The 47,363-nt window shown below is 51.8% G+C and carries 44 protein-coding genes (1 of these 44 cut by a window edge); 3 read left to right on the plus strand and 41 right to left on the minus strand.

Annotated features, from left to right (window positions below; all coding sequences use genetic code 11):
- The 12 genes from H8S44_RS11730 to H8S44_RS11785 form a co-directional block, all read right to left on the minus strand.
- A protein-coding gene (locus H8S44_RS11730) for a metal-sensing transcriptional repressor (protein ID WP_186872332.1) crosses the window boundary here: on the minus strand, positions 1-4 show its beginning. The gene continues 392 nt to the left of window position 1, outside the view; 4 of the gene's 396 nt are visible here — the first part of the coding sequence; it begins with the start codon at positions 2-4; its stop codon lies off the left edge, out of view.
- Positions 5-147: 143 nt separating this feature from the next.
- Positions 148-1,620, minus strand: coding sequence for an ATP-binding protein (locus H8S44_RS11735; RefSeq protein ID WP_186872331.1), 1,473 nt, complete (start codon positions 1,618-1,620; stop codon positions 148-150).
- Complete coding sequence (locus tag H8S44_RS11740) at positions 1,617-2,840, minus strand: VWA-like domain-containing protein (RefSeq protein WP_186872330.1); 1,224 nt, start codon at positions 2,838-2,840, stop codon at positions 1,617-1,619. Before H8S44_RS11740 ends, H8S44_RS11735 begins: the two co-directional genes overlap by 4 nt.
- 180 nt (positions 2,841-3,020) lie before the next feature.
- Entirely contained in the window at positions 3,021-4,412 is a 1,392-nt protein-coding gene (gene asnS, locus H8S44_RS11745) for an asparagine--tRNA ligase (RefSeq protein WP_186872329.1), read from the minus strand.
- A 487-nt stretch (positions 4,413-4,899) separates the two neighbouring features.
- Positions 4,900-5,247 (minus strand): hypothetical protein, encoded by a 348-nt coding sequence (locus tag H8S44_RS11750; protein WP_186872328.1) that lies wholly within the window; start codon positions 5,245-5,247, stop codon positions 4,900-4,902.
- Positions 5,248-5,408: 161 nt separating this feature from the next.
- Entirely contained in the window at positions 5,409-5,804 is a 396-nt protein-coding gene (locus tag H8S44_RS11755; protein ID WP_186872327.1) for a hypothetical protein, read from the minus strand.
- A 112-nt stretch (positions 5,805-5,916) separates the two neighbouring features.
- Positions 5,917-7,836: an ABC transporter ATP-binding protein gene (locus H8S44_RS11760; RefSeq protein ID WP_186872326.1), complete on the minus strand. Its 1,920-nt coding sequence runs from the start codon at positions 7,834-7,836 to the stop codon at positions 5,917-5,919.
- Positions 7,833-9,578: an ABC transporter ATP-binding protein gene (locus H8S44_RS11765; RefSeq protein ID WP_186872325.1), complete on the minus strand. Its 1,746-nt coding sequence runs from the start codon at positions 9,576-9,578 to the stop codon at positions 7,833-7,835. The genes H8S44_RS11760 and H8S44_RS11765 overlap by 4 nt, the downstream gene beginning before the upstream one ends.
- Positions 9,579-9,601: 23 nt before the next feature.
- Positions 9,602-10,132 carry a MarR family winged helix-turn-helix transcriptional regulator gene (locus H8S44_RS11770; protein WP_186872324.1) on the minus strand — a complete coding sequence of 177 codons (531 nt, stop codon included), beginning with the start codon at positions 10,130-10,132 and terminating at the stop codon, positions 9,602-9,604.
- A gap of 197 nt (positions 10,133-10,329) precedes the next feature.
- Positions 10,330-11,469, minus strand: a complete 1,140-nt coding sequence (locus tag H8S44_RS11775) for an RpnC/YadD family protein (RefSeq protein ID WP_186872323.1) — start codon at positions 11,467-11,469, stop codon at positions 10,330-10,332.
- Positions 11,470-11,751: 282 nt separating this feature from the next.
- Positions 11,752-12,534 carry a WecB/TagA/CpsF family glycosyltransferase gene (locus H8S44_RS11780; RefSeq protein ID WP_186872322.1) on the minus strand — a complete coding sequence of 261 codons (783 nt, stop codon included), beginning with the start codon at positions 12,532-12,534 and terminating at the stop codon, positions 11,752-11,754.
- Between the two features lie 4 nt (positions 12,535-12,538).
- A complete protein-coding gene (locus tag H8S44_RS11785; protein ID WP_186872321.1) occupies positions 12,539-14,101 on the minus strand; it encodes an NAD(P)/FAD-dependent oxidoreductase in 1,563 nt (520 codons plus the stop codon).
- A 320-nt stretch (positions 14,102-14,421) separates the two neighbouring features.
- Between H8S44_RS11785 and H8S44_RS11790 the strand changes: the two genes are divergently transcribed.
- Complete coding sequence (locus tag H8S44_RS11790; protein ID WP_186872320.1) at positions 14,422-15,363, plus strand: diacylglycerol/lipid kinase family protein; 942 nt, start codon at positions 14,422-14,424, stop codon at positions 15,361-15,363.
- A 152-nt stretch (positions 15,364-15,515) separates the two neighbouring features.
- Positions 15,516-16,184 carry a phosphatase PAP2 family protein gene (locus tag H8S44_RS11795; RefSeq protein ID WP_186872319.1) on the plus strand — a complete coding sequence of 223 codons (669 nt, stop codon included), beginning with the start codon at positions 15,516-15,518 and terminating at the stop codon, positions 16,182-16,184.
- A 110-nt stretch (positions 16,185-16,294) separates the two neighbouring features.
- Here H8S44_RS11795 and H8S44_RS11800 read toward each other — a convergent pair whose 3' ends face one another.
- The 11 genes from H8S44_RS11800 to H8S44_RS11850 all read right to left on the minus strand — a co-directional run bounded on the left by H8S44_RS11800 (position 16,295) and on the right by H8S44_RS11850 (position 27,536).
- Positions 16,295-17,356 (minus strand): galactitol-1-phosphate 5-dehydrogenase, encoded by a 1,062-nt coding sequence (locus H8S44_RS11800; protein ID WP_186872318.1) that lies wholly within the window; start codon positions 17,354-17,356, stop codon positions 16,295-16,297.
- A 41-nt stretch (positions 17,357-17,397) separates the two neighbouring features.
- Entirely contained in the window at positions 17,398-18,027 is a 630-nt protein-coding gene (locus H8S44_RS11805; RefSeq protein WP_186872317.1) for an SGNH/GDSL hydrolase family protein, read from the minus strand.
- Between the two features lie 30 nt (positions 18,028-18,057).
- Positions 18,058-19,746 carry a ribulokinase gene (locus tag H8S44_RS11810; protein ID WP_186872316.1) on the minus strand — a complete coding sequence of 563 codons (1,689 nt, stop codon included), beginning with the start codon at positions 19,744-19,746 and terminating at the stop codon, positions 18,058-18,060.
- Positions 19,743-20,405: a YesL family protein gene (locus H8S44_RS11815; protein ID WP_186872315.1), complete on the minus strand. Its 663-nt coding sequence runs from the start codon at positions 20,403-20,405 to the stop codon at positions 19,743-19,745. The genes H8S44_RS11810 and H8S44_RS11815 overlap by 4 nt, the downstream gene beginning before the upstream one ends.
- Before the next feature lie 67 nt (positions 20,406-20,472).
- Entirely contained in the window at positions 20,473-21,822 is a 1,350-nt protein-coding gene (locus H8S44_RS11820; RefSeq protein ID WP_186872314.1) for an ABC transporter substrate-binding protein, read from the minus strand.
- 65 nt (positions 21,823-21,887) lie between these two features.
- Complete coding sequence (locus H8S44_RS11825) at positions 21,888-22,718, minus strand: carbohydrate ABC transporter permease (protein ID WP_186872313.1); 831 nt, start codon at positions 22,716-22,718, stop codon at positions 21,888-21,890.
- Between the two features lie 10 nt (positions 22,719-22,728).
- The gene (locus H8S44_RS11830) at positions 22,729-23,637 is read right to left on the minus strand and encodes a carbohydrate ABC transporter permease (protein ID WP_243167589.1); all 909 of its coding nucleotides are present in this window, start codon (positions 23,635-23,637) and stop codon (positions 22,729-22,731) included.
- Positions 23,637-24,680, minus strand: a complete 1,044-nt coding sequence (locus H8S44_RS11835) for an ABC transporter ATP-binding protein (RefSeq protein WP_186872312.1) — start codon at positions 24,678-24,680, stop codon at positions 23,637-23,639. The genes H8S44_RS11830 and H8S44_RS11835 overlap by 1 nt, the downstream gene beginning before the upstream one ends.
- A 41-nt stretch (positions 24,681-24,721) precedes the next feature.
- Positions 24,722-25,420 (minus strand): MgtC/SapB family protein, encoded by a 699-nt coding sequence (locus H8S44_RS11840; protein ID WP_186872311.1) that lies wholly within the window; start codon positions 25,418-25,420, stop codon positions 24,722-24,724.
- Positions 25,383-26,777 carry a sn-glycerol-1-phosphate dehydrogenase gene (locus tag H8S44_RS11845; protein ID WP_186872310.1) on the minus strand — a complete coding sequence of 465 codons (1,395 nt, stop codon included), beginning with the start codon at positions 26,775-26,777 and terminating at the stop codon, positions 25,383-25,385. Before H8S44_RS11845 ends, H8S44_RS11840 begins: the two co-directional genes overlap by 38 nt.
- Before the next feature lie 12 nt (positions 26,778-26,789).
- Positions 26,790-27,536, minus strand: a complete 747-nt coding sequence (locus H8S44_RS11850) for a glycerophosphodiester phosphodiesterase (protein ID WP_186872309.1) — start codon at positions 27,534-27,536, stop codon at positions 26,790-26,792.
- 379 nt (positions 27,537-27,915) lie between these two features.
- On the opposite strand from H8S44_RS11850, the gene H8S44_RS11855 reads away from it, so the two are divergent.
- Positions 27,916-29,019 (plus strand): ROK family protein, encoded by a 1,104-nt coding sequence (locus H8S44_RS11855; protein WP_186872308.1) that lies wholly within the window; start codon positions 27,916-27,918, stop codon positions 29,017-29,019.
- 267 nt (positions 29,020-29,286) lie between these two features.
- On the opposite strand, the gene H8S44_RS11860 is transcribed toward H8S44_RS11855, so the two are convergent.
- From H8S44_RS11860 to argH, 18 genes are all read right to left on the minus strand, one after another.
- Positions 29,287-30,312 carry a glycosyltransferase family 2 protein gene (locus tag H8S44_RS11860; protein ID WP_186872307.1) on the minus strand — a complete coding sequence of 342 codons (1,026 nt, stop codon included), beginning with the start codon at positions 30,310-30,312 and terminating at the stop codon, positions 29,287-29,289.
- 12 nt (positions 30,313-30,324) lie between these two features.
- Positions 30,325-31,473 carry a UDP-galactopyranose mutase gene (glf, locus tag H8S44_RS11865; RefSeq protein ID WP_186872306.1) on the minus strand — a complete coding sequence of 383 codons (1,149 nt, stop codon included), beginning with the start codon at positions 31,471-31,473 and terminating at the stop codon, positions 30,325-30,327.
- 15 nt (positions 31,474-31,488) lie between these two features.
- Positions 31,489-32,589: an A/G-specific adenine glycosylase gene (gene mutY, locus H8S44_RS16455; RefSeq protein ID WP_334297572.1), complete on the minus strand. Its 1,101-nt coding sequence runs from the start codon at positions 32,587-32,589 to the stop codon at positions 31,489-31,491.
- The gene (gene sfsA / locus H8S44_RS16460; RefSeq protein WP_243167592.1) at positions 32,580-33,260 is read right to left on the minus strand and encodes a DNA/RNA nuclease SfsA; all 681 of its coding nucleotides are present in this window, start codon (positions 33,258-33,260) and stop codon (positions 32,580-32,582) included. The genes mutY and sfsA overlap by 10 nt, the downstream gene beginning before the upstream one ends.
- Before the next feature lie 164 nt (positions 33,261-33,424).
- Positions 33,425-34,849 (minus strand): hypothetical protein, encoded by a 1,425-nt coding sequence (locus H8S44_RS11875; RefSeq protein ID WP_186872305.1) that lies wholly within the window; start codon positions 34,847-34,849, stop codon positions 33,425-33,427.
- Between the two features lie 9 nt (positions 34,850-34,858).
- Entirely contained in the window at positions 34,859-36,340 is a 1,482-nt protein-coding gene (locus H8S44_RS11880; protein ID WP_186872304.1) for an MBOAT family O-acyltransferase, read from the minus strand.
- Entirely contained in the window at positions 36,330-37,523 is a 1,194-nt protein-coding gene (locus tag H8S44_RS11885) for a pyridoxal phosphate-dependent aminotransferase (protein ID WP_186872303.1), read from the minus strand. The genes H8S44_RS11880 and H8S44_RS11885 overlap by 11 nt, the downstream gene beginning before the upstream one ends.
- 245 nt (positions 37,524-37,768) lie before the next feature.
- Complete coding sequence (locus H8S44_RS11890) at positions 37,769-38,305, minus strand: bL17 family ribosomal protein (protein ID WP_186872302.1); 537 nt, start codon at positions 38,303-38,305, stop codon at positions 37,769-37,771.
- Between the two features lie 161 nt (positions 38,306-38,466).
- Entirely contained in the window at positions 38,467-39,426 is a 960-nt protein-coding gene (locus H8S44_RS11895) for a DNA-directed RNA polymerase subunit alpha (RefSeq protein ID WP_186872301.1), read from the minus strand.
- A 58-nt stretch (positions 39,427-39,484) separates the two neighbouring features.
- The gene (gene rpsD, locus H8S44_RS11900) at positions 39,485-40,078 is read right to left on the minus strand and encodes a 30S ribosomal protein S4 (RefSeq protein ID WP_186872300.1); all 594 of its coding nucleotides are present in this window, start codon (positions 40,076-40,078) and stop codon (positions 39,485-39,487) included.
- An 18-nt stretch (positions 40,079-40,096) separates the two neighbouring features.
- A complete protein-coding gene (gene rpsK, locus H8S44_RS11905; RefSeq protein WP_087308020.1) occupies positions 40,097-40,489 on the minus strand; it encodes a 30S ribosomal protein S11 in 393 nt (130 codons plus the stop codon).
- A gap of 51 nt (positions 40,490-40,540) precedes the next feature.
- Complete coding sequence (rpsM, locus tag H8S44_RS11910; RefSeq protein ID WP_186872299.1) at positions 40,541-40,909, minus strand: 30S ribosomal protein S13; 369 nt, start codon at positions 40,907-40,909, stop codon at positions 40,541-40,543.
- 222 nt (positions 40,910-41,131) lie between these two features.
- On the minus strand, positions 41,132-41,245 hold the full coding sequence (gene rpmJ / locus H8S44_RS11915) for a 50S ribosomal protein L36 (RefSeq protein ID WP_003497809.1): 114 nt from the start codon (positions 41,243-41,245) through the stop codon (positions 41,132-41,134).
- A 242-nt stretch (positions 41,246-41,487) separates the two neighbouring features.
- Positions 41,488-42,360, minus strand: a complete 873-nt coding sequence (locus H8S44_RS11920; protein WP_186872298.1) for a polysaccharide deacetylase family protein — start codon at positions 42,358-42,360, stop codon at positions 41,488-41,490.
- Between the two features lie 3 nt (positions 42,361-42,363).
- Positions 42,364-43,218 (minus strand): polysaccharide deacetylase family protein, encoded by an 855-nt coding sequence (locus H8S44_RS11925; RefSeq protein WP_186872297.1) that lies wholly within the window; start codon positions 43,216-43,218, stop codon positions 42,364-42,366.
- Positions 43,219-43,262: 44 nt separating this feature from the next.
- Entirely contained in the window at positions 43,263-44,804 is a 1,542-nt protein-coding gene (locus tag H8S44_RS11930) for a Na+/H+ antiporter NhaC family protein (RefSeq protein WP_186872296.1), read from the minus strand.
- A 127-nt stretch (positions 44,805-44,931) separates the two neighbouring features.
- Positions 44,932-45,651, minus strand: a complete 720-nt coding sequence (locus tag H8S44_RS11935) for an aspartate/glutamate racemase family protein (RefSeq protein WP_186872295.1) — start codon at positions 45,649-45,651, stop codon at positions 44,932-44,934.
- Positions 45,652-45,669: 18 nt separating this feature from the next.
- Positions 45,670-47,055 carry an argininosuccinate lyase gene (argH, locus tag H8S44_RS11940; protein ID WP_186872294.1) on the minus strand — a complete coding sequence of 462 codons (1,386 nt, stop codon included), beginning with the start codon at positions 47,053-47,055 and terminating at the stop codon, positions 45,670-45,672.
- Between the last annotated feature and the right edge of the window lie 308 nt (positions 47,056-47,363).

Genomic DNA, 47,363 nt, shown 5'->3' on the forward strand with positions numbered 1-47,363 from the left:
TCATATTTTCGCTCTCTTTCGCAACGCTGCCATTACTTTTCATGACAGCATCTACTTTCTTTTATTTTCATTCGGATTATATCATATCCTATACTGCAAATGCAATCCGGCCCACGGGGATGTTTTTTCCGGATTTTCCGAATCCTGTTATCCCAGCCGCTTCCGCAGCTCTTCCTCCCGCTTTCCTGCGTTCAGGAGCCCTTCTGCTTCCGCGAATAGCTCCGGCAGCTCCTCCTGAAGCACCTTTTTGCACACCGGCTGCTCCCGGAGGCCGGTCAGGAAAATCACCAGCTCCTGTTTCTCCCCGAAGGTTTTCCGGATAAATCCGGCGCCGTTTTTCATGGCCGCTGCCAGCAGCTCTTCCTGCTGCAGAGCCAGTTCCCTTTCCTGACAGCTTCTTTCTGAAAACGCGTCCGCCGCTCCGGTGAGCCGCGCCTTTTTCCGGCAGGAGCCTATCACCTCAAAGAGCTGCTGCTCCTGTTCTTCCTCCCCGGCCCCCAGAAGTCCGTTCTCTTTTCGCACCGCCAGACTCTTCCGGCGGCTTTCCAGCCGTTCTTCGATGAGCGCCGTCATCTGCTCCGCGGAATAACCCAGCGTTCCCTGGCCCAGGCCGTCTGTGAAGAATCTGAGGCTGTCCGCCAGCTTCTTCTGCCCCGCGTAAGTCATGCCCATGGTGTAAATGCGCTGCAGCAGAAGCCATACGATACACAGACGTTCATCAAAGGGCAGTGCCGGAAGCTCTGCCCGCTCCGGTATGGTTCCCTCCAGAATCTGCTCCGGAGCCAGCTCCTTTTTCCATTTTTCATAGAGGCGGTAGTAAAAGGTGAACTCCGCCGCCGTATCCTCATCCTGTAGATACTGACTGAACAGAACTTCCTCCACGCCCAGCTCCAGTTCCTCCATGGTCAGCAATATCTCCGACAAATCTTCCCAGGCCCGTCCGGTCACGAAGCCCTTTTCTCCAGGCTCCATCACATAGAAGCGCTCCGGCCGCAGCTCCAGGAAGGAAAGCACCGCCGGATGCAGCCCCCGCTCGATGGCATAGGTCTTCCAGATGCCGAAATCCGGCTCCACATTCATGTACCGCACCCGGTCCAGAGTCACTGTGTCGAACTCCCGCACGGAACGGTTGTAGGCCGGCGGGTTGCCTGCTGCCACGATAATCCATCCCTCGGGAAGCACATGGCTTCCGAAGGTCTTATACTGAAGGAACTGCAGCATGGCAGGCATCAGTGTCTCCGATACGCAGTTGATTTCGTCCAGAAATAAGATGCCGTCGGTACAGCCGGTTTTCTCTATCTGCTCGTAAACCGATGCGATGATTTCACTCATGGTATAGGAGGTCACCGTATAGGTTTTCCCCGCAAACTCTTTCTCATTCAACACTGGCAGGCCAATGGCGCTCTGGCGGGTGTGATGGGTCATGGTATAGGCCACCAGGCCGATGGAACACTCCCGGGCTATCTGCTCCATAATAGCAGTTTTGCCGATACCCGGCGGACCGATAAGCAGCACCGGGCGCTGACGGGGCACCGGGATCCGGAAGGTCCCGGCTGCGGTTCTAGCCGTATAAGCCCGGACCGTTTTCTTGATTTCATCTTTTGCTTCCTGTATATTCATGTCTTTCTCTCCTCCAGTACCAGACGGTGTACCCAGTCCGGCATATCAATGGCGTCAAAATGACCGTTCAGCATCACGAACCAGACCTGATAATCCGGTTCCCGCTTCGGATACCAGCCGCAGCCGTCCGTAAAGTACAGAATTCCCTGCAAATCCCGCAGCTCACCCTGCTGCCGCAGCTCCTCGATCCGCGCAAAAGCCGGACGAAAATCGGTGCCGCCCCCGCCCCGGATCTCCAGGTGCTCCAGATATTTTTCGAATTCTTCTCGGCTGTGAATACAGTCGTCCCGCTGGATCTGATTGTCGCACTGGATCAGGTGCAGGCAGAAGCTTCGGAAGAACAGGCGCTCCTGCTCCAAAATTCCCCGTGTTTCCTCCAGGAAGACACGTACCAACTCCTTTTCGCAGGATCCGGAGGTATCGATGACAATGACCAGGTCGGCGATTTTCCGTTCCTCGCTGTATTCCAGCGGTTCTATCAGCGGCATATTTCCATACATTTCCAGTCCGTAAGTGTACCAGGAATACTGAAACTCGTCCAGATTCAGGCGGCTGTCCTCCCGATAGGAGGACAGGCCTCTTAAAATACTCCGATAATCGCCCCGCTGACCGGCTGCAGGGACGAGACGCTGGATTCGGTTCCGTTTGGCCGTTCCGGCCTTTCGCTTCCGGCGGGGATTGCCGCTTCGAAGCAGCTTCTCACCCTGCCCCTGCCAGAAAGCCTTTTCCCGCTCATCAGGCTTCTGTCCCCAGAGGCTGTGGTCGTCTACCGGGGGCTTTTCCGGGATAGCTTTTCCCCAAAGCTCCTCCGTCAGCGCCCAGGCCTTTTCGTCGCAGTCAGACTCCCAGGCTTTTCTCTCCTTTGGTTCCACACGCCAGGCCTCGAAGGGGTGACCCAGAAGGCAGTGGCTGAGCATGTGCAGCAGCTCCCGGCAGAGGAAATCGCTGTCTTTTAGAAAATCTGACCGAATCCGGGACGGGGAGAGATAAAAGACGCGGCCGTCGGTCCGGAAGCCCTCTTTGTCTCCACCCTCCCCTTGCTCCCTATTCTCCATTATTTTCACTTCTGTCACAACCTGTTCCGGCTGCTTCTGTTCCTCTATCCGGAACCTCACTGCGCCCAGCACCGGTGCGAGACCGTGGAACTGCTGATAAAGCTTCAGCTTTGCCAGATCGAGGATTTCGTATTCTGTTGTATACTGACTGGCCTGATTTTCCATGCCCCGCTCCGCTTCCTTTCGCCTTTCTTCTTGTCTATTATTTTAACACGATGACGCAGATTTATAAAGAACCCTTCATTTATAAAAAAGAATGTAACATGGTATTTCCTATAGAGCAAAAAAATATCTGTATCATTTTCCTCGGAAAATGATACAGATATTTTTAATTTCTTATGAAAACTACAGCTCGCAGTTCTTCACAGTTCTCGGGAACGGAATCACGTCGCGGATGTTGCCCATGCCGGTCAGGTACATGACGCAGCGCTCGAAGCCCAGACCGAAACCAGAATGACGGACGGAACCGTATTTCCGCAGATCCAGGTAGAAGCCGTAGTCCTCTTCCTTCAGGCCCAGTTCCTGCATACGGCCGGTGAGCTTGCCTAAGTCGTCCTCTCTCTGGCTTCCGCCGATGATCTCGCCGATGCCCGGTACCAGGCAGTCCATAGCCGCTACGGTCTTGCCGTCCTCGTTCAGCTTCATGTAGAAGGCCTTGATGTCCTTCGGATAGTCGGTGACGAAGATCGGGCGCTTGAATACCTGCTCGGTCAGGTAACGCTCATGCTCGGTCTGCAGGTCGCAGCCCCAGCTTACCTTGTAATCAAAGTTGTCGTTGTTCTTCTCCAGAATCTCGATGGCTTCTGTGTAGGTCACATGTCCGAACTCAGAGTTCAGGACACCGTGGAGTCTCTCCAGAAGTCCTTTGTCCACAAACTGATTGAAGAAGTTCATCTCCTCCGGAGCATTCTCCAGCACGTAGCTGATGACATATTTCAGCATGGCCTCGGCCACTTCCATATTATCCTCCAGATCCGCAAATGCCATCTCCGGCTCGATCATCCAGAACTCTGCCGCATGACGGGTGGTATTGGAATTCTCTGCGCGGAAGGTGGGTCCGAAGGTGTAGATGTCACGGAAGGCCATGGCGTATGTCTCGCCATTCAGCTGTCCGCTTACAGTCAAGTTCGTCTCTTTTCCGAAGAAGTCCTGGCTGTAATCTATCTTGCCGTCCTCGGTCTTCGGTATGTTATTCAGATCCATGGTGGTTACCTGAAACATCTCGCCTGCGCCCTCGCAGTCGCTGCCGGTGATCAGCGGCGTGTGTACATATACAAAGCCTTTCTCCTGGAAGAACTGATGGATTGCGTAGGCGATCAGGGAGCGTACCCGGAATACAGCCTGGAAGGTATTGGTTCTGGCACGCAGATGGGGAATGGTTCTCAGGTACTCGAAGGAGTGTCGCTTCTTCTGCAGCGGATAATCCGGCGCGGAATCACCCTCTACAGTAACCTCTGCGGCCTGAATCTCAAAGGGCTGCTTTGCCTCCGGTGTAGCAATCAGAGTTCCCTTTACTATGACGGCTGCTCCCACATTCAGCTTGGAAACCTCTTTAAAATTCCCCATGTTATCATGGTATACGATCTGCAGTGTCTGGAAACAGCTTCCGTCTCCCATGACCAGGAAGCCGAAGGCCTTGGATCCACGGTTACTGCGGACCCAGCCTGCTACAGTGATTTCTTTGTCCAGATAGCTTTCGGTATTGCGATATAACTCTTTTACGGTAATACACTTCATATTGTCTGTCCCTGTCCTTTTTTACTTCTTTTTCTTATGCTTTCGGCATTTGCTCTCCCGTATGCCGATTCAGATTACAGTATAGCGCATTTTCTCCGGGTCTGCAAGACGGGAATCTCAAAGAATCCGTCCCTTTTCCATAAAAAAGAATGTGCCGTTGGCACATTCTCGCGCCGAGGCGCGGTTGCCTTGACAACCATCTACCACTGCGCCGAGTGCGCATCCCCCCGGAGGTTTTTTTGCTCTATAGGAAGCAAGACTTTCGTGCTTTAACGTGATACTGTATTTCCTATAGAGTAAGAAAGAATCCTGCCTTGCAGGATTCTCCGCCTGCGGCAGGTCGCCTAAGCGACATACTACTTCTCCGCCGCAGTGCGATAATATTTTTTATGCAATAGGGAATTCCATAGGAATTTCCTATTGCATAAAAACACCCTGCAAATCTGTTCCGATCTGCAGGGTATGGCTTTTTTCTTTTTTGGTCTGACTAACGGGTAGTCTGGTTTGTGGTGCCGTTCGTCATATCGTCTACCACATTTTCGGTGCCGTCCACCACGTCGTCCACGCCGTTCATAATGCCGTCTCCCACATCTTCCACCGCGTCGCCTGCGCCGTCTACGGCGTCATCCACAATGTTGCCGCCATTGACTTTGTCATTGTTTATGGTGCCGTTGGTGGTTCCATTGGTGGTATCGTTGCCGTTATTGTCGGTGGTATTTTCGGTGTTCGGCGTGTTACCGGTGCCGCCGTTGTTATCGGAATTGCCACAGGCGGTCACGGACAGTACCATGACAAGGAGCAGCAAACCTGCTGTGTATTTTCTGAGCTTTTTCATAATATGAATTCTCCTTTCTGCCGTCTCTGACGGGTTCTGTTGGTCTATCCACATTATGAGCTGTTCCGAACTTTTTTATGCACAGGGAACTGTTGTTTTTTCCACTTTGTTCTACTGAAAAAGCAACGCAGTCTTTTTTCGGACTGCATTGCTTTCAGGGTTTAACTTCTCTTCTGGAATTCGGTGCGGCATTTGGGGCAGGTTACGATGATTTTACCTTTGCCCTTGGGGACGCGGATTTTCTGGCCACAGGATGGGCACTTGTAGATGTGATGGGTTTTGCGGTCGGCCATGTCCCGCTTCCAGGTGTTCCACTTGTATTTCAGCTTGTTCTGCCAGGTCAGGAATTTCTGGTTCTCAGCGTAGCGGCGGTTGTAGTCTCGGGAAAACATGCGGTAATAACAGTAAGCGAGGATCGCCAGCACCAGGCAGACCAGGATGTTGCTGTGTATGAAGATATTCAGGATTACCAGGATCAGACATACTGCAGTTAAAAAACGGGATAGTTGGTCGGCGCCGTAGCGGCCTTGCATGAAACGCCTAAATTTTTCTCGCATAGTAAACTCCTTTTAAGACGGACGCTCTGCAAGGTTCAAAAATCATGTGTGCGGATGTTTCACGGGCACCCTGATTTTCTGAACCCCTCAGAGCTGATTTTTAAGATTAAGATTATGACAGCTCGAAGGCTCCGGTGTAGAGCTGATAATACTTGCCCTTCTGGGCGATCAGCTCCTCGTGGTTGCCACGCTCGATGATGCGTCCCTGCTCCAGAACCATGATCACGTCGGAGTTCTGAACTGTGGAAAGCCTATGGGCGATGACGAATACGGTTCTGCCCTGCATCAGGCTGTCCATGCCTCGCTGGACGATTGATTCGGTTCGGGTGTCGATGCTCGATGTAGCCTCATCCAGGATCAGGACGGGCGGGTCGGCGATAGCTGCCCGGGCGATGGTCAAAAGCTGACGCTGGCCCTGGGACAGGTTGCCGCCGTCGCCGGTGAGCATGGTATCGTAGCCCTGGGGCAGATGCCTGATGAAGCTGTCAGCTCCGGCAAGCATGGCTGCGCCTTTAACTTCACTGTCAGTGGCGTCCAGTTTGCCGTAGCGGATGTTATCGGCTACGGTGCCGGTGAACAGGTGGCTGTCCTGGAGTACCATGCCTAAGGACCGGCGCAGATCCTGCTTTTTGATCTTGTTGATGTTAATGCCATCGTAGCGGATCTTGCCGTCCTGGATGTCGTAAAAGCGGTTGATTAGGTTCGTGATGGTGGTTTTTCCGGCTCCGGTGGCTCCTACGAAGGCTACCTTCTGGCCGGGCTTCGCGTAAAGCCTGATGTCGTGGAGGACGGTTTTGTCCGGAGTGTAGCCGAAGTCTACGCCGTCCATGACTACGTCGCCCTTCAGCTCGGTGTAGGTGACGGTGCCGTCGTGATGGGGATGCTTCCAGGCCCAGGTGCCGGTACGCTCCGGAACCTCTACCAATTCACCGTCCTCGTAGCGGGCGTTGACCAGGGTGACATAGCCGTGATCCTCTTCGGAGGGCTCATCCATCAGATCGAAGATTCGCTCCGCGCCTGCCAGCGCCATGATGATGGAATTGAACTGCTGGGCGATCTGGGTGATGGGCTGGTTAAAGCTCCGGGTAAGCTGCAGGAAGGACGCAAGGCCGCCCAGGGTCAGGCCGCCGATCCCGCCGATGGCAAGCAGGGATCCCAGAATGGTTGTCAGAACGTAGTTGATGTTTCCGATATTTCCCATGATGGGCATCAGCACGTTAGCGTATATATTGGCATTGCTGGCGCTGTCGAAGAGCTTGTCATTCAGCTCCTTGAATTTTTCTTTGGCTTCTTCTTCGTGGCAGAAGACTTTGACTACCTTCTGGCCGTCCATCATTTCTTCGATGTAGCCGTTGACTTTACCGAGATCCTGCTGCTGGGCCATAAAGTAACGGCCGGACTGTCCGCCGATTTTCTTAATGACCTGTGTCATGACGAATACCATGACTACGATCATCAGGGTCAGGATCGGGCTTAAGTACAGCATGGACGCGAAGACACTAACGATGGTAATGGCAGAGGACAGCAGCTGCGGGATGCTCTGGCTGATCATCTGGCGCAGGGTGTCGGTATCGTTGGTATAGATACTCATCAGATCGCCGTGGGTATGGGTGTCAAAGAACGGAATGGACAGGGTCTCCATGTGGTCGAACAGGCCGTCTCTCACTTTTTTCAGGCTGCCCTCGGAAATCTGAATCATCAGGCGGTTGTACAGATAGTTGGAAAGTACGCCCACCAGGTAAATAACTGCCATGGTGGCAAGAGCTTTGAACAACGGGGCGAAGTCCGGCGCTGAGCTTCCAAGTAACGGTGTAATATAGTCGTCGATCAGGGACTGCAGGAATAAGCTGCCGTATACGTTGGCCAGGACGCCGACTACGATGCCGATGATGACCAGTACGCACTGGATCGGATAACCTTTTACAATGATGTCGAAGATCCGCTTCAGAGTCTTCATGGGATTTTTGGCTTTTGGTCCGTTTTTCATACCTCTGGGGCCTCCGGGACCGCCGGGTCTTTTATTGTTGCTCATTCTGCGTCACCTCCTTCGTTGTCTGTGGGTTTTTGCTGGGATTCGTATACTTCCCGATAGATGGCGTTTGTTTTCAGTAGTTCTTCGTGGGTGCCGATGCCGTTGATCTCTCCGTCGTCCAGCACGATAATCTTATCGGAATCCTGCACGGAAGAGATTCTCTGGGCAATGATGAGCTTGGTGGTATCCGGGATTTCTTCCCGGAAGGCCTTCCGGATCATGGCGTCGGTATGGGTATCCACGGCACTGGTGGAATCGTCCAGAATCAGAATTTTCGGCTTCTTTAACAGGGCTCTGGCGATGCAGAGACGCTGCTTCTGGCCGCCTGAGACGTTGCTGCCGCCCTGCTCGATCCAGGTATCGTATTTGTCCGGGAACCGCTGGATGAATTCATCGGCGCAGGCCAGCTTGCTGACGCGCACCAGTTCTTCGTCGGAGGCATTTTTGTCGCCCCAGCGCAGGTTTTCCTTGATAGTTCCGGAGAACAGAACATTCTTCTGAAGTACCATGGACACCTGATTCCGCAGAGTATCCAGGTCGTAGTCCCGGACGTCGATGCCGCCTACCCGGACGCTTCCGCCGGTCACGTCGTACAGTCTCGGAATCAGCTGTACCAGGGTGGATTTTGCGCTTCCTGTACCGCCCAGAATGCCAACGGTCTCGCCGGATTTGATATCCAGGTTGATATGGTTCAGATTCAGGTTGCCCTCGTCGTTCCGGTAGCTGAAGGTCACGTCATCAAAGGTGATGGCGCCGTTCGGCACTTCCGTCACAGCCCGCTCCTTGTTGGTCAGATCACTGGACTCGTTCAGCACCTCGCAAATACGCTCTGCAGAAGACCTTGCCATGGTCAGCATAACTGCTACCATGGCGATGAACATCAGGCTCATCAGGATGTTCATGGTATAAGTAAAGAGACTCATGAGCTGGCCCGTGGTCATATCGCCTGCCACGATGGTCCTGGCGCCCAGCCAGGACACGGCGATGATACAGGCGTATACGGTAAACTGCATGGTGGGCATCATGGCCACCATCAGCTTTTGGGCACGGACAGCGCAGCGGTATACAGCCTCCGAAGCCTTGCCGAATTTCTTCTTTTCATGCTCCTCCCGGACGTAAGCCTTCACCACCCGGATACCGGTCAGGTTTTCCTGGATGTCGGCATTCAGATCATCGTACCGATCGAACATGTCGCGGAAATATTTTCCCACGCGGCCCATCAGGAATACGATTACGATCCCTAAGAATACCAGAGCTACCAGGTATACGCAGGACAGCTTCGCGTTGATGATAAAGGTCATGGTCATGGCCGTAATCAGCATGACCGGCGCGCGCATGAGCATACGCATCATCATCTGAAACGCATTCTGTACGTTGGTCACGTCAGTGGTCAGACGGGTAACCAGTCCCGCTGTAGAGAAATGGTCGATGTTGGAGAAGGAAAATTCCTGAATGTGATTGTACATTCCCTCTCTGACGTTTTTCGCGAAACCTGTGGACGCGATGGCTGCCTGCCTGGCAGCAAAAGCTCCGCAGAACAGGGACGCAAAGGATACCAGAAGCATCACCAGTCCCATTTTTACCACATAATTTATGTTGCCGGTCTCCAGGCCGTTATCGATGATCACCGCCATCAGCATGGGGATGATCATTTCGAATATGACCTCGAAGACGATGAAAATCGGCGCTGAAATGGCCGTCTTTTTGTACTCGCCTATGTAGGCTTTCAATGTCTTCAGCATGTGTGTCCTCCTTTTATGATTCTTTACATGTGCTGCTGTAACTTTTCCTCTTCCGGTTCATCCGGGAAATGATGCTCTTTCTTCGCCTGATTTTCAGCGTCTGTTCCATCCTTTATTCCATCATTTTCCGTCATGGTCGCCAGAATGCGGTCCAGAAGCTCCAGAAGCTTCGTCTGCTCCTCATCTGTCATACAGTCGTAGATCCGATCGTCCAGATCTCTGGCCCCCTCTCCCATATCCTCCATCACCTGATTACCTTTTTCGGTCACTTCGATAATGCGGAATCTGCCGTCATCCGGATTGCGCCTCCGGGTGATATAGCCTTTTTCCTCCAGCCGGTTCAGAATACCGGTGACGGTGGGATTCTTCAGTTGAAGCCAGTACTCGATCTCCCGCTGGTGAATCTCCTTGTCCGGATTGCATTTCAGATAGCAGAGTACCTCCATCTGCACGCCGGTCAGATTGTATTTCTGAAGATTTCTGTCCCACAACTCGCGGAATTTGTTGCTGATAATGCGGATCCGCTTGCTGATCGGGCTAGGTCCCCTCCTCATGGGTCGCTCCTCCTTCTGTCATTATAAAACTATGAGTAACCCGCCAGGGTCTCATGCAGGCACGGACTCTGACTCTTTGCCTGTGAAAATAAATAGGATGCTATATAGTTTCCTATATAGCATCCTATATGTTATTACTTCCTTCTCAAAATGTCAATGAAATAAATCTAAAAAAAGTGTGAACAGCCGCATCCGCGTCATGTTTCCTGTTCCAGTATACACAGATATTTTTCTCTCTGCTCCTCCGGAAGTTCCAGGATCTTGAGTGCCTCCTCAGCCGTTATATGCAGGTTTTTCATTATATTTTTTACATTTTGTAAAACTGCTGCATCACGGCCTTCTTCCCGACCCATCTCACGGCCTTCTTCCCGACCTATCTCACGGCCTTCTTCCCGGCCTATCTCACGGCCTTCTTCCCGGCCTATCTCACGGCCTTCTTCCCGGCCTATCTCACGGCCTTCTTCCCGGCCTATCTCACGGCCTTCTTCCCGGCCTATCTCACGGCCCTCTTCCAGACCTATTTCTCGTCCTTCTGCCCGGCCGGCTTCCATGCTTTCTTTCTTCAGGTACTCTCTCGCAGCTATCTCATCATATTCTGTCAGTATCATCCTACGCACCTCCATCGCGCTTTTTTCCAGGATATCCGACAATACTTCCTTCCGCAGGCACTTTCGGATGCTGAACTCGGTCGCTTCCTCCAGGGACCAGCCATCACCCATATACCGGCGTATCTCTCCGATGAAATACGCGTACTCTGCCAGCCTGTGGCATTTACGCATCAGTTCGCGGTTCCGGCCCGCATTGATATTCAGCACCAGCGCCTTACACTCCAGGCAGGGCTCCCCTTCTTCCCGCTCCGGCTTTTCAAAGCAGTCGGAAAGCTTCAGTTCCACCCGGTCCGGCATGTCTCTTGTTCCATTGTAAAACACCACGTACCTGGGAAACGGAAGCTTCACCTGCCGGATGGTCTCGGAAATCTTAACGTTCCGCTCCTTGAGGTACTGATCGTACAACTCGCAGAAATAGAAAAATCCCCGCAGCGGCATATTTTCATTCCAGGTACTCTGATGCTCGTACAGATTCAGGGTAATCCGAAGCATAAAGGACAGGTCGTTTTTCATGCTCAGATAAATCACATCGTCCAGTGTCGTGATCTCCAGCTCGTCCGGATCCTCGTAATCCGTGTCATTCACTGCGTTATACAGATCCAGCAGATCCTCTTTATCCTGGAAAATGAACCGGAACAGTCTGTCCTTATGCTGATGATGTACCTTCTTTTGTGTATTCCTTGCTTTTCTCTTTGGTCTGGTCGTGGAAGTATTTCGGTTTCTGCTCATGCTATGTTTCTCCTCTCATTATACATGTTAAACCAGACGTCTTCAACTATAGTCTTCGACACTCATAGGCAAAGTCCTCCCCTTTTTTACATACTTTTCCCTTATGCAGTTGTACTTTTTCGGAATCTCTTTTCGATTGAAAATATGATATTCTGAACTTTATCCTTTGTAGATACAGCAATCTGCTGTGTAAACGTAAAATGTCGATAGCGTACTGTTTTGTCATCCGCTATCGACATTATATTACCAATTTCTGCTTATTTTGTCAATCTTTGCTGTTTTTTATTTCCCTCTGGCCGTCAGCCACAGGAACTTGGTATTCGTCACCAGATACCGCTTGAAGAGCCGTTTCGGGTCCTGAAGCAGGCGGTAGAGCCACTCCAGGCTCAGCTTCTGCATCCACATGGGAGCCCGCTTAATATTCCCGGCAAAGTAGTCAAAGCCTGCTCCCACGCCGATCATCAGGCCCTGTACCCGACCCTGGTGGGCCGCCATCCATCGCTCCTGCTTGGGCGCTCCCAGACCTATCCAGACGAAGTCCGCTCCCGACGCATTGATCCGTTCCACTGCCTGGGCGTCCTCCTCCGGCGTCAGGGCACGGAAAGGCGGGGACTCCAGTCCCACGATGTTCAGACGCCACTGTTCCTTCAGCTTCTGTTCCAGCACCTTCAGGGTCTCCGGCGTGCTGCCGTAAAAATAATGACGGTAGCCACATTTCTCTGACCGGTCAAAGATCTCACGCATCAGATCCGGGCCGGTCACCCGATCCGCTCCGGCGAAGCCGCGCTTCCGGCACAGCACCGACAAGGGCTTCCCGTCCGGCAGGGCCAGGGCTCCGCCGTTCTGGATCTTCCGGTACTCCGCGTCCTCGTAGCTGGTCACCGTAGTGTGTACATTGGAAATGCAGATATAATTCCCGCTGAGCTCCCGCAGATGCTCCTGAATATACGCAAGGGCCGCCTTCATGTCGATGGCCGCGATCCGGACTCCCAGAATCGGGCAGGTGGGCACCTCGCTGACAGGCAATTCCCGGACAGTCCCTTCTTTTCTAGCTGCTTCTTTCATGGCCTTACGCTTCTTTTTTCTCTTCGTGATATTCCTTCTCGGTATTGACGCTCCAGATATTCTTCTTATCCGTTCTGCCGCTCAGGATATTGTCCACTGCCTCGAAGGAGGTGGCCATGGAGTGATCCATGTTATTGTAACGGTGCTGTCCGTTCCGTCCCACGCAGTACAGATTCTCAAAGGTATCCAGATACCGGATCAGTTCGTCGATCTGATCGTAGGTATCGAAGTAAGCCGGGTACGCTTTCTTTACCCGCTCTCTGTGGGAATCCAGCACGTCCTTCTCGCTGGTGATGACGCCCATCTTTACCAGCTCGGAGATACCGAACTTCACCCACTCCTCTTCGCTCATGTTCCAGTACTTGTCGCCCTCGCTGCAGAAGTACTCCAGACCGATCCATACCTTGTGATCCGGGTCAGATACCAGATAGGGAGACCAGTTATTGAACACCTGGATACGTCCCAGCTTCACACCCACATCCTGCACATAGATCCAGCAGTCGGGAACGATATTATTCAGAGTCTTCAGCTTTGTCTCATTCTTCAGATTCAGCTTATCCACCAGAAGTCCTACGGTCACGAAATCACGGTAGGGAAGTCCCGCCGCGATCCGGCCCATAGCCTCCGGCACGTCGTTCATGCCTGCCACCAGATCCTTCACCGGCATGGAGGAAATGAATACGTCGCCCTCGATGGTATGCTCCTCGCCGTCCTGGACATAGGACAGGCTCTGTACACGGCCGTCCGCAGTATGGAGCTTTGTGACTCTGCAGCCCTTTCGGATCTCTCCGCCCATCTTTTCCACCTCGGCTGCCGCAGTCTCCCACAGCTGGCCCGGGCCGTACTTCGGATAGTTGAACTCTTCGATCAGGGAAGTCTGTACCTGATGCTTGTCCTGCTTCTGGGGCAGCAGCTTCTGGAAGTTATCCTTCAGGATGCCCATGATGGACAGTCCCTTGGTACGCTGGGCGCCCCAGGAAGCGTCGATCTCGCTGGGATGACGTCCCCACAGCTTCTCGGTATAGCCCTCGAAAAACATGGAGTACAGCTTCTTACCGAAGCAGTTGATATAGAAGTTCTCCAGGGAGTCCTCCGGCTTCTTGGCCACGGCCGCCTTCAGGTAGCTGAAGCCTGCCACCATGGTGGTAGCGAAGCCCATGTTCCTGATGGTTCTGGCATTCATCTTTACCGGATAATCAAAAAACTTCTTCTGATAGTAGATCCGGGATACACGGTTACGTGTCAGCATGACCCGATCCTCTTTCTCCGGATCCGGTCCGCCCTCTGCCAGGGGAATGGTGCGTCCAAGCACCTTATCGTCATAGGAGGGAGACCCCTGCAGGGGCATGATCTCATCCCACCATGCGGTGACCCGATCGTCCTTGGAGAAGAACCGGTGTCCGCCGATATCCATACGGTTTCCATTATAACGGACCGTGCGGGAAATACCGCCGATCTCCTGGCTTTCCTCCAGAATCAGTACCTCGTACCCGTCTGATTTCTTCAATAATTCATACGCCGCCGTCACACCCGCCGGACCGGCGCCTATAATCACTGCTTTCTTCATGTAAAGCTCCTTTTTTCCGTTTATTCTCTTACTGTTCTCTATGCTCCGGACGCCCTTCCGGGCTGACTCCGCGCATATTTCTTATATTGTACACGATTTCAGCAAGAATGTCAAAAAATAGTGCCGGACAGCGCCGACACTATTTTTATTTGATGCTCTGATTTGATTCGCTTGTTTAATCAGCCATCTTCTTCCGCTTCCGGTACATGACGATCAGCAGGATTATTCTCCAATATTCCACAAAATTTTCTCTTCTTGAACCGCGGGCCTTCCGATGCTATACTTTGCTTAATACTAAAAAGAAACAGGGGAGGACAGCCATGTACTATTTCATCGTGAATCCCGGTTCCCGTTCCGGCGCCGGAAAGAATGTATGGCAGAAAGCGGAACAGATTCTGGAACAGGAAAATGTGGAATACCGGGTATACTTTACGGGCTACCGGTATCACGCCACCCGGATCGCCCGGGAGATCACATCCCGTACCGACGGGGAGCGCGTCATCCTGGTGGCTGTGGGCGGCGACGGCACCGTAAATGAGGTGCTGAACGGCATCACGGACTTTTCCCGGGTTCTCTTCGGCTATCTTCCCACGGGCTCCAGCAATGATTTCGCCCGCTGCCTGGGACTTCCCACCGACACGGAGACGGCTGTCCGGAATCTCCTGCATCCTTCCCGGTTCGACCGAATCGATCTGGGCCTGGCGGATTTCGGCGACCGGAAGCAGTACTTTGCCGTCAGCTGCGGCTGCGGCTTCGACGCGGCTGTCTGTCATGAAGCCCTGTCTTCCCGGATGAAGAAGCTGCTGAACCGCCTGCATCTGGGCAAGCTCACCTACGCGGGCATCGCCCTGAAGCAGCTGGTTTTGTCCAGGCCCGGCCCCGTGACCGTGATCACCGAGGGAGGACGTGCCAGGACTTTTTCCCGGGCTTATTTTGTCTCTGCCATGAACTGTCCCTGCGAGGGCGGCGGCCTGCGCCTGGCTCCCCGGGCGGACGCTCATGACGGACTGCTGGACATCTTTGTGGTGAACCGGCTGAACCGGTTCTTCATCTCCCTGATGCTGCCCACGGCCTACGCAGGGCTCCACACCATCTTTCCCGGCGTCCACCTGTACCGGGCCCGGGCTGCGGAGTTCAAAAGCGCATCCCGCCTGCCGGCCCACACGGACGGAGAAGCCTATTTTCTGGAAAATGCTGTGAAAATAAGCTGTGTTCCCCGGGCTCTGGCTCTGATTTCCGCGCCGGACACGCATAAATTCTGATAAATTTCTTAAAATATTGTGAACCTGATTGAACCTGAAAATACTTTATGCTATACTGCGATCCAGATCAGAAACCGACTGAAATCATGATGAAACATGAAATGAAACTTTTGTTATCGCATCGTTATTGCATAAAGAAAGAGGATGAAATCATGAAAGCATTTTTTCACAAATATAAACATTCTTTCGTGCTGCTCTACGCTTTCATTTACCTGCCCTGGTTTTTCTGGCTGGAGAGCAGAGCAAACCTGCCCTACCACGTGATTCACGTAGGACTGGATGATAAGATTCCCTTTGTGGAGTACTTCATCGTACCCTACCTGCTGTGGTTCGCCTATGTGGCCGCCGTATTCCTATGGCTCTTCTTCCGGGGAACGAAAAAGGCCTTTTATCAGTACTGTATCTTCCTGTTCACGGGAATGACGCTGTTCCTGATTATCTCCACCCTGTTCCCCAACGGACACCTGCTGCGGCCCACCAGCTTTGAGCGCCACAATATCTTCACCGTGGCGGTACAGCTGCTGTACCAGGCGGATACTCCCACAAATATCTTCCCGAGTATCCACGTTTTTAACTCCATCGCAGCCCACCGGGCTCTGTCCAACGACCCGAAGCTTGGACAAAACCGCCTGATCCGCGGCGGCTCCTTTGTCCTGATGATTTCCATCATCCTGGCCACCATGTTCCTGAAGCAGCATTCGGTCCTGGACGTGGCAGCCGGTATCCTGCTGGCTACCCTGATGGACCAGCTGGTCTACCGCACCGACTTCGCCTTCTCCAGAGAGCGGGTATCGAAGCGGAAGCGGGAGACGGTCATCTGAAGCGATATGAGCTGAAGCTATATGAGCATATAAACCATGAGCACATAAAACCGGCTGGCAGACCAGGGAGTCCTGGTTTGCCAGCCGGTTTTTCTAAGGGTTCTAATTCTTTATTCTTTTTCGTTCTCCTCCGCGCTGTAAATGGCCTTACAGATGGTGATTTTTCTCTCATGGATATTGTCGAACAGTTCCTTCAGGCCGTCCAGTCCGACACGGTGGCTGATGAGTGCCGCCGCTTCCAGCCTGCCGCTCTCCAGCATCTCCACGCTGTAGCTCCACTCGTTCAAAGGCAGTTCTTCATAATAGGAATTCCATACGCCGGAAAGGAGGATTTCCTTTCGCAGAATGGAACTGTGATTCTTCAACTCCAGGGTAGTGTCACAGTGTGGATTCCCCAGAAGCACGATTCTTCCGCCGGTCCGCACGCATTCCACCGCACTATTCAAACAGGAACCGGTGCCGGTGCCCTCGATGGCCACATCCACGCCCCGTCCTCCGGTCAGTTCAAGGATAGCTTTCACACCGTCGGTCTCCCGGCTGTTTATCACAGTAAAGCCCCGTCCCCGGGCGAACTCCACCTTGATTTCATCGATATCCACCAGGATCACCTTTTTGGCTCCGAAGATCTCCGCCCACCGGGCCGATAGGATTCCGATAGGTCCGGCTCCGAAGACCACCACCTGCTCACCGCCCGTCACCTGACCGCGCCGCACTGCATGTTGGGCCACACAGATGGGCTCCACCATACACAGCTCTTCCATGGATACCCGCTCATCTTTTGCCGGAACCAGGTTCCACCGGGAGGGAATCAAACAGTACTCCGCAAAACCTCCGTCGCACCGGGAGCCCAGATAATTGTAATGGCTGCACTGGCAGTACTTACCGGTTCTGCAGGCCTCGCATTTTCCGCAGGGAATCAGTGGAAAAACTGCTGCCTTTTTTCCAAGCAGGTCCTCATCCGCCGGGTTTCCCACCTCAACGATGGTTCCTGCAAATTCATGTCCGATGGTCAGCGGATATACATGAGCTCCCAGATCGTACACCCTGGGCAAATCGGAACCGCAGATTCCGCAGGCTCCTATTTTCATCAGTATCTCATCTCCTGTGGGAACCGGCTTCTTCACCTCTTCCAGTCTCAAATCGCCGATTCCATGGAGTCTCAGTGCTTTCATATTCTTTCCTTCTTTCTACCGGCCGGAACTGACTTCCTGGCCTATAAACTCTCCAGCGCGCCCCGTAACCGCCGATAGATCCGCTGATGGCCCGCTTCGTTTGGATGAAGCCCATCGGGACAGTACCGTTTCTGCATGCACTCCAGCTGGGGCTGTATTCCGCTCCGGGCATAAAGATCCACCACAGAAATCCCATAATACTCCGCTGTCTCCCGGATGGCCTGCACAAAGTCCTTCAGCCTCCGTCCGCCCCGCTCCTCCACATAACGGTGAAGTGGCGTCATGAATACCAGTTCTGCCTCCGGGTACCGCTCCAAAAGCTTCCGTATCAGCACATGACAGGCCCCATAAAAGGTGTAGGGTGTCCGATCGCTCATGGTTCCCAGAGGCGCATCCCCATGGCCGAAATCATTGGTTCCTCCGAATACCACGATCACATCCGCCTCCGGCTCCATCCCGTCCACCCGGGAAATGAAGTCCTGATCCCATAGAGGATTCTCCGGTAAATGCTGCCTCGCGATCCGGGTTCCGCCGATGCCGTAACCCCGGGCCTCCAGAAGACCACAGTTTTGTTTCAGAAGATTCCAGTAGGCGTCCTCCACGGAAGCGATTCCCACTCCCTCGGTAATACTGTCGCCCAGAAAATTGATTCGTTTCCCTTTCAGTTCCATCCTATATCCTCTATTCCTGTCCTCTGTTTTTCAGCCCTTCTGTACCGCTTCGCTCCGGTAAGCCAGCAGCCGCTGCATCACATCGTCCCTGCCCCGGCCGAAATGGTCATGAAGCTCGGAATACTCTTCGTAGAGCTTATTATATACTTCCACATTCTCCGGATTCGGGAAGAAGCGCCTCTCGGACTTGAGCCCGATATGTCTGGCCGCTTCCAGGATATCATCGTAGCCTCCGGTCTCTTTTCCAGCGGCCACCGCCGCGTAAGCCGCGCTGCCTCTGGCGCATCCGTACATTCCGCCGCAAATCCGCAAGGGAAGATTCAGCACATCTGCGTAGATCTGCATCAGAAGCATATTCTTCTGGCTGATACCGCCTGTGGCGTAGATAGCGTCAATATTTACCCCATGTTCCCGGTAATTTTCTACGATTTTTCTGGTGCTGAAGGCTGTGGCCTCCAATAATGCCCGGTAAATATGTTCCGCCTTTGTCTGAAGGGTCATACCCACCATCAAACCGGTTAAAGACGAATTCAACAGAATGCTCCGATTTCCGTTCCACCAGTCCAGGGCTACGATTCCCGTCTCCCCGGGCTTCAACTCCGCCGCCTTTTCTGACAGATATTGCTGGCTGTCCTTGCTTTCCTTCTCCGCCTCCTGGGCATAATCCTCCGGCATGCAGTTCTTCACCTGCCACTCGAACAGATCCCCCAGGGCGCTCTGTCCCGCTTCGTAGCTGAAGAATCCCGGATAAATGCCCCCATAGGACATTCCGAAGATTCCCGGAACCAGATGTTCCTCTTTACTCAATATCAGGTGGCAGCCGCTGGTTCCCAGAACCGACAGCATTATATTGGTCCGGTCGATTCCCGCTCCTGCCACTCCCGCAAATGAATCTATAACAAACGGCGCTACCGCACATCCTTCCGGCAGTCCGAACCGCCGGGCTGCGTCGCCGCATACCTTTCCTGCTTCTTCTCCCAGTCCTATCATGGGATAATTCAATTTTTCCGATACATAGTTGGCCAATTCCGGATGAAGCTCCTCGTAAAACTCCCTGTCCGGATACCCGGTCTTCCAGTTACAAAAGCCTTTGTAACCGGCCGCACAGATACTTTTCTGCAGCTTTCCGCAGAGAATGGCTGTAATCCAGTCTCCCGCTTCTATATAATAGTCTGCGGCCCGATATACCTCCGGCGCACAGTGCAATGTTTCCAGTACTTTACTGATGGGATACTCGCTGGTAATCCGATTCCCGTAATATCTGACCCATTTCTCGTCCCGACGCTTGATCACTTCGTTAATCTGATCCGCCTCTTTTCCCGGCGAATGATGCTTCCACAACTTCACATAAGCATGGGGGTTCGACGCGAACTCCGGCAGCGTGCACAAAGGTGTCAGATCTTTTTTTATCGGTAAATAGGTGGAGGAGGTGAAGGACGCCGCCACTCCGATGATGTCCTCCTGTCTGAGTCCCGACAGCTCCATTGCCTCCGGTACCGCATGCTCCAGGGCCTCCAGATAGTCCATGGGATGCTGCAGGGCGTAGTCCTTGCCCAGCTTCGTTCCGTCGGGAAGCTGCTCTGTCATGGTGTCATGGGGATAAACATACATGGCTGAAGCCTTCAGTTCCCCTGTCTTTACATTGATGATAACCGCTCTTGCGGATCCGGTTCCAAAATCGATGCCTATGGTATATTTCTCTCTTGTATTCTCGCTCATATGCGTTCCTCTTTTTCTGCAAACCTCTGCTGCCCTTCTTCTGCGGTCCGTTCCATACATTTCAGGAAAATCGGATACATGTGCCGTGTAATCAGAAAAGCGGTAAACGAAACTGCTATCAGAGTCAGTGGCGGAACCAGGTAGCAGGCTGTCACAGCCACTGCTATCGTCAGAATAAATGCTGCCGTTGACAAGAGATATTTAAAGGAAATACCCAGGGCATTTACAAAGCACTGGGCCGTGCTCTGCTCAAAAAATGCCAACAGGGGATAGATATAGATACCTGTAAAGCTGTACAGTACGCCGAACAGTACCAGAAAAAGTAACAGGGATCGGCTGGCGGTCAGATATTCCAGACCCCGGGTCTGACAGAGATGGTATACAACCATTCCCACATCCACAGCCAGAAATAAATATATCATTCCGATGAATACACCCTGCTTCAGATTCCCCGCGAAGGCTTTTTTATACAGCTTCCATGTGGACGGCCCGTCTCCGCCATCCTGTCTTCTCTTCAGTAGTACATAATAGACTGCTGTGGTAGACGCGCCTATGGTGACAACCGGCAGCGAAGTAATCAGCCACATGGTATTCAGGATAAATAAATCCGCCAGCAGTGAAAAGAAATCTCCCACTTTTTTTATTCCCAGTTTCTTCATAACTCCGCCGCCTTTCCGTCACACTTGGTTTATAGGATGTAATTTGATAGCTTTTCCGTTATTTTCGTTACGGTCTTCCTTCGTGGTCAGCCAGAATCTCTTCCACGTTTGCTCTCTGCTCTTCCAGTGCTGTCTTCGGATCCTCTGCATCGTAAAATACTGCGTCCATAAATGCGGTCAGATCCTCTACCACGTCGCCGGATGCCTCGATAAGGTAATCGGTTACGATGGTATCCAGATACTCATGCGCTCTTGCCCAGTCTGCGTCATTTGCAGCCTTTGCTTTCAGGAGCTCGGTATTCTTTACAGTGCCGGAGCATGCCAGGTAACCAGTGTTGTCGTCAAAGTAAGCGATACCGTCCTCTGAGGTATACAGCCACTGCATGAACTTCCATGCTGCGTCCTTGTGCTGAGAGCTCTCCAGCATTACCATGGTGTTTCCACCGTAGGGAACTGCGTAATGTACCTTTCCGTCGATCTCATGTCCCGGAATCTGTGCGATTTCCATGTTCACACCGGACTCCTCACATGCGGAGCGGATCTCATTCAGAGCGCCTACAGACTGTACCAGGAACGCGCACTCTCCGCCGGAGAACCAGCCCTTGATGGTGTTTGCGCCTTCAGTGGTGGGAGCCGGACGGAAGGTATCGTCCTTTACCATGCCCTGAAGCAGGTTAAACGCCTCTACTGCGCTGCCATTGTCCAGACAGTCAAGCTTCAGGCCGTCCTCAGAGAAGACCGGTCCGCCGTAGGTCTCAACCATCATCCAGAAGTACCAGATATCTCTGGGCTGTGAGAATCCGAAATCACTGTAGCCGCCGTCTTTTAACTTCTTACAGGTATCCGCCATCTCTTCCCATGTCTTCGGAACTTCCAGACCGGCCTTATCCAGAATATCGGTGTTCACGTACAGAACCGGTGTGGAGCATCCCATGGGAAGGGCGTTCAGCTTCTGTCCGTCCTCGCTCAGATAATCCGTATAGAAGCCCTCTACGAAGTCATCCAGAGTAACACCGCTCTCATCTGTCATATAGTCCAGCAGATTCGCGGTCACGTCGTCCTGGCTCAGAATAACGACCTGGCCGGAGCCCATCTGAAGCAGATCCGGTCCTGCGCCTGCCGCGATATCCGCAATGGTCTTCGCTACAGAATCGGTGTAGCCTCCCTGATAGGTTCCGATAACTTCTACTTCATCCTGGCTCTCGTTATACTTTGCGATCATCTGATCCAGAACTTCTCCGTTTTTGCCGGACATGGAATGCCAGAAGTTGACGGTTTCCTTTCCATCTGCTGTGGCCGTGGTGTCGGCTGTGGTGGTGTCTCCTGTGTCGGCTGTGGTGCCGCCTCCGCCGCACGCTGTCAGTCCCAGTGCCATGCTCAGTGACAGTGCGATTGCAAGACTCTTTTTCATTTTCATTTGAATCCTCCTTTTATTTTTTATATCTAGATCCGTCCCGCGGTTCTATTCTCTTAGTTATACAGTTACTTAATTCCTGAATAGGTAAAGGAATTGATGATAAACTTAGATGCAAAAATGTAAATCAGCACCAGCGGCATTACCAGGAACATATTTCCTGCCATGATGACATTCCAGTTGTTGTTGCCCTCCGCGTCCTTCAGGGCCGCGATTCCCACGGTCAGGGGTCGGACTGCGTCGGCTCTGGTCATCATCAGCGGCCAGAAGTAATCATTCCAGTGTCCCACGAAGCTCAGCAGCGCAATGGCTGAAATAGCCGGTTTAGACATGGGAAGCATGATTTTTCCCAGTATCTTCAGTTCGGAAGCATTATCCAGACGGGCTGCCTCCAGCAGCTCATCCGGCACCTGCATGAAATACTGCCTCAGCAGGAAGATTCCGAAGGCGTTGGTCATGTGAGGAAGAATCTGGGGAATCAGTGTATTCACGAGTCTCCAGTCTCCCATCATATAGTAAACAGGGAGGAATGTTACCTGTACAGGCATCATAAAGGCCACAAGTACCAGTCCGAAGAGGAAGCCTCTTCCCTTGAATTTAAACTTTGCGAAGGCGTAAGCTGCCGGAACCATCACCAGTGACTGCAAAATCACGATGGAGAAGATGATGATAATGGAGTTCTTCAGGTAGAGCCCGAAGGGAGCCATATTCCAGGCTGTCACAAAGTTCTGCCACTGCGGGCTGGCCGGTATAAAAGTAATCGGAGCCCGGCTGGATTCTGTCGCCGTCTGCAGGGAAATCGATATCATCCACAGAAAGGGAAATAAAAAGATAAGACAAATCAATATCTTTGCAATCACCCCAATAAAACCGGCAATCTTCTGTTTTTTCTTATACATACCTGCCTCCTTATTGGTAATGAACTTTCTTGGACAACAGTGCGAAATACAGAATGGTCAGGATTCCTACGATGATGAACAGAACCGTTCCTCCTGCAGCCGCACGGCCGATGTCGTATTTGGTGAATACCTGCTGGTACACGTAATATACCAGGGAGTTTGTGGAGTTATTGGGTCCGCCTGCGGTCATGACGCGGATGGTTTCAAATACCTTGAAGCTTCCGATAGTCATGATAATCAAGGTGAAGAACAGCTGCGGGGAAATCAGCGGAATGGTGATTTTCCGCAGGGTCGTCAGCTTGCTGGCGTCATCCAAGGCCGCCGCCTCGTAAATGCTGTCCGGTATGCTCTGCAGGGAGCCCATGATAATCACGGTGTAGTATCCGATGGCCTTCCACACTGCCACCAGGATGACCGACATCAGCGCCGTGGACGAGCTCTGAGTCCATTGGCACCGCTCCAGTCCCACCGCCACCAGGATTTCGTTCAGAAGACCGTTGTTCACGCCCATCATCTGAGCAAAGATCAGACCTACGGAAATCATGGAAATGATATGGGGCAGGAACATGGCCGCCTGGGTAAACTTGCTGAATTTATCCTTCTTTCTTCCCAGCCAGATGGCCAGAACCACTGCGCAGAGCATAATGAATACTACGGTCCATAAGGTGTAAATTCCTGTGTTCTTCAAAGATTTTACAAAATCCGTGGAGTGGAAAATCTTCACATAATTCTTCATGCCCACAAATTTTGTCTTGGCCGGATTCAGCTGGTTCACATCATAAAAGCTCCAGAAAACCATCTTAATGGCCGGATAAACCGTGAAGAGCATAATTCCGAGTATGGCCGGCGCTATCAGCAGATATGGCTTCAGAATCCGCATGATATGACGGCTCTTTTTATTCTTTCTGCCTTTTTCCATCACATCGCCCCTACTTTCCCCATATAGGTCTCATAGCCATCGTCCTGCTGCCTGATCCGCATCTCGTCCTTTCCGAAAATGTAGATCTTCTCCCTGGGAACATGGATCCAGACTGTCTCGTCCACTCCATGGGAATCGTCTCCTGACTTGACCACAAAGGTATCCTGCTGCTCGTTCCGGATAGTATACAGGGTCTCACTTCCCAGCATCTCCCGGGCTGCGATGGTGCCCTGCATCTTGAACCAGCCGTCTTCCTTCTCCTTGCTCATGATGGCCGCCTCCGGCCGGAATCCGAAACAGGAACCGTCCTCAAAGGCTTTTACGTTCATGGCCGGAGAACCGATGAATCTGGCAGTAAACAGATTATCCGGATCCTTGTACATGACGGAAGGAGAAGCCATCTGCTGGATCTTGCCCTGATTCATCAGTACAATAGTGTCCGCCATGCTCATGGCCTCCACCTGATCGTGAGTTACATATACGAAGGTGGTCTTCAGCTTCTTATGAAGCTCGATAAGCTCCACACGCATCTGCACTCTCAGTTTGGCATCCAGGTTCGACAGGGGCTCGTCCATCAGGAATACGGACGGGTTCTTTACGATGGCCCGGGCCAGTGCGATTCTCTGTCTCTGGCCTCCGGAAAGCGTTCCCGGCTTCCGATCCAGATATTCAGTCATGCCTACCTTCTCGCAGGCCTCTTTCACTCTGCGCTCCCGTTCTTCCTTGGGAATTTTCTGATTCTTCAGTCCGAATTCAATATTGTCCCGAACTGTCATAGTGGGATAGATGGCATAGTTCTGAAATACCATGGCTACTCCGCGCTTTCCCGGCTCAATATCTGTTACATCCTGATCTCCTACCAGTACCTCTCCGGAGGTCTGTGGTCCGATTCCCGCAATCATACGCAGCAGTGTGGTCTTTCCGCAGCCGGAAGGGCCTACCAGGACCGTAAAGGAACCATCCTCAATCTTCAGGTCCAGGTCCTTGATCACTACTGTTTTGTCAAATTGCTTTGTTACATTTTTAAATTCAATCGAAGCCATTATCACCTCTCCTTTCTCAAACATCCCTCTCTTATTTGTTCCTATAATTCTTCCACATACACGACTCCCTTCATCGCTTTCACGATGCCAAGAATTTCTCTGTGGGTATGACTCTTCTGCCCTTTCAGCGTCACAATGAAAGAAACGGTATGACTTGCGATAATTTCATCGTGTTCCATTTGTATATTGCTGGGTTCCATATCCTGGCCCCGTATGTACCGCAGGAAGTCTCCCAGCGGCGTCTTCTTGTTCAGCTCCACATACAGCTCCACTACACGGGTGCGGCTGTGCATCCGGTTGTCCAGGGTATGCAGGCTGTTCAGAATCAGGAAAATCATCAGGGTACTGGCGATGGCCACCTCGTAAAGTCCCAGACCCACAGCCAGTCCCATACAGGCTGAGGCCCAGAGACCCGCTGCCGTGGTCAGTCCCTTAATCTGATTTCTTGAAGTCACAACGATCGTTCCCGCTCCCAGAAAACCGATTCCACTGATGACCTGCGCTCCCATTCTGACCGGATCGCCTGTGCGGTACGCCTGATATACATACTGGTTGGTCATCGTTACGATACAGGCTCCCAGGCACACCAGCATATAGGTTCTCAGACCGGCGGGCCTGTTTTTCATTCCCCGCTCCAGTCCCAGCATTCCACCCAGTATAAAAGCTAAAAATCCTCTTATCACCAGTGACAGAGGTGTCAGCTCACGGATTTCCGTAAGCCCCGCTGTCCAGTATTCCATCTATCTCTTCCACCACCTGATCTGTCAGCTCCTCCAGCAGATCCAGATCCCACAGCATCTGCAGAATCGTATATCTGGCACGAATCTCCTTACAGTAAAGCAGTGTATTCCGAAGCATCTCCCTGTTTACCCCAATCTGGAATGGGAAACAGGGTGCTCCCAGCTCTGACATTCTGTGGATGATTTCTCTGGAGGTAGGAAGCTCATTTAAAAGCTCCAGAATGGTCTGCCAGGATTCTTCCATCTTATCAATGCGCTTCAGACGTCCTGTGGTCTCATTCTTCTGACTCTTTTTCTCCATCTCTATGACGCCCGGCGCAGCCGGACCGTAGGCCTCTTCTATCTTCTTACACCATTTATCAAAGTCGTAGGCCTTTGCCGCTTCGCGGGCCCGTTCAAAATCGACCTGAGGCAGCTTCCGCAGCCGCTCGGTCAGTCTCAGAATCAGGATGGTTCCCACTCCTACCTGATGGCCATGGGGTGCTGGTTTCTCTCCCTTCTGCTCAAAAATGGTCTCGAAGTAATGAGAAATATGATGCTCACAGCCGGAAGCCGGTCTGGAATTGCCTATCATGCTCATGGCCACACCGGTAAATACCAGGCCTTCCATGATATCTCCGATAACCTGCGGATTCCGATCCTTCACCTTGTCCGCATTCTCCAGAACGCCTCTGACGCAGTGGTCCACCATCTCCACGATGGTTTCGCAGTAATATTCATCATTAATTAGCTTTGACAGCTTCCAGTCACAGAGGCAGGTGAACTTGCCCATCAGGTCGCCCAGACCTGCGGAAATCAGGGAATAGGGCGCGTTCTTAAGAATCTCTGTGTCGCCGATAATGAATTCCGGTGTCCGTACCTCAAAGGTGGTCTTCAGATTGTCCACGGTCAGAGCAGAGATACTGGACGCAAAGCCGTCCATGGGCGCCGCCGTGGCGATGATTCCGTAGGGAAGTCCCATCTTGAAGCTGAAATAGCGACACATGTCGTTGATGGAACCGGTTCCCACACCGATGACCACATCCCGGTCTTCCTTAATATGAATCAGAATCTCTCCCAGCGTTCCCTCATCATAGGCTAGGTGATTGACCACATGGAAACATACATCCATTCCGGCGACTTCCAGCAGTTCTCTCGCTTTGTCGCCCGCTATCTTCTTCGTTACGCTGTCGCACACCAGGTAGACATTTTTCCATCCTCTGCTTTTTAAAAGCTCCGGCAGTTTTCCGATGGCATCTTTCTCTACAACAGCAGCCTTCAGGGCCGCTGTATGGGTGCGTCCGCAGGAACAGGAAAAGGTATGATTCAGACATTCCGGTAACGTCATAGCTGCATTTAATTCATGTAAGTCTGACATTTCTCATTCCTCCTACTCTATAATGTCGATACCTCTGAGAATCTTCATGGCAGGTCTGGGGTCATTGACGGTAATCAATGTGCTTCCCTTTGCGATGCTTTCCCGTACCTGCTCTTCTGTGTCTTCACACCAGCTCCATGGGTCGATTCCCTTCTTCACATATTCCGCGCAGAGCTCCTGGCTCAGATCCTTCAGCGGAATTCCCACAGCGTAATAATGCTGTTCTGTTTCTTCATCTGCATCCTCTACCATATAAAGTGGGAAACCCTGGGTCTTTACGCCGTATTTTTTATGGGCCAGGGTGGTGACTGCTCCGCTGAAGCTTGCGATGACGCAGCGCTCCAGGACTCCGTAATGATCCAGGGTCTGGATAGTCTTGTCCAGGGCCTCAGGCCGGTAGTCCTTCATCTCCACATTAAGTACCATCTTGGTATCCTGTACCAGCTCCAGCAGTTCCTCCAGTCTGGGGATGTACTGTCCTGCGTACTTTTCATTGAACTTGATTCCCGCATCCAGCTTCCGCAGATCTGCGTAGGAATAGGTCTCGATATTTCCGGTTCCATTGGTGGTACGCTCCAGCATCTCGTCATGATGCAGCACCAGCTGTCCGTCTGTGGTCAGATGTACGTCTGTCTCGATTCCGTCCAATCCGTACTCCACAGCCTTCCGGAATGATAACATGGTGTTCTCCGGATAGAGGGCACGCACGCCTCTGTGTCCCATAATGGAAATGTTTTCTCTGCTCTGATCCCAATACATTCTTTTTCCTCCCGTTTTTTAACTTCTTTATTTTATCTGTTTATATAATTTGTTTTTTTAAGCAACTTTATTAAACGTTTTTATTATAGTAGTTTATTATTTGTAATTTGTCAATATGTTTTTTCATATTTTTCACTTATTTTTCGTTATTTTTTTCACCTGTTTTGAAGTTATTTAGCTTTGTTTTCGTCATTTTATCTATTCTTACCCACTTTCTGGTGTTTTTGGGTATTATTCACAAGACTTATCTCCCATTTTTAGAGATTATTCTTGGAAATGCCTATTGCATAAAATTGGGAAATCTTATATGATTAATTAAATCACTTTTATAAAATGTGGAGGGGGAATTTAATATATGGAAAGGAAAAAGTCAACAGAAATGGAACTCAGAAAAATTAACCGCTCCAATATTTACCATGAGTTTATGTCTCATAACTCTCTGACAAAACAGGATCTGGTATTCAAACTGAATCTCAGTCTTCCTACTATTACAAAAAATATAGATGAACTACTGGCGGACAAGCTCATCGAGAAATCTGGTTCTCAGGGTAATACCGGAGGACGCCGGGCCACCACCTATTCCCTGATCCGGGATGCGCGGATCGCTCTTGGGATTGACGTTACCCGGAATCATATTACTATCGCCGCTCTGGATCTGACCGGAACCATTATTACTTTCCGACGCTACCGGCTGTCCTTTCAATCCACGGATCTGTATTTCCAGAGTGTAGGAAAGACCCTGGAAGCCTTTATCCGGGACAACCATCTGGATGAAAGCCGGATTCTGGGGGTCGGAATCGGGCTTCCCGCTCTGGTAGACGCAGATCGGAGACATGTATTTTTCAGCAAGATTCTTCCCATTCAGGAAAATATTTTGGAGGATTTCAAAAAATATATCCCCTATCGGGTAGATCTTTTTAACGACGCCAAGGCTGCCGCCTTTGCCGAGACCTGGGGAAATCCCAATTTTAAAAATATGTTTTATCTGATGCTAGCCAATAACATCGGTGGTTCCATCATCATCAATCATACTATCTACAGCGGAGACAATCAGGAGAGCAGCGAGGCCGGCCATATCCAGCTGGTTCCCGGCGGACGGCTCTGCTACTGCGGCCAGCGTGGCTGCGTGGACACCTACATCTCTGCCACGGTTCTCTCGGATTTAACCGACGGGAATCTGGAAGCCTTCTTCCAGGAGCTGCGGAACGGCGATCCGAAGCTTGTTGAAGAATGGAATACCTATCTGGATCACCTGGCAGCCACCGTAAACACAATCCACGTTCTTCTGGACTGCAATATCGTCCTGGGCGGCTATGTGGGCGAGTACATGGGGCCCTATATCGATGATCTGCAGGCGCGAGTGGTAAAACTCAGCACCTTCTGTGACAATGCGGACTTCCTAAAGCTCTGCTCCTACAAAAAAGAGGCCATTGCGGCAGGCGCGGCCATGCGGTTTATCGCGGATTTTACAGATTCGGTGTAATGCTCGGACAGGATACAAAACAAAAAAGGGACTGTCGCTTTATAGATGGTGATTCATCTATATTGCGATAGTCCCTTTCCTTAATACGCAGCTTTTCTTTATCTAACTCGTCTCGCCTCTCCATGGCGATGAAATTCCGCCGTGGATTTCTCGTAGAGAACGAGCACATACACTTTCTTGATATCATAGTATGTAAAATCAGCGCCTCGTTCGCCGCGGATCCGCGTGTACTGCCGCATCATTGCATACCGGTCTGTCTGTCACACTTTAGTTAAATCCCACAAACTTATTCGCAATCTTATAAGCTACCTCCGAAATCTTCCGGCCTGTTCTGCCCGGCAGGTTCATGGTGCGGCCCAGGACGCCCCATTTGAGCTCGTAGTAGGTCTTGGGGTCTTTCTTTTTCAGGTATTTCCAGAGCTCATACTTCTTTTCCAGGTTCTCCTCGGTGCCGGAACGGATGGCGATGATGGAGGATACCACCATGATGATCTCCAGATAATTCTTCATATAATGGCGCAGCTTCCGGTTGGGCACCTGGCGCACATCGGAGAGCTTATAGTCGTCGATCATGATACGGTTGACCTTCAACTGCTGGTCGATCCGGCCAATCATAACCTTTTCATTGACGGACTGATCGCTGCGGCCGATAAAATAACGGTAGAAATTCACATCCAGGTAATACAGATATTTTACGTGAGGCAGCGGGTGATATACAAAGATGTTATCCACATAGAAGGTGTGTTTCGGCAACTCCAGTCCACACTCCCGCAGCAGCTTGGTCCGGTAAATGACGGAGTGCATCAGGATATACTGGCCCTTGTGCAGGAATTTCACATCGTCCCAGGTAAAGACCTGATCCTGTGGAAAAGCGGAACGGTAGCTCATGACCTTCTTACGCTTGACTCCCTCTTTTTCATAGACGAAATTGCTGATCAGCATATCCACCATGGGCTTGGCCCCGGCCAGCTTTTCCAGGGTCTTTAAGATCTCCTTATAAGCGGAAATGGATACCCAGTCGTCGCTGTCCACCACCTTGAAATAAAGGCCGGTGGCATTGCGGAGACCTGCGTTCACTGCTTCGCCGTGGCCGCCGTTTTCCTGATGGACCGCCTTAACGATAGTCGGATATTTTTCCGCGTATTCGTCCGCAATGGCTGCGGTACCGTCCTTGGATCCGTCGTCCACAATGATAATCTCCACTTCCTCGCCGCCTGCCAGCAGAGAATGGATGCAGTTGCGCATATAGGCTTCGGAATTATAACAGGGAATTGCTATGGATAAAAGTTTCATACGTCCTCCTTTTTACACCAGAGAGCGGGCCAGTGCGATGGCCCTGGCTGCCATGGCGTCAATGTTGTAGTATTTGTACTCCGCAAGTCTGCCCAGAAGGTGGAAATCAGGCAGCTTCGCCGCCAGATCCGCATACTTTTGGTACAATGCGTTATTTTCCTCGTTCATGATGGCATAATAGGGAATCTCGCCCTCCGCGCCTGTGTAGGCAAAGGGATATTCCTTCACGATGGTAGTACTGTCGGCCTTCTGTCCGGTCAGATATTTGAACTCGGTAATGCGGGTGTAATCCTCGCTGACCGTGTAGTTCACCACGCTGTGGCCCTGATAATCGGGTCGGTCATAATGCTCGAAATCAAAGCGCAGGGTCCGATAGGGCAGCCGTCCGAAGCGGCAGTCAAAAAGCTCGTCCACCGGGCCGGTGTAAATGACTGTACCGGCAAACTCCTGACCGTCCAGCAGCACCTTTCCCTCATCCTCCGAAATGACCAGTACGTCCTTCGCGTTGGTATTGGTGCGGACCTCTATGTTCGGGTGATCCAGCATCTTTTCAAACATGGGTGTAAAGCCATGGAGCGGCATACCCTGATACTTGTCCCCGAAGTACCGATTATCATAAGAAATGACCACGGGGACGCGGCCTGTCACTGCCGGGTCGATCTCCTCCGGGGTCTGGCCCCACTGCTTCATGGTATAGCGCAGGAATACATTTTCATAGACAAAATCCGCGATGGCGCGCAGGTCCTGGTCCTGCTGCTCCCGGAGCTTCAGAATCGGCACCCGGGCGCCGAAGCCGAAGGTATCCACCAGCTTCTTTTCCAGAACGGCGGCCTTTTCCTCGCCGTAGACCATTTTCAGGGTATTTAGATTGAAGGGGACCGGCAGAAGCTTGTCGCCCACCCGGGCTACTACTTCATGTCCGAAGGCGTACCATTCGGTGAAACGGGACAGCCATTCGTAGACCTCCTCATTGCCGGTGTGGAAGATGTGCGGCCCGTACCAGTGTACCAGGATGCCATACTCGTCCTTCCCGTCGTAGCAGTTGCCGCCGATATGGTGTTTCTTTTCCAGTAACAGAACCTTTTTGCCCTGCTCCTCTGCCAGAACTCTGGCAGCGGCAGCGCCGGCGATTCCGGAACCGATGATGATGCAGTCGTACATAGTAATTTTTCTCCTCTAGTATCTATGCTTAAAATATTCCGTGTAAGCCGCGAAGGCCGCCGGAATCGAATACTTCTCTTCCATCTGCTGCTTTTCCACGAAGAACAGCTTTTCCGGGGAAGCTGCCTGTGCAGCTTCATCCGTCTGCCTGTCGGGAATCTCCGGCTCCTCCACCTTCACCACATAGCCTTCCATATGCCACTCGATATGGCTGAAGATATGCTTTGCAGCCGGAAGCTCCTGGATGCGGATGGGAGACAGTCCCTCGGACTTCACATAGTCCAGCACCTGATCCGGCTTCAAATGGCCTTCCAGATTCGGCAGCTCATATAAGCCCGCCAGAAGCCCTTTTGCGGGCCGTTTCCGAAGAGCGGCCTGATTGTCCGATACCAGCACCAGAACCGTCTTATCCTGGATTCTGCGGCTTTTGGGCGGTGTTTTCTTCGGAAGCTCTGTCTCCACGCCCTCCTGATGGGCCTGACACAACGCCGCCAGCGGACATTCGCCGCATCTGGGCGCGCCGTTTGGCACGCAGACGATGGCTCCCAGCTCGATCAGGGACTGGCTGAAGTCTCCGGCCCGGTCCGCCGGAATCACTGCTTTTATCTCCTGCTCGAAGCGCCGTTTTACAGACTGCTTCAGGATATCGTCGCAGCTTTTCTCAATGCGGGACAGAACCCTCAGCACATTGCCGTCCACGGCCGGATAGGGCAGGCCAAAGGCAATGGACGCGATAGCCCCCGCCGTGTAGCTTCCGATGCCGGGCAGCTCCAGAATCGCGTCGAAATCTGCCGGCATCTGGCCGTCGTACTCTGCCACCAGCTTCCGGGCGGCTTTTTGCATATTCCGAACCCGGTTATAATATCCAAGCCCCTCCCAGAGCTTCAGGATCACATCCTCGGGAGCCTCCGCCAGATCCCGGATACCGGGAAGCGCCGTCATAAAGCGCTCAAAATAAGGTTTTACGGCTTCCACTCTCGTCTGCTGCAGCATAATCTCCGATACCCAGACCCGGTAAGGGGTGGGCTGTTCCCGCCAGGGGAGAACCCGGGCATGGGCATCATACCAGGCCAGGAGCGGCTGCACAATTTCTTTCAAATCTTTATTCAAAGACACACCTCAATTTTTCTGTCTATCCTTAACTCATCCGGCTTCACCAGACAATCATAAGCCAGCACCTGTACCCCCGCCTTCGCCGCTCTCCGAAGCGCTTCTCCAAAGGCCGGATGCGTCCGGTCATTGGGCTCCAGCCGCGTGACGCCTTTCATCTGTATGACAAAACAGATATAAGCGTCATACCCGTTTTCCATGCAGCGCATCAACTCTTCGATATGCTTCACGCCCCGCTCCGTAGGCGCGTCCGGAAAACGGGCCACGCCGTCCTCCTCCAGAGTCACGCCCTTGACCTCCATAAAAGCTTTCCTGCCCTCATATTCCAGATAGAAGTCAAAACGGGAATTCCCGTACCTGCACTCAGGCTTTACATAAATGTCTTTGTAACCAAGTCCGCCCGCTTTCAACCATTCCTCTGCCACTTTATTCGGGGCCTGGGAATCTATATTCACCCACTGCTCTCCCTTTTTCACGGAAATCAGATCCAGGGCCGTCTTCCGGGCCGGGTTATCGGAGCGCTGCACATACAGCTCCGCGCCGGGAACCAGCAGTTCCTTGCAGCGCCCTGTATTTTTCACATGGCAGACTTCCTGCCGGCCCTTCTGCTCCACCTGGGCCACGAAGCGATTGGGCCGGGAGACGAAGCGGGCAGGTTCCATATGTTCATATTTCATGCTTGTCTTTTCCTTCTGACACTGTTGTTCCTGCCTGCCGCATCTGACCCTCCCGCTCCACAGCACAGCGCGGCTTAAACCAACAGCTGGTTCTATTCTAGCGGCATATTTTTAATATCCCATAGAATCTTTCTTAATATTTTGTAAATTAAAACCACGGCATTCTAGTGTACGCAGGCATACCCATTCTCCGCGTCAAAGCCCACAGCTGTCACCAGACTCCCGGTGAAATGGTCATACACCAGCACATTGATACCGTTCAGGGTTTTTAACGCACTTTCGCCGCTATACACGATGGACTGATTCCCGCCGCTGACCTTCACTTCCAGATCCGATGCCGCGAATTCCAGTACGCAGGATCCATCTGTTCCGCCAGCCAGCGCCCGGCCTCCGTCCACGCCGCCGATGAAGACGCCGCCCCGGGTCAGTACCTCCTGGGGCACGCCAAGCTCTGCCAGCACTTCCCCCACAGGCTGCTCTCCATTGTCATAAGCGCCGGTCAGACCGATCACATAAGTATAGGTTCCGTCATTTTCCGCCAGGCGCTGCAGGAAGTCATACCAGCCTTCCTCCTCGGTCAGCATCTGGTTTAAGTCCTTCTGCTTCCAGTCGGCCGCATTTTCCTCCCAGCTGGCATAAGCCTCATCGCCCCGGTGATCTGCCAGATCATAGTTCGATGCCAGCCATCCCGCCAGATACCGGCTCAGCTTCTCCGTTCCCCGGTAATTCAGATGGGATGCCTCTGCCATATCTGTCTTGGGATCCAGCCCCAGCTCCTCATACATCTGATTAAAGTCCAGAAACGGAATGCCCTCCTCCGCCGCGATTTCCCCGCAGCGGTTGAAGATTCTCTGCTCCTCCCCGATGATCCCCTGATAGGGTGAAATCATGAACACCAGCGGAATCTCCTCTTCTTTTGCCAGCGCAATGATCTTCCGCAGATACTCCTCGGACTTGGGCGCCAGGTCGCTGCTTTCTGTGACCCCGCTCATATCCGCCATGGAATCATAGGATTTGGTCACATACAGGGGATAATAGCCCTTGGAGGCCCTGCCATGGGGATCGCCCAGGTACGCTGCGAAATCCTCCCTGGAAAGCTCCGTATACCGGGAATGGTATACCGGATAACCCAGCAGATAGGGAATCAGGTTGTTCGGAGTGCTGACCCGGATATTTTCGATCTTTTCTTTCGAGAACTTCATACCGAAGGTATTGGTGACCGTCCTGGCCTCTTCGATGTAGTCCCGGCTCTCGATGGCCCGCACCAGCTCCACCACCATGACCTTGGGCCGCTGATACTTCAGGCTCTCTTTCATATAATAGTAGGTGTTCCAGAGGGGCTGCAGGCTGCCCGCCAAATCGTAGGAGGAGATGCCCTCCTGCTCCCAGAGCACCGCCGGGTTAATATCGGAATAGGTATGGCTGCTTCCGTAGAACATCACATCGATGGTCCCGGGCTCCTGCTCGTAAAAGAGCTCCATGGGAACGATACCGTCCTTCTGCTTCAGGCTGAATACATCGTTCAGCTTCCACAGAAGCCCCGCCGCCAGGGCCAGAAATACAACCGTACCAATGAGTTTCTTTTTCATGTAATTCTCCTAAAACTGGAAATAGATAAACTGCTGGGCGTCATATCCCGGACCGTAGATACCGAAAATGGCCACCGCTGCAATGAGCGCCAGCAGCACACTCCACCGGAACCAGAGATTCTGCTCCGCCAGAAACGCGTCCAGCTGCTGCTTTCTGAAATACCGTACCAGATCCGCCAAAAGCAGAACCAGAAGGCTCACGAACAGTACATTCATTTCCACGCGATCCAGGCCCAGACTGTAAAGTCCGCCATTGAACAGGTTCCAGAGATCCGGCTTTGTCAACATCCGGCGGATATAGCCAAAGGCATCGCTGAGACTATTGGCCCGGAAAAAGATCCATGCAAAAGCCGTCAGGCAGAAGGTCACCAGTACCTGGCCCAGCTTGTAGCTGAAACAGTCGGTCTTTGTATGCAGCTTTTCATTGATTCGATCTTTCACACCCCGCAGCTCATAACCAATGATCTGATAGAGACCGTGCAGACCGCCCCAGACCACGAAGCTCCAGCTGGCTCCGTGCCACAGGCCGCTGGCCAGAAAGGTTACCATCAGATTGAAATATCTGCGTCCTTTTCCGCAGCGGCTGCCGCCCAGGGGAATATAGAGGTAGTCCCGGAACCAGCTGCTTAAGGAAATGTGCCATCTGCGCCAGAACTCCCGCATGGAGCGGGAAAAATAGGGCGTCCGAAAGTTCTCGGTGATCCCGAAATCCAGCACCTTCGCCACGCCGAAGGCCATCATGGAATAGCTGGCGAAATCGCAGTAAATCTGAATCGTATAGGCGATGGCTCCCACGGTCAGTCCGAAGGTGCCATACATGTGATAGTTATCAAAGACCTGATTGGCCAGAATGGCGATCCGGTCCGCAATGACCATTTTCTGGAACAGTCCGAACAAAAGCAGGGTCAGTCCCCCCGCCACCCGCCCGAAATTCCAGAGGGCCTTTTCCGGAAGCTCCCGAATCTGCCGGAGCAGATTGCCGGAGCGCTCGATGGGGCCTGACAGAATCACCGGAAAGAAGGACACGAACAGGGCGTAGTTCAGAATGTTACGCTCTGCCTTTGTGTCGCCCCGGTAAATGTCCACCATGTAGCCCAGGGACTGGAAGGTATAGAAGGAGATTCCCACCGGCAGGCCAATGCTGAAAGGCTTATTCACGGGTCCCATTCCCGCCATTCCCAGCACCGTATTTACATTGCCCAGCAGAAAATCCAAATACTTCAGAAGTCCCAGTACCCCCAGGCTGCACAAAAAGGTCAGCCACATATAGAGTTTCTTCTTTTTGGGCTCCGCCCGCTCCACCAGAAGACCGCCGCCATAGGTGACCAGAGTGGAAAACAACAGAAAGACCACGTATTTCGGGCTTGCGCTCATGTAAAACGCATAGCTTGCCAAAAGAAGCCAGAGGCAGCGCAGTTTCTTCGGAATCATGAAATACACCAAAGCCGCCACCGGGAAAAAGATTGCAAATTGCAGCGAATTAAACAGCATTCGTTCTATAATCCTCCATCAGCTTTTCAAAGGCCGGCATGGAATCCAGAATCGTCTTCTCAGACACGCAGTAGGAGATCCGCACGTAGCCCGGGCAGCCGAAATCGTCGCTGGGAACCAGAAGCAGATCATACTTTTTTGCCCTCTCACAGAAGGCGTAAGCGTCCTCCTCCAGGGCTTTCATGAACAGATAAAAGGCTCCCTGGGGCTTTACACAGGTATAGCCCATGCGCTGCAGGCCCTCCACCAGGATATCCCGGTTCTTCTTATAAGCGGAAATATCTCCGGTATCGTCCACGCACTTTGCCACCACCTGCTGGAACAGGGAGGGCGCGCACACGAAGCCCAGTACCCGGGCTGCGCCTGCGATGGCCGGAGCCACATGCTCATGATCGGCGATGCGATCCGGAATCACGATATAGCCGATACGCTCTCCCGGCAGGGACAGGGACTTGCTGTAGGAATAGCAGACCAGCGTATCGTCATAATATTTTGTCAGATAGGGCACCTGGATGTCATCATACACGATCTCCCGGTAAGGCTCGTCGGTAATCAGATAAATGGGCGCTCCGTACTCTTCGGACTTTTTTTTCAGAATCGCGCAAAGATTCTTGATTGTTTCTTCAGAATATACAACTCCGGAGGGGTTGTTCGGAGTATTCACGATAACCACCTTGGTTTTCGGTGTAATGGCCCGCTCAAAGGCTTCCGCGTCGATCTGGAAATCCGGAAGTTTCGCCGGAATCACATTCAGGACGGCGCCTGCGCCCTCGACCCAGACACGATACTCCGGGAAGAACGGCGCGAAAGTGATAACTTCTTCACCTGGGTTCAACAGGGCTTTCAGACAGATATTTAAGGATGCGGCCGCTCCGCAGGTCATGAAGATATTCTCCATACGGAAGTTCTCGCCGAAGCGGCGGTTCAGGGACCCGGCAATGGCAGTACGCACCTTCGGGTCGCCCGGTGCCGGAGAATAAGCGTGGATCTTCTCAGGCGGCAGCTCCATCAGCTCCAAAATCGCCTGCTTCACGGATTCCGGCGCCGGGATGCTGGGATTGCCCAGGCTGAAATCATAGACCTTGTCCTCGCCGATCTCGGCCTTTCTCTTCAGGCCGTAGGAAAATATCTCTCTTATAACAGAGCTTTTACTGCCAAGCTCATAGCATTCCTGTGATATCATAATTTTATCCTCCTCTGCAGATCATTCTTTATTCTGTTATGATTCTGTCTGCATGATGAAAAGCGCGCCTGACGCACAGGCGCACGGCATACTTGATATTATTTTACTATCCGCAGAAAAAAAGTGCAAGGAAAATGCGCCGGTTCCCTTTGGAACTACGCAAAAAACGCCCCCGAAACCTGAATTTCTCCAGGCCCGGGGGCGTTCTAAGTTCAATCAAAGAATCTCGAACAATCAGATAAGGCTTATACCAGCTCCAGAAGTACTTCCATCGCTGCGTCGCCCTTACGCTGGCCGATCTTTACGATTCTGGTGTAACCACCGTTGCGGCTTGCGTACTTCGGTGCGATCTCGTCGAACAGCTTTGCTGTCAGGTCAACCTTCTTGGTGCTCTTCTTCTTTCCTGCAGCTTCGGTCGGAACCTCAGTTACAGTGTAGAGAACCTTCAGCATCTGACGTCTGGCATGCAGTCTGGACGGCTGATCCTTCTTGATAGTCTTCTCTACTTCGTCGTATACGGTAACCTTCTTGCCGTCTACCACTTCTTTTACGCGCTTTCCATCAGCGTCTTTACGCGGAACCTTAGCGGTAACAGTAACGGTATCGAAGTTGTCCTTCTCCTTTACTGCCAGTGCGATCAGTCCCTCAGCAATCTTGCGAACTTCCTTCGCCTTAGCCTCGGTAGTTACAATCTTGCCGTTCTCCAGAAGAGCGGTTACCTGATTTCTCAGGAGAGCCTTTCTCTGGCTGGATGTTCTGCTCAGTTTTCTATACTTTGCCATTTTTCTTTTCCTCCATCTGTGGAGCCACATCCCCATGCTTCTTCGGTCTTACTGGGGAGGACTTTCTTCCATAGTGTTTATGTGGGCGAGGAATTTTATTCCTCGCTCGGAATATCGGTACCTTCTCGAAGCCAGTTCGAGAAGTATCACCCAAGCGAAGATTACTCTTCGCTTGGGTTCAGCTGTAATCCCAGCTCTTTCAGTTTTGCAAGAACCTCTTCCAGGGACTTACGGCCCAGGTTACGAACCTTCATCATATCCTCCGGAGTTCTGTTGCAAAGCTCTTCTACTGTATTGATGCCTGCTCTCTTCAGGCAGTTGAAGGAACGAACGGAAAGCTCCAGCTCGTCGATGCTCATTTCAAGCACTTTTTCCTTCTCATTGTCCTCTTTCTCTACCATAACCTCTGCGGTCTTGGCATTCTCGGACAGGTCGATGAACAGGCTCAGATGCTCGCTCAGTACCTTTGCAGCAAGGCTGACAGCCTCATCCGGAACCAGGGTTCCGTTTGTATACACATCAAGTGTCAGCTTGTCATAGTCAGTTACCTGACCAACACGGGTATCCTGCACTGTCATGTTTACACGCTCAACGGGTGTATAGATAGAATCGATCGCAATCACTCCGATGGGAAGATCCGGATTCTTATTCTTATCTGCGCTCACGTAGCCTCTGCCCTTCGTAATCGTCAGCTCCATGTACAGCTTGCTGTCTGCGCCGCCGTTCAGATGAGCGATTACAAGCTCCGGGTTCAGAATCTCGATGTCGGGATCTGCCTGAATATCAGCTGCTGTGACTACGCCCTCGCCATCGAACTCGATGTAGGCGATTTTCGCTTCGTTGCTGTCGCTTGTATTCCGAATGGCCAGATTCTTGATGTTCATGATGATCTCAGTTACGTCTTCCTTTACTCCAGGAATGGAACTGAACTCATGCAGAACGCCTTCGATCTTCACCTGGCTGACTGCTGCACCCGGTAACGAAGAAAGCATGATTCTTCTCAGTGAATTGCCCAGTGTCGTACCATAGCCTCTCTCGAGCGGCTCAACCACAAATTTTCCATACTTCTTATCATTTGAAATCTCTGCAATCTCAATTTTCGGTTTATTAAACTCGAACACTAAAAGGCTCCTCCTTCACATTTTGTTTGGGTGTTATGCTGTCGATGTTATACTCAGATTACTTAGAATACAGCTCGACGATAAGCATCTCATCAACCGGTACATCAATGACTTCTCTGGACGGAAGCTCCTTAACGGTTCCCTTCAGAGCCTCAAGGTCAGCCTCAAGCCACTCCGGAACAAGTCTTCCTGCAGTTGCCTCTACGATATCCTTATATCTCTGAGAACCCTTGCACTTCTCTTTGATTTCGATCACGTCGCCAGCCTTTACCAGGTAGGACGGGATGTTTACCTGCTTGCCGTTTACCAGAACGTGCTTGTGATCTACGATCTGACGAGCCTCTCTTCTGGTTCTGGCCAGGCCCAGACGGAACACTACGTTGTCCAGTCTGCTCTCCAGTAAGATCATCAGATTCTCACCGGTCATGCCCTTCATCTTATCTGCTCTCTTGTAGTAGTTCAGGAACGGCTTCTCAAGTACGCCGTAGATGAATTTTGCTTTCTGCTTCTCACGAAGCTGAAGTCCGTACTCGGACATCTTTCTGTTTGCTCTCTTTAACTCTCTTGTGGACTTTTTATCAATTCCCAATACTGTCGGCTCCAGACCAAGGGAACGACATCTTTTTAAAACCGGAACACGATTGACTGCCATAACTTACGACCTCCTAAATTAGACTCTTCTACGCTTGGGCGGACGGCATCCGTTGTGAGGAACGGGTGTTACGTCACGAATACTGGTTACCTCCAGACCACATGCCTGAAGTGCACGGATTGCTGCCTCACGGCCTGAACCCGGTCCCTTAACCATAACGTCTACAGTCTTGAGTCCATGTACCAGAGCTGCCTTGGTTGCAGTCTCAGCTGCCATCTGTGCAGCATACGGAGTAGATTTTCTTGAACCTCTAAATCCCAGACCACCGGCACTTGCCCATGACAGAGCGTTTCCTTCGGTATCTGTCAGGGTAACGATTGTATTGTTAAAAGATGACTGAATATGTGCCTGTCCGCGTTCAACGTTTTTCTTTACGCGCTTTTTTGTCACTTTCTTTGTAACTTTCGCCATTTTAAACTAACCTACTTTCTTCATATCTTGCATTCGCTAAGTGCTCAATGCTTATTTCTTTTTGTTTGCTACTGTTCTCTTCGGACCCTTGCGAGTTCTTGCGTTGGTCTTTGTCTTCTGACCACGAACCGGCAGTCCCTTACGATGACGGATACCTCTGTAGCATCCGATCTCCTGCAGACGCTTGATGTTCATCGCGATCTCACGTCTTAAATCTCCCTCTACCATGTAGTCAGCGTCGATTACTTCGCTGATTCTCTTGACTTCCTCGTCAGTCAGGTCTCTTACACGGGTATCCGGATTTACCTTTGCTGCTTCCAGGATCTTGGTTGCGCTTACGCGGCCGATGCCGTATACATAAGTCAGACCAATCTCTACACGCTTTTCTCTTGGTAAGTCTACACCAGAAATACGAGCCATTTGATTATTCCTCCATTTAATAAAAAATTGGGTTCCGGGCGTTTTTTAATAGGTGCCCGATGACACTTTCCTAAATGGGATGCGGTGTTCGCATCCAGCCGGGTAAATACCCGACCTTTCAGATACTCTGCGGTACGCATTTCTCCGTTTTAAGCAATATCATTGTGAATAATCTCCTGCTCACAAATATATATGAAACGAGATTTATCACAATCTGCGGAATTAACCCTGGCGCTGCTTGTGCTTCGGATTCTCGCAAATTACTCTGATACTACCTTTTCTCTTGATGATTTTGCACTTCTCGCAAATGGGTTTTACAGATGATCTTACTTTCATCGTAAAAATCCTCCTTTCACATCTTTCGTTCTTCTTCACCGTTCCACGACTGGGTTTTGAAGTGGAAAAATGCCGAAAAACAAGGCGTTTCTTGTTCCCGATCTCACGAATCTTCCAAAACCCGTTTCCTAAAAACAGGCGCAGAATCCCCGTGGAGATCATACGTCTAGTATGATAACACACGGGGATTCAGATTGCAAGTATTTTTTTATTTATCTTACCGGTTTTTTCAGCATTTCCTGCTAAACCACTCTGGTTTCCCGAAGGCTCGGATAAGCTGCCTCGTCCTGCTTACAGAAGTCTGCCAGCTCGCTGCCTGTGGCGAACCATACGCCCTCGTGGGCGCACATGTATTCCAGGAACTCCCGGAGCATGGCGAAACGTCCCGGGCTTCCGGTGGACTGGGGATCCAGCTGCAGGTTATAGCAGAGGCGATGATTGTAGTGTCCTGTGAACTCGTCCTTCCAATTGGAAAGTACGTTGCTGTAGTTTGCCACACGTCCCTGTCCGAAGGGGAATGCGGGACGGTAGTTGAAAGCAAAATACGGCAGGTCAAAGTTCGCCCACTGCTGGGGAATCTGCAGGATTTTGTCGCCCTTTTCATTGGTCTTCATGAAATAAGGCCGGTCGTCGTCGTACAGGTCGCTGGAATAGGTCATACCGTACTCTCTGGCGATATCCAGCGTCTCCAGCATCAGATCGCCGATGGGGGCCCGAAAACCGGCCGGCTTCTTTCCGCAGGCGTCCTCGATGGCTTTCACAGCCTTACCGATGCGCTCCCGCTGCTCCTCTGCGTCTAAGAGACCGAAATTTTCATATTCATAGCCGTGGCAGGCGATCTCATGGCCTCTGTCTGCGATTTCTCTGATTTTTTCCGGATAGGTCTCCGCAGTCTTGCCCGGTACAAAGAACGTGGCCTTAATATGAAGCTCGTCCAGCAGACTTAAAAGTCTCGGAAGACCGTGGGTCATACCATACTGTCCCAGGGACAGGGTCTTGGGCATCTCTGCCGCTCTTTTATCGAGAGACAGCCAGAAGAACTCCGCAGCCAGATTGACCGAGATAAAAGCCGCGCATTGTTTGCCTTCCGGCAGTTTCATTTCCTGTGCGTACATCTTCTAGTCCTCCTTTCTCGGATGTGCCTTGCGCCAGTATTCAGCCACTTCACTTCCGGTAGCCACCCACACATCGTCGTGGGAGGTTACCTCCTTCAGCACTTCCTCAAGAACCAGATTCCGTCCCGGCGCTCCGGAGATCTGCGGATGCATCAAAAACGCGATGCAAAGTCCCATATCATAGTAACCGCGGAACTCCCGGATATCATTGTCCTGCACATTGCGATAGCAGCTGATACGGTCCAGTCCGGCGGGTTCAGCCGGGTAGACGCTGTAGGCCTGTGCCACATAGTCGTCCAACTCCCATTTGGAGGGAATCTCCACCAGATTAGTTTCCTTGCCATCCAGTACGGTATAATAGGGAATATCGTCGCCGCGCATGGAGCTGGAATACAGGAATCCCAGATCATTTAGCAGATAGGGCGTACGCACATGCCAATCTCCGGAGGGGGTTCGGAAGCCCTTCGGCTCCTTTCCCGTGATATCCTTGATGACTTTCTGGGTCTTCTTCAGAATCTCCAGCTGCTCCTCCACAGTCTTCTCCACGAAACGCTCATGGGTGTAACCGTGATTTCCTATCTCATGTCCCGCTGCGTCGATACGGCGGATTACATCCGGGTTATGCTCTGCCACATAACCCGGTACGAAAAAGGTTGCTTTTACATGATACTTATCCAATAAATCCAGAATCATGTCCACACAGCGGTTCGGACCGTACTGTCCGATGGAACGGGCGCGGATCAGCTTCTCCGTGTTCGGTTCATCGGAAGACATGTTCTGCCAGATGATATCGCCGTCCAGGTCGAACGTGAACATTGCCGCGCTCTTTTTGCCCTCCGGCCATAATGATTGACTCATTTTTTAACCTCTTTTCTTCTACTGTCTGCCCATCTCTGCAGAATCTATTCTGTCACATTTCCGGGCGTTTTTTCCTGTCCATATTTCTTTACAGAGAGTTTATGTAATACAAATACGACTGCGGTCAGAATCACTGCAGCTACGGCCAGCATAATCGGGCTGGTATCCATACCTGCCAGAATGAACATGACGCCGCAGATAACCGCTACGGTCACTGCATAAGGCATCTGGGTCTCAAAATGATCCACATGGTCGCAGCTTGCTCCGATGGATGCAAGAACCGTGGTATCGGAAATCGGGGAGCAGTGGTCTCCGAAGAGTCCGCCGCCTACGATAGCTGCAGATACCAGCGGCAGGGACGCGCCCATATCGATAGCTACCGGAAGTCCCAGCGGCATCAGTACGCCCATGGTTCCCCAGGAAGTACCTGTCGCAAAGGACATGATAGCGCCCAAAATGAACATAACCAGCGGCAGCATGCTCGGTGCCAGGAAGCCGGAGGAAATCTCGATGAGATAGCCTGCGGTATTCAGCGTGCCTGTTACGCTGGACAGGGACCATGCCAGAACCAGAACGATGCACATAAACATGGCATTGGCGCAGCCTTTGGTGTAGATGGTGACACATTCGGTAAAGGTGTACAGCTTGTCCTTCAGGCACATGATAATCAATACAATGGTAGCTGCGAAGAATGCGGAAGCGATACCGGTACGCAGGTCGCTGCCCGCTACTCTTTCATGCAGAAAGTCCTTGGAGAACAGGAATGCAAACAAAACTACTAAAAGGGTAATCAACGGAATTACCATGGTGCTGACTTTTCCCTCTTTCTCGTTGTCGCTGCCGCTCTTGTTCTCACTTCTCATGGGAACGCCGCCGTCGCGAAGGGTCTTGCCGGTCTTCATGGATCTATTCTGGGCCTTCAGCATGGGGCCGTAATCCCACTGGGTAAATGCCAGGAGACCTGCCATGAACAGAGTCAGAATTGCGTAATAGTTAAACGGAATGGCCTGCATGAACACATCCATACCGGAAACCTCGGTGATGGCCGCATTATCAAGCTCCGCCTGAATCAGGGAAATGGTAGTTACACCCCAGCCGATAATCGGAATCATGGAGCAGATGGGAGAGGTGGTGCAGTCCAGGATATAAGCGAACTTCTCTCTGGATACACGCAGCTTCTCAGCAAGCGCCTCGAAGATCGGTCCTACAATCAGGGAGTTTCCTGAATCGGTGAACCATACAAACAGACCTCCCAGCCAGATGCCGGTCTCGCATTTTGCTCTGGTATTGACCTTCTTGGTTACCATGGATGTAAAGGCTCCGGCTCCGCCAGAAGAGGTCAGCAGGGCAATGAAACCGGAGATAATGGTCATCATAAATAAAGCCTGCATATTGGACGGCTCAGATAATGCCGCGAAAATGTGGGTGTGCGTCATTTCCAGAAAGCCCGCGATCGGGTTCCAGCCACAGATAATGGTGGAGCCTACGAAAACGGAAATGACAAGAGACACCACAATGTTTTTGGTTATCATCGCAAGGGCAATTGCCAGCACTGCGGGGATAATCGATAAGATACCGTATTCCATACTAATCCTCCTCGTTGGTTACAGGTTTACATAACTATCCATTCCTGTACCCTGTATTTTTATAATCAGGTAATCTGCTTTCCACGGGTATCTATCCTTCCGCAGGAAACCGATCCCATAATTATCTTCATAAGTCCACATGACTTTCATTGGTAAAAGGGTGATACTGCGCAGGGATATGCCTGAGCCCCAGCCGCACGCACAGCTCCGCATAGGCCACCGCGATAAAGGCCGGATCCAGCACCTTCACCGGATACTTCCGCTCCAACTCGTCGCCATAGCCTGCCATGCCAAGACATCCTAAGATGACGCCGTCGGCCTGGTATTTCTCCACTGCCTCCCTGCAGACCATTTCCAGATGCTCTTTGGTGGCATTGGGGTTCACCCGCATTTTCTCTGCAGGGATATCCAGGGCCAGTACGGCCTGCATTTTCTCCCGGGCGATGCAGTTTCGCATCATACGCCGGTAGGTCCGGGGAATATTCCATCCGGCTCCCGTCACGACCACGAAGCGGCTGCACAGGGTCTGGGCCACCGACAGGGTGACCTCCCCGGGCGCGATCACGGGAATCTTTACATTTTCCCGGAGAGCCTCCAGTCCCACATCGCTGAAGCAGTAGATCACGATGGCATCATAGCCGTCTTTCTCTGCCTGAATGGCCATCTTAACCAGCTCCGGCGCTGCGAAGGCCTCGTCTGTGTGACAGTCCAGTTCATCGGGGCCCTTTTTAATGCAGTCCACCGAGATCTCTACTCCCGATGAGACTGCCGCTGACAGCATGCGCTCCCGGTCATCCATAACCGGTCGCTGCATAGCTTTATCTGTCATTAATACTTTAATTTTCATAGGAAAACAGCCCCCTGCTTAGCGCTCCAGGCTGTTCAGCCACTGACGGCCCACCTCGATCTGGCGGCGTACCTCGGACGGAGCAGTTCCACCGAAGGATACCCGGGCATTTACACAGGTCTTGATGCTGATATCGCCCAGCAGCTCCTTAGTCACGCGCTTGTCGATGGCCTGCAGATCCTCGTCTGTCAGATCCTCGAAATCGCATCCCTTGTTCTCGCATGCCTTTACCATATGTCCTACGATAGAATGTGCCTCACGGAAGGGGATACCCTGCTTTGCGAAATGCTCCGCGATATCGGTGGCGTTCAGGAAACCCTTGCCCAGCTGTTTCTCAATCTGATCCATACGGAACTCGGTCTTATCCAGCATCTTGGCGAAGATGTCGATGGTGGCCTTCCAGGTGTCGATGGCGTCGAAGAGACTCTCCTTGTCCTCCTGGAAGTCCTTATTGTATGCCAGGGCAGTTCCCTTCATAACGGTCAGAAGCTGCATCAGATCGCCATATACACGGCCTACCTTACCGCGGATCAGCTCTGCCATATCCGGGTTCTTCTTCTGGGGCATAATGCTGCTTCCGGTGCAGAAGCTGTCATCAATGGCGATATAGGAAAACTCAGAAGAATTCCACCAGGCGAACTCCTCGGCCCAGCGGGACAGGTGCATCATAGAGATGGAAGCGTCGCTTAAGAACTCCAGGCTGTAGTCCCGATCGCTGACTGCGTCCATGGCGTTCTCTGTGGGAGCTGTAAAGTGCAGCAGCTCACTGGTCAGATGACGATCGATGGGCATGGTGGTTCCGGCCAGGGCGCAGGCGCCAAGGGGATTATAGTTGAGACGTTCCAGAGTATCGCTCAGACGCTCGATATCTCTCTTAAACATCTGGAAATAAGCCATGAATACAAAGCCGATGGTGATAGGCTGCGCGTGCTGCAGATGGGTGAAACCTACAGTTATCTGGTCTGCGTACTTCTCAGCCTTCTCCAGGATCACGCTCTCCAGATAGCACAGGCTGTTCAGAATCTCATAAACTTCTTTTCGCAGGTAGAGACGGGTATCCACCTGGCACTGGTCGTTACGGCTTCTGGATGTGTGCAGCTTCTTGCCCACATCTCCGATGCGCTCGATGAGCCGGCTCTCGATACCCATATGGATATCCTCGTCCTCTACGGTAAATACGATCTTGCCCTCCGCGATATCCTTGCGGATGGCCTCCAGACCTGCGATGATCTGATCCTTTTCCTCATTGGACACGATACCCTGCTTACCCAGCATGGTCACATGGGCAATACTGCCGTTGATGTCCTCGTTGTACATTCTCTGATCAAAAAAAATAGATGCATTGTATTTTTTTACAATATCATCCATATCTTTTTCAAATCTTCCGCCCCACAAACTTGCCATTTGTAATTACTCCTTTTATTCACTTGTATTTTTGTTTGAAAATGATGTTGTAACTGAATAATTATACGTGATGCGCGTATATTCGTCAAGTAGACACGGGCCATAAAAAAGAATGTGCCGTTGGCACATTCTCGCGCACTCGGCGCAGTGGTAGATGGTTGCCTTGGCAACCATCTACCACTGCGCCGAGTGCGCATTTTTGCAAGCTCTGCTTGCTTTTATGGAATAGGGAATTCTATCGGAATTTCCTATTCCATAAAAAGAGAGCAGGCGAACCGGGAAGCATACTGCATTCCGGTTCGCCTGTT

Source organism: Anaerosacchariphilus hominis, assembly GCF_014290175.1.
Lineage (GTDB): Bacteria > Bacillota > Clostridia > Lachnospirales > Lachnospiraceae > Laedolimicola > Laedolimicola hominis.

Coding starts and splice junctions, on each gene's coding strand:
- H8S44_RS11735 (WP_186872331.1), bottom strand. CDS start 1,620: ATGAATATACAGGAAGCAAAAGATGAAATCAAGAAAACGGTCCGGGCT.
- H8S44_RS11740 (WP_186872330.1), bottom strand. CDS start 2,840: ATGGAAAATCAGGCCAGTCAGTATACAACAGAATACGAAATCCTCGAT.
- asnS (WP_186872329.1), bottom strand. CDS start 4,412: ATGAAGTGTATTACCGTAAAAGAGTTATATCGCAATACCGAAAGCTAT.
- H8S44_RS11750 (WP_186872328.1), bottom strand. CDS start 5,247: ATGAAAAAGCTCAGAAAATACACAGCAGGTTTGCTGCTCCTTGTCATG.
- H8S44_RS11755 (WP_186872327.1), bottom strand. CDS start 5,804: ATGCGAGAAAAATTTAGGCGTTTCATGCAAGGCCGCTACGGCGCCGAC.
- H8S44_RS11760 (WP_186872326.1), bottom strand. CDS start 7,836: ATGAGCAACAATAAAAGACCCGGCGGTCCCGGAGGCCCCAGAGGTATG.
- H8S44_RS11765 (WP_186872325.1), bottom strand. CDS start 9,578: ATGCTGAAGACATTGAAAGCCTACATAGGCGAGTACAAAAAGACGGCC.
- H8S44_RS11770 (WP_186872324.1), bottom strand. CDS start 10,132: ATGAGGAGGGGACCTAGCCCGATCAGCAAGCGGATCCGCATTATCAGC.
- H8S44_RS11775 (WP_186872323.1), bottom strand. CDS start 11,469: ATGAGCAGAAACCGAAATACTTCCACGACCAGACCAAAGAGAAAAGCA.
- H8S44_RS11780 (WP_186872322.1), bottom strand. CDS start 12,534: ATGAAAGAAGCAGCTAGAAAAGAAGGGACTGTCCGGGAATTGCCTGTC.
- H8S44_RS11785 (WP_186872321.1), bottom strand. CDS start 14,101: ATGAAGAAAGCAGTGATTATAGGCGCCGGTCCGGCGGGTGTGACGGCG.
- H8S44_RS11790 (WP_186872320.1), top strand. CDS start 14,422: ATGTACTATTTCATCGTGAATCCCGGTTCCCGTTCCGGCGCCGGAAAG.
- H8S44_RS11795 (WP_186872319.1), top strand. CDS start 15,516: ATGAAAGCATTTTTTCACAAATATAAACATTCTTTCGTGCTGCTCTAC.
- H8S44_RS11800 (WP_186872318.1), bottom strand. CDS start 17,356: ATGAAAGCACTGAGACTCCATGGAATCGGCGATTTGAGACTGGAAGAG.
- H8S44_RS11805 (WP_186872317.1), bottom strand. CDS start 18,027: ATGGAACTGAAAGGGAAACGAATCAATTTTCTGGGCGACAGTATTACC.
- H8S44_RS11810 (WP_186872316.1), bottom strand. CDS start 19,746: ATGAGCGAGAATACAAGAGAGAAATATACCATAGGCATCGATTTTGGA.
- H8S44_RS11815 (WP_186872315.1), bottom strand. CDS start 20,405: ATGAAGAAACTGGGAATAAAAAAAGTGGGAGATTTCTTTTCACTGCTG.
- H8S44_RS11820 (WP_186872314.1), bottom strand. CDS start 21,822: ATGAAAATGAAAAAGAGTCTTGCAATCGCACTGTCACTGAGCATGGCA.
- H8S44_RS11825 (WP_186872313.1), bottom strand. CDS start 22,718: ATGTATAAGAAAAAACAGAAGATTGCCGGTTTTATTGGGGTGATTGCA.
- H8S44_RS11830 (WP_243167589.1), bottom strand. CDS start 23,637: ATGGAAAAAGGCAGAAAGAATAAAAAGAGCCGTCATATCATGCGGATT.
- H8S44_RS11835 (WP_186872312.1), bottom strand. CDS start 24,680: ATGGCTTCGATTGAATTTAAAAATGTAACAAAGCAATTTGACAAAACA.
- H8S44_RS11840 (WP_186872311.1), bottom strand. CDS start 25,420: ATGGAATACTGGACAGCGGGGCTTACGGAAATCCGTGAGCTGACACCT.
- H8S44_RS11845 (WP_186872310.1), bottom strand. CDS start 26,777: ATGTCAGACTTACATGAATTAAATGCAGCTATGACGTTACCGGAATGT.
- H8S44_RS11850 (WP_186872309.1), bottom strand. CDS start 27,536: ATGTATTGGGATCAGAGCAGAGAAAACATTTCCATTATGGGACACAGA.
- H8S44_RS11855 (WP_186872308.1), top strand. CDS start 27,916: ATGGAACTCAGAAAAATTAACCGCTCCAATATTTACCATGAGTTTATG.
- H8S44_RS11860 (WP_186872307.1), bottom strand. CDS start 30,312: ATGAAACTTTTATCCATAGCAATTCCCTGTTATAATTCCGAAGCCTAT.
- glf (WP_186872306.1), bottom strand. CDS start 31,473: ATGTACGACTGCATCATCATCGGTTCCGGAATCGCCGGCGCTGCCGCT.
- sfsA (WP_243167592.1), bottom strand. CDS start 33,260: ATGAAATATGAACATATGGAACCTGCCCGCTTCGTCTCCCGGCCCAAT.
- H8S44_RS11875 (WP_186872305.1), bottom strand. CDS start 34,849: ATGAAAAAGAAACTCATTGGTACGGTTGTATTTCTGGCCCTGGCGGCG.
- H8S44_RS11880 (WP_186872304.1), bottom strand. CDS start 36,340: ATGCTGTTTAATTCGCTGCAATTTGCAATCTTTTTCCCGGTGGCGGCT.
- H8S44_RS11885 (WP_186872303.1), bottom strand. CDS start 37,523: ATGATATCACAGGAATGCTATGAGCTTGGCAGTAAAAGCTCTGTTATA.
- H8S44_RS11890 (WP_186872302.1), bottom strand. CDS start 38,305: ATGGCAAAGTATAGAAAACTGAGCAGAACATCCAGCCAGAGAAAGGCT.
- rpsD (WP_186872300.1), bottom strand. CDS start 40,078: ATGGCAGTCAATCGTGTTCCGGTTTTAAAAAGATGTCGTTCCCTTGGT.
- rpsK (WP_087308020.1), bottom strand. CDS start 40,489: ATGGCGAAAGTTACAAAGAAAGTGACAAAAAAGCGCGTAAAGAAAAAC.
- rpsM (WP_186872299.1), bottom strand. CDS start 40,909: ATGGCTCGTATTTCTGGTGTAGACTTACCAAGAGAAAAGCGTGTAGAG.
- rpmJ (WP_003497809.1), bottom strand. CDS start 41,245: ATGAAAGTAAGATCATCTGTAAAACCCATTTGCGAGAAGTGCAAAATC.
- H8S44_RS11920 (WP_186872298.1), bottom strand. CDS start 42,360: ATGTACGCACAGGAAATGAAACTGCCGGAAGGCAAACAATGCGCGGCT.
- H8S44_RS11925 (WP_186872297.1), bottom strand. CDS start 43,218: ATGAGTCAATCATTATGGCCGGAGGGCAAAAAGAGCGCGGCAATGTTC.
- H8S44_RS11930 (WP_186872296.1), bottom strand. CDS start 44,804: ATGGAATACGGTATCTTATCGATTATCCCCGCAGTGCTGGCAATTGCC.
- H8S44_RS11935 (WP_186872295.1), bottom strand. CDS start 45,651: ATGAAAATTAAAGTATTAATGACAGATAAAGCTATGCAGCGACCGGTT.
- argH (WP_186872294.1), bottom strand. CDS start 47,055: ATGGCAAGTTTGTGGGGCGGAAGATTTGAAAAAGATATGGATGATATT.